This is a genomic window from Paraburkholderia sp. 22098 (assembly GCF_052045935.1).
Classification (GTDB): Bacteria; Pseudomonadota; Gammaproteobacteria; order Burkholderiales; family Burkholderiaceae; genus Paraburkholderia; species Paraburkholderia caledonica.
In genome coordinates this window covers 57,672-115,342 of record NZ_JBQEPV010000006.1, presented here as the reverse complement: position 1 = coordinate 115,342, position 57,671 = coordinate 57,672, and the positions used below count along the sequence as shown (strand labels likewise).

Annotated in this window: 49 protein-coding genes (2 of these 49 cut by a window edge); 31 read left to right on the top strand and 18 right to left on the bottom strand. The window is 61.8% G+C overall.

Features of this window, described 5'->3' with window-relative positions:
• The 3 genes from ACTJLB_RS14450 to ACTJLB_RS14440 all read right to left on the bottom strand — a co-directional run.
• Positions 1–959, bottom strand: partial view of a tyrosine-type recombinase/integrase gene (locus tag ACTJLB_RS14450; RefSeq protein WP_440783661.1) — the 5' portion only. The gene continues 124 nt to the left of window position 1, outside the view; 959 of the gene's 1,083 nt are visible here — the first part of the coding sequence; it begins with the start codon at positions 957–959; its stop codon lies beyond the left edge, outside the window.
• Between the two features lie 55 nt (positions 960–1,014).
• The gene (locus ACTJLB_RS14445; RefSeq protein ID WP_087751898.1) at positions 1,015–1,413 is read right to left on the bottom strand and encodes a DUF2471 family protein; all 399 of its coding nucleotides are present in this window, start codon (positions 1,411–1,413) and stop codon (positions 1,015–1,017) included.
• Between the two features lie 122 nt (positions 1,414–1,535).
• Positions 1,536–2,174, bottom strand: coding sequence for a helix-turn-helix domain-containing protein (locus ACTJLB_RS14440; protein WP_020068638.1), 639 nt, complete (start codon positions 2,172–2,174; stop codon positions 1,536–1,538).
• A gap of 164 nt (positions 2,175–2,338) precedes the next feature.
• On the opposite strand from ACTJLB_RS14440, the gene ACTJLB_RS14435 reads away from it, so the two are divergent.
• Together ACTJLB_RS14435 and tdh are read left to right on the top strand one after the other, a co-directional pair.
• Positions 2,339–3,538 (top strand): glycine C-acetyltransferase, encoded by a 1,200-nt coding sequence (locus ACTJLB_RS14435; RefSeq protein WP_020068637.1) that lies wholly within the window; start codon positions 2,339–2,341, stop codon positions 3,536–3,538.
• Between the two features lie 12 nt (positions 3,539–3,550).
• The gene (gene tdh, locus ACTJLB_RS14430) at positions 3,551–4,582 is read left to right on the top strand and encodes an L-threonine 3-dehydrogenase (protein ID WP_440783660.1); all 1,032 of its coding nucleotides are present in this window, start codon (positions 3,551–3,553) and stop codon (positions 4,580–4,582) included.
• 48 nt (positions 4,583–4,630) lie between these two features.
• Here the strand turns inward: tdh and ACTJLB_RS14425 are convergent, their stop codons facing one another.
• A complete protein-coding gene (locus ACTJLB_RS14425; RefSeq protein WP_440783659.1) occupies positions 4,631–5,281 on the bottom strand; it encodes a YceI family protein in 651 nt (216 codons plus the stop codon).
• A gap of 108 nt (positions 5,282–5,389) precedes the next feature.
• On the opposite strand from ACTJLB_RS14425, the gene ACTJLB_RS14420 reads away from it, so the two are divergent.
• The 3 genes from ACTJLB_RS14420 to ACTJLB_RS14410 all read left to right on the top strand — a co-directional run bounded on the left by ACTJLB_RS14420 (position 5,390) and on the right by ACTJLB_RS14410 (position 7,353).
• Positions 5,390–6,085, top strand: coding sequence for a TetR/AcrR family transcriptional regulator (locus ACTJLB_RS14420; RefSeq protein ID WP_440783658.1), 696 nt, complete (start codon positions 5,390–5,392; stop codon positions 6,083–6,085).
• Positions 6,086–6,125: 40 nt separating this feature from the next.
• Positions 6,126–6,605: a nuclear transport factor 2 family protein gene (locus tag ACTJLB_RS14415; RefSeq protein ID WP_020068633.1), complete on the top strand. Its 480-nt coding sequence runs from the start codon at positions 6,126–6,128 to the stop codon at positions 6,603–6,605.
• A gap of 217 nt (positions 6,606–6,822) precedes the next feature.
• Positions 6,823–7,353 (top strand): hypothetical protein, encoded by a 531-nt coding sequence (locus ACTJLB_RS14410; RefSeq protein WP_087751903.1) that lies wholly within the window; start codon positions 6,823–6,825, stop codon positions 7,351–7,353.
• A gap of 22 nt (positions 7,354–7,375) precedes the next feature.
• Here the strand turns inward: ACTJLB_RS14410 and ACTJLB_RS14405 are convergent, their stop codons facing one another.
• Positions 7,376–7,762 carry a nuclear transport factor 2 family protein gene (locus tag ACTJLB_RS14405; RefSeq protein WP_088175446.1) on the bottom strand — a complete coding sequence of 129 codons (387 nt, stop codon included), beginning with the start codon at positions 7,760–7,762 and terminating at the stop codon, positions 7,376–7,378.
• Between the two features lie 589 nt (positions 7,763–8,351).
• Here ACTJLB_RS14405 and ACTJLB_RS14400 point away from each other — a divergent pair.
• The 5 genes from ACTJLB_RS14400 to ACTJLB_RS14380 all read left to right on the top strand — a co-directional run bounded on the left by ACTJLB_RS14400 (position 8,352) and on the right by ACTJLB_RS14380 (position 14,287).
• The gene (locus ACTJLB_RS14400; RefSeq protein ID WP_440783657.1) at positions 8,352–9,569 is read left to right on the top strand and encodes a diguanylate cyclase domain-containing protein; all 1,218 of its coding nucleotides are present in this window, start codon (positions 8,352–8,354) and stop codon (positions 9,567–9,569) included.
• A 619-nt stretch (positions 9,570–10,188) separates the two neighbouring features.
• Complete coding sequence (locus tag ACTJLB_RS14395; RefSeq protein WP_440783656.1) at positions 10,189–12,579, top strand: HAMP domain-containing protein; 2,391 nt, start codon at positions 10,189–10,191, stop codon at positions 12,577–12,579.
• Positions 12,580–12,622: 43 nt separating this feature from the next.
• Positions 12,623–13,357, top strand: coding sequence for a methyl-accepting chemotaxis protein (locus tag ACTJLB_RS14390; protein WP_440783817.1), 735 nt, complete (start codon positions 12,623–12,625; stop codon positions 13,355–13,357).
• Complete coding sequence (locus ACTJLB_RS14385; RefSeq protein WP_310356341.1) at positions 13,354–13,893, top strand: hypothetical protein; 540 nt, start codon at positions 13,354–13,356, stop codon at positions 13,891–13,893. Before ACTJLB_RS14390 ends, ACTJLB_RS14385 begins: the two co-directional genes overlap by 4 nt.
• Positions 13,894–13,921: 28 nt before the next feature.
• Positions 13,922–14,287, top strand: coding sequence for a response regulator (locus tag ACTJLB_RS14380; protein ID WP_020068625.1), 366 nt, complete (start codon positions 13,922–13,924; stop codon positions 14,285–14,287).
• Positions 14,288–14,950: 663 nt separating this feature from the next.
• Here ACTJLB_RS14380 and ACTJLB_RS14375 read toward each other — a convergent pair.
• Complete coding sequence (locus tag ACTJLB_RS14375; RefSeq protein ID WP_440783655.1) at positions 14,951–15,709, bottom strand: SDR family oxidoreductase; 759 nt, start codon at positions 15,707–15,709, stop codon at positions 14,951–14,953.
• A gap of 85 nt (positions 15,710–15,794) precedes the next feature.
• On the bottom strand, positions 15,795–16,757 hold the full coding sequence (locus ACTJLB_RS14370) for a GlxA family transcriptional regulator (RefSeq protein WP_440783654.1): 963 nt from the start codon (positions 16,755–16,757) through the stop codon (positions 15,795–15,797).
• Positions 16,758–17,105: 348 nt separating this feature from the next.
• On the opposite strand from ACTJLB_RS14370, the gene ACTJLB_RS14365 reads away from it, so the two are divergent.
• The 4 genes from ACTJLB_RS14365 (at position 17,106) to ACTJLB_RS14350 (ending at position 21,709) form a co-directional block, all read left to right on the top strand.
• Positions 17,106–18,044 (top strand): LysR family transcriptional regulator, encoded by a 939-nt coding sequence (locus ACTJLB_RS14365; RefSeq protein ID WP_392394973.1) that lies wholly within the window; start codon positions 17,106–17,108, stop codon positions 18,042–18,044.
• A 118-nt stretch (positions 18,045–18,162) separates the two neighbouring features.
• Positions 18,163–19,356 (top strand): CaiB/BaiF CoA transferase family protein, encoded by a 1,194-nt coding sequence (locus ACTJLB_RS14360; protein ID WP_204523340.1) that lies wholly within the window; start codon positions 18,163–18,165, stop codon positions 19,354–19,356.
• Positions 19,353–20,318 (top strand): hydroxymethylglutaryl-CoA lyase, encoded by a 966-nt coding sequence (locus ACTJLB_RS14355; RefSeq protein ID WP_440783653.1) that lies wholly within the window; start codon positions 19,353–19,355, stop codon positions 20,316–20,318. Before ACTJLB_RS14360 ends, ACTJLB_RS14355 begins: the two co-directional genes overlap by 4 nt.
• Positions 20,319–20,377: 59 nt before the next feature.
• A complete protein-coding gene (locus tag ACTJLB_RS14350; RefSeq protein ID WP_440783652.1) occupies positions 20,378–21,709 on the top strand; it encodes an MFS transporter in 1,332 nt (443 codons plus the stop codon).
• 978 nt (positions 21,710–22,687) lie between these two features.
• Here ACTJLB_RS14350 and ACTJLB_RS14345 read toward each other — a convergent pair.
• Positions 22,688–23,413, bottom strand: a complete 726-nt coding sequence (locus ACTJLB_RS14345; RefSeq protein WP_440783651.1) for a GntR family transcriptional regulator — start codon at positions 23,411–23,413, stop codon at positions 22,688–22,690.
• 160 nt (positions 23,414–23,573) lie between these two features.
• Here ACTJLB_RS14345 and ACTJLB_RS14340 point away from each other — a divergent pair, with 160 nt between their 5' ends.
• The 4 genes from ACTJLB_RS14340 to ACTJLB_RS14325 all read left to right on the top strand — a co-directional run bounded on the left by ACTJLB_RS14340 (position 23,574) and on the right by ACTJLB_RS14325 (position 30,204).
• Entirely contained in the window at positions 23,574–24,794 is a 1,221-nt protein-coding gene (locus tag ACTJLB_RS14340) for a pyridoxal-phosphate-dependent aminotransferase family protein (RefSeq protein WP_440783650.1), read from the top strand.
• A gap of 244 nt (positions 24,795–25,038) precedes the next feature.
• Positions 25,039–26,325 (top strand): MFS transporter, encoded by a 1,287-nt coding sequence (locus tag ACTJLB_RS14335; RefSeq protein WP_440783649.1) that lies wholly within the window; start codon positions 25,039–25,041, stop codon positions 26,323–26,325.
• A 3-nt stretch (positions 26,326–26,328) separates the two neighbouring features.
• A complete protein-coding gene (locus ACTJLB_RS14330; protein ID WP_440783648.1) occupies positions 26,329–27,114 on the top strand; it encodes a 2-keto-4-pentenoate hydratase in 786 nt (261 codons plus the stop codon).
• 69 nt (positions 27,115–27,183) lie between these two features.
• Positions 27,184–30,204: an FAD-binding and (Fe-S)-binding domain-containing protein gene (locus ACTJLB_RS14325; RefSeq protein ID WP_440783647.1), complete on the top strand. Its 3,021-nt coding sequence runs from the start codon at positions 27,184–27,186 to the stop codon at positions 30,202–30,204.
• A 5-nt stretch (positions 30,205–30,209) separates the two neighbouring features.
• Here ACTJLB_RS14325 and ACTJLB_RS14320 read toward each other — a convergent pair whose 3' ends face one another.
• Positions 30,210–31,127: a helix-turn-helix domain-containing protein gene (locus tag ACTJLB_RS14320; protein WP_440783646.1), complete on the bottom strand. Its 918-nt coding sequence runs from the start codon at positions 31,125–31,127 to the stop codon at positions 30,210–30,212.
• Between the two features lie 165 nt (positions 31,128–31,292).
• Between ACTJLB_RS14320 and ACTJLB_RS14315 the strand changes: the two genes are divergently transcribed.
• From ACTJLB_RS14315 to ACTJLB_RS14300, 4 genes are all read left to right on the top strand, one after another.
• Positions 31,293–32,189, top strand: a complete 897-nt coding sequence (locus ACTJLB_RS14315; protein ID WP_020068610.1) for a DMT family transporter — start codon at positions 31,293–31,295, stop codon at positions 32,187–32,189.
• Between the two features lie 278 nt (positions 32,190–32,467).
• Positions 32,468–34,651 (top strand): hypothetical protein, encoded by a 2,184-nt coding sequence (locus tag ACTJLB_RS14310; protein WP_440783645.1) that lies wholly within the window; start codon positions 32,468–32,470, stop codon positions 34,649–34,651.
• A 107-nt stretch (positions 34,652–34,758) separates the two neighbouring features.
• Complete coding sequence (locus tag ACTJLB_RS14305) at positions 34,759–35,016, top strand: hypothetical protein (RefSeq protein ID WP_020068608.1); 258 nt, start codon at positions 34,759–34,761, stop codon at positions 35,014–35,016.
• Positions 35,017–35,194: 178 nt separating this feature from the next.
• Positions 35,195–35,794 (top strand): LysE family translocator, encoded by a 600-nt coding sequence (locus ACTJLB_RS14300; RefSeq protein WP_440783644.1) that lies wholly within the window; start codon positions 35,195–35,197, stop codon positions 35,792–35,794.
• A gap of 21 nt (positions 35,795–35,815) precedes the next feature.
• On the opposite strand, the gene ACTJLB_RS14295 is transcribed toward ACTJLB_RS14300, so the two are convergent.
• The 7 genes from ACTJLB_RS14295 to ACTJLB_RS14265 all read right to left on the bottom strand — a co-directional run bounded on the left by ACTJLB_RS14295 (position 35,816) and on the right by ACTJLB_RS14265 (position 44,254).
• Positions 35,816–37,039, bottom strand: a complete 1,224-nt coding sequence (locus ACTJLB_RS14295) for a winged helix-turn-helix domain-containing protein (protein ID WP_408426124.1) — start codon at positions 37,037–37,039, stop codon at positions 35,816–35,818.
• Between the two features lie 368 nt (positions 37,040–37,407).
• On the bottom strand, positions 37,408–37,683 hold the full coding sequence (locus ACTJLB_RS14290) for a hypothetical protein (protein ID WP_020068605.1): 276 nt from the start codon (positions 37,681–37,683) through the stop codon (positions 37,408–37,410).
• Positions 37,684–37,905: 222 nt separating this feature from the next.
• Entirely contained in the window at positions 37,906–39,621 is a 1,716-nt protein-coding gene (locus tag ACTJLB_RS14285) for an FAD-dependent oxidoreductase (protein ID WP_440783643.1), read from the bottom strand.
• 87 nt (positions 39,622–39,708) lie between these two features.
• Positions 39,709–40,701 carry a DedA family protein/thiosulfate sulfurtransferase GlpE gene (locus tag ACTJLB_RS14280; RefSeq protein ID WP_020068603.1) on the bottom strand — a complete coding sequence of 331 codons (993 nt, stop codon included), beginning with the start codon at positions 40,699–40,701 and terminating at the stop codon, positions 39,709–39,711.
• 334 nt (positions 40,702–41,035) lie between these two features.
• The gene (locus tag ACTJLB_RS14275; RefSeq protein ID WP_027804733.1) at positions 41,036–41,287 is read right to left on the bottom strand and encodes a hypothetical protein; all 252 of its coding nucleotides are present in this window, start codon (positions 41,285–41,287) and stop codon (positions 41,036–41,038) included.
• Between the two features lie 390 nt (positions 41,288–41,677).
• Positions 41,678–42,280, bottom strand: coding sequence for a DinB family protein (locus ACTJLB_RS14270; protein ID WP_440783642.1), 603 nt, complete (start codon positions 42,278–42,280; stop codon positions 41,678–41,680).
• A gap of 267 nt (positions 42,281–42,547) precedes the next feature.
• The gene (locus ACTJLB_RS14265) at positions 42,548–44,254 is read right to left on the bottom strand and encodes a methyl-accepting chemotaxis protein (RefSeq protein WP_440783641.1); all 1,707 of its coding nucleotides are present in this window, start codon (positions 44,252–44,254) and stop codon (positions 42,548–42,550) included.
• Positions 44,255–44,545: 291 nt separating this feature from the next.
• On the opposite strand from ACTJLB_RS14265, the gene ACTJLB_RS14260 reads away from it, so the two are divergent.
• Entirely contained in the window at positions 44,546–48,064 is a 3,519-nt protein-coding gene (locus ACTJLB_RS14260; RefSeq protein WP_440783640.1) for a response regulator, read from the top strand.
• 40 nt (positions 48,065–48,104) lie between these two features.
• Here the strand turns inward: ACTJLB_RS14260 and ACTJLB_RS14255 are convergent, their stop codons facing one another.
• Entirely contained in the window at positions 48,105–48,506 is a 402-nt protein-coding gene (locus tag ACTJLB_RS14255) for a RidA family protein (RefSeq protein ID WP_027779984.1), read from the bottom strand.
• Between the two features lie 102 nt (positions 48,507–48,608).
• Entirely contained in the window at positions 48,609–50,009 is a 1,401-nt protein-coding gene (locus tag ACTJLB_RS14250; RefSeq protein ID WP_020068596.1) for a GntP family permease, read from the bottom strand.
• Positions 50,010–50,333: 324 nt separating this feature from the next.
• Here ACTJLB_RS14250 and ACTJLB_RS14245 point away from each other — a divergent pair, with 324 nt between their 5' ends.
• The 8 genes from ACTJLB_RS14245 to ACTJLB_RS14210 form a co-directional block, all read left to right on the top strand.
• Positions 50,334–51,815 (top strand): sigma-54 interaction domain-containing protein, encoded by a 1,482-nt coding sequence (locus ACTJLB_RS14245; protein WP_440783639.1) that lies wholly within the window; start codon positions 50,334–50,336, stop codon positions 51,813–51,815.
• Between the two features lie 87 nt (positions 51,816–51,902).
• Positions 51,903–52,163 (top strand): hypothetical protein, encoded by a 261-nt coding sequence (locus ACTJLB_RS14240; protein WP_088176613.1) that lies wholly within the window; start codon positions 51,903–51,905, stop codon positions 52,161–52,163.
• 544 nt (positions 52,164–52,707) lie between these two features.
• On the top strand, positions 52,708–52,911 hold the full coding sequence (locus ACTJLB_RS14235; RefSeq protein ID WP_020068593.1) for a hypothetical protein: 204 nt from the start codon (positions 52,708–52,710) through the stop codon (positions 52,909–52,911).
• Between the two features lie 78 nt (positions 52,912–52,989).
• On the top strand, positions 52,990–54,189 hold the full coding sequence (locus tag ACTJLB_RS14230; protein ID WP_408413356.1) for a serine hydrolase domain-containing protein: 1,200 nt from the start codon (positions 52,990–52,992) through the stop codon (positions 54,187–54,189).
• A gap of 127 nt (positions 54,190–54,316) precedes the next feature.
• Entirely contained in the window at positions 54,317–54,607 is a 291-nt protein-coding gene (locus ACTJLB_RS14225) for an H-NS histone family protein (RefSeq protein WP_087753653.1), read from the top strand.
• Between the two features lie 591 nt (positions 54,608–55,198).
• Entirely contained in the window at positions 55,199–55,723 is a 525-nt protein-coding gene (gene fae, locus ACTJLB_RS14220) for a formaldehyde-activating enzyme (RefSeq protein WP_440783638.1), read from the top strand.
• Between the two features lie 52 nt (positions 55,724–55,775).
• Positions 55,776–56,813: an aldo/keto reductase gene (locus ACTJLB_RS14215; protein ID WP_440783637.1), complete on the top strand. Its 1,038-nt coding sequence runs from the start codon at positions 55,776–55,778 to the stop codon at positions 56,811–56,813.
• A protein-coding gene (locus ACTJLB_RS14210) for an NAD-dependent succinate-semialdehyde dehydrogenase (RefSeq protein WP_440783636.1) crosses the window boundary here: on the top strand, positions 56,810–57,671 show its 5' portion. It continues 578 nt past the right edge of the window; only the first 862 of its 1,440 coding nucleotides appear in the window; its start codon is at positions 56,810–56,812; its stop codon lies beyond the right edge, outside the window. Before ACTJLB_RS14215 ends, ACTJLB_RS14210 begins: the two co-directional genes overlap by 4 nt.

Below are 57,671 nucleotides of genomic sequence, written 5' to 3'. Positions count from 1 at the left end.
CAGGCTCGATAGAGACGATTCGCAGACACGGCCTGCACAAATCCGAGCCATTGTCCGACGAGTTCCGCCTCTACTCCGCTTTCGAACAGATCAGCAGCGAACGTGTTGCGCAAGGTTTGCGGACTGGCGCGCGATGTACGCGACGCCGCGATGCCTGCCGCTTCGATGAGTGCATCGACGGCACGAAGCATGGTTGCCTTGTGCATCGGCCTGCCTGAAGGCGACGCAGGAAAAATCAGATCGCCGGCGAGGTCCGCCAGGCGCCGCTCGGCGAGCCATGCTTCGAGTATCGCCGACGCGAAAGGCGCTAGCCGAGTGCGCCGCATGAGCGCTGGGTTTGTCGGCTCAATCGTCAACCACGGCGAGCCGGGTGCCGCGCAACTAACCGCCAAGGCGGCGGCCTCGCCGGTTTTCAGTCCACCGCCGAGAAACACTGCGATCAATGCGCGGTCGCGCCGTTCTTTCCAGCGCTGCGCTTTAGACAGTCCCTGTAGCGGCGAAAACAGATGCGCGATCAATGCAGCCCGTTCGGCATGATGAAGAAAACCGGTCGGCTCGTTCTCGCGTGCGTTGCGCCACGCGGCTTCGCCATCCTGAGCGATGAAGCGAGCCGGATTGGTCGACGATGCTTCGACTTCACGCACATGATCCAGCACGCGCTCGATCAAACGTAGGTAACGCACACGCTGAGGCTTGCGAATATCCAGGCCGGCGACAAAGTCCGCGATGCTCTGCGTATCGACAGTAACCAGCGTCTTTTGACGCGCGGCCAACCACTCGAGAAAAAGTCCCCACTGCGCCTGATAAACCTGCGCTGACGAACGCCTGAAATGCTGCTTCGCAAGCCACGCGTCGAACGCGATTTGTGGATCGCGACGCCAGTCTTCGCGTTGCTGATCGAAAAGATCGGTGGATGGATCCGGGCGCGGAACCGGATCGGATAAATGAGGAGGCGACATGCGCGATCATTCAGTTAGTTGCGCACATTGTAGACTCGCCTGACCAGGCTGACGGTCAGTCGCCCCAAGCTCTTGCCCGTTTATGTGCGGCAGGTTGAGATGCGCGCGTCGCGGCGCTGCGAGCCGCCTGCTCATAAGCGGAGACTGCAAATGCAAACACCGCGGGCAGCGCGGTGGACGTGCCGAAGTCCACGCCCTCGTCGGTTTCGGGATAAGGAAGATCCGACGGACGTTGAAACAGACCGAGCATGATCGCGTCATGGCGGCTGGCAAATCCAAGATCAGCCAGCGCCTCCGCCTCGATTGCATGCAGCAGGCGCCAAGTGAGCGGCACTTGCTGCGCGATGTAGCGCGCAGCAATATTGCGGACGATATATTCGAGATCGCGCGCCGCGGTCTGATAGCGCAGCGCGGCCAGAGCGCGGTCGGTTGTCTCGGTCGTCAGGTCGTTCATTATCGGCTCCAATCGATACCCTGTACTGTACAAATATACAGTGTTCGACGCAACCTTTCACACTTCCCGACTCAGCCGGCGACCCCTCACGGTTGAAAAGATTCTAACGGTGAGTCAGCCGGTCAGCCGTGGATCACCACCAGCAGCGCTTTTGCCTCGCCCTTGCCCACATTGCGGATCGCGTGCGGCTCGTCCGCCACATAGCGCGCAGTGTCCGCAGCTTTCAGGCGCCTGGCGGTGCCGGCTGCCTCAATCTCAATCGATCCTTGCAGCACCGTCAGATGTTCACGCGTGCCGGGCTCGTGCGCATTGGACACCAGCGCCCCGCCCGGTTGAAGCGTCAACTCGTACCACTCGAATTTGCCGGCCAACTCGATCGGCCCCCACACCCGCAGTTGATACTTCGCATCGTGCCCGCTCAACGTGGGGATTTCGTGCGGACCGGCAACGGCGATCGCTTCCGGCGTCTTTTGCGGCGCGAACAGCGAATCGAGGCTCACTCCCAGCGCGTTGGTCAACCGCCAGGCCACCGCGATCGTCGGATTGGCCTTGTCGCGTTCAATCTCCGAAAGCATCGACTTCGATACGCCGGCCGCACGCGACAGATCGTCGAGCGTCATGCGCCGTTCTGCGCGCAAGCGCTGAATTTGCTCCCCGACGCGCGGCGGCGCCGCGATCGCAGGAGCCGCGACTGCATGGGGAGCGGACGCCGCGCCTGCCGCCGCACGGCGATTACCCGAGCTTGCCATTTCCAGATCCATCGTTTAGAGTTGTTCGACATACCGGATTTTAGTTCGGAAAAACGAAAAAATCCGATAAAACTGACAGCCGACTATAGCAGGTCGCTTCGTGGCCGCCCATGTCGCGCGTGCCCAAAGCGGTGGAAGTCTCGCACTCGCCTATCACCCATTCAGGAGCCCGGTTCATGCGTGAACAATATCTCGCCCATCTGCGCGGCACTTTGGAGCAGATCCGCGCCGACGGTTTTTACAAGAGCGAGCGCGTGATCGCCAGCCCGCAATCGGCCGACATTCGTCTTGCCAACGGCACAGGCGTGCTGAATTTTTGCGCGAACAACTATCTGGGACTCGCCGACGACGCACGGCTCATCGAGGCGGCGAAGCAAGGCCTGGACAACGACGGCTTCGGCATGGCGTCGGTGCGTTTCATTTGCGGCACTCAGACCGTGCACAAGCAACTCGAAAGCGCGCTCGCCGAATTTCTGCAAACCGACGACTGCATTCTCTATTCGAGTTGTTTCGATGCCAACGGCGGTCTCTTCGAAACGCTGCTCGACGAAAACGACGCCATTATCAGCGACGAGTTGAATCACGCGAGCATCATCGACGGCGTGCGGCTTTCGAAGGCGAAGCGCTTCCGCTACAAGAACAACGATCTCGCCGATCTCGAAGCGAAACTACAAGAGGCAGACGCCGCAGGCGCGCGCTACAAGCTGATCGCCACCGACGGCGTGTTTTCAATGGACGGCATCATCGCCGACCTCGCCGGCATATGCGATCTCGCGGACCGTTACGGCGCGCTCGTGATGGTCGACGACTCGCACGCCGTTGGGTTTGTCGGTGAACACGGACGCGGCACACCAGAGCATTGTGGAGTGCTGTCGCGCGTCGACATCATTACTGGCACGCTCGGCAAGGCACTCGGCGGCGCATCGGGCGGCTATGTCGCCGCGCGCAAAGAAATTGTGGACTTGCTGCGGCAGCGTTCGCGCCCCTATCTGTTCTCCAACACGCTGACGCCGAGCATCGCGGCGGCATCGCTGAAAGTGCTCGAACTACTCGCAAGCGACGAAGGCGCACAGCTACGCGAGCGCGTGCGTAAGAACGGCGCACACTTTCGCGACAAGATGAGCGCGCTTGGATTCACGCTCGTGCCTGGGGAACACCCAATCATTCCAGTGATGCTCGGCGACGCACAACTTGCTTCGAAAATGGCCGATGCGTTACTGAACGAAGGCGTCTACGTGATCGGCTTTTCGTTCCCGGTCGTACCGAAAGGCCGCGCGCGCATCCGAACGCAAATGAGCGCCGCGCATACAACAGAACAGATCGACCGCGCGGTGGATGCATTCGCGCGCGTCGGCCGCGAACTTGGTGTCATCTGAAACGGGACGCATATGAAAGCATTGGCAAAACTCGAGCGCGCGCCCGGTCTCACGCTCACTGACGTCAAAGTGCCCGAAGTCGGCCATAACGACGTGATGGTCCGTATCAAGCGCACCGCTATTTGCGGCACCGACATTCATATCTGGAAGTGGGACGACTGGGCGCAAAAAACCATTCCTGTGCCAATGCATGTCGGCCATGAGTATGTCGGCGAGATCGTCGAAATGGGCGCGGAAGTGCGCGGCTTTTCGATTGGTGACCGCGTGTCGGGCGAAGGTCACATTACCTGCGGGTTCTGCCGCAACTGTCGCGCCGGGCGTCGGCATCTGTGTCGTAACACGGTGGGAGTCGGCGTAAATCGCGAGGGTGCGTTCGCCGAATATCTGGTGATTCCGGCGTTCAACGCGTTCAAGATTCCGCCCGAGATCTCCGACGACCTCGCGGCGATCTTCGATCCGTTCGGCAATGCCACGCACACCGCGCTATCGTTCAATCTGGTCGGCGAAGACGTGCTGATCACGGGTGCCGGGCCGATCGGCATCATGGCCGTGGCGATTGCGAAGCACGTGGGAGCGCGCAACGTCGTGATTACCGATATCAACGATTATCGGCTCGGACTCGCTCGTAAGATGGGCGCGACGCGTGCCGTGAACGTCTCTCGTGAATCGTTGCGCGACGTGATGGCCGATTTGCACATGGCCGAAGGTTTCGATGTTGGCCTGGAAATGTCCGGCGTTCCAGGCGCGTTCACCGGCATGCTCGAAGCAATGAACCACGGCGGCAAGATCGCGCTGCTCGGTATTCCGCCCGCCCAAACGGCGATCGACTGGAACCAGGTGATTTTCAAAGGCCTTGAAATCAAGGGCATTTACGGACGTGAGATGTTCGAGACCTGGTACAAGATGGTCGCGATGCTGCAAAGCGGTCTCGACCTGTCGCCGATCCTCACGCACCATTTCAAGGTCGACGACTATCAGCAAGCGTTCGCGACCATGCTGTCCGGCGAAAGCGGCAAGGTCATTCTCGACTGGACCTCGGCATAACACACACGTGGCGCAATGCGCGCCGCGTCAGACACGCCCGCAGCGTGCTCAAGCGCCTGCGGGCGTTTTGTCGAACTCGGCCTGAATTCGCACGTGAATGTCGTCGCCGACCGCTGGATACCATGTCGCGAGCCCAAACTTCGCGCGGCTGATATGCCCTTCTGCGGAAAAACCCAGCGTGTCTTTTTTCGTTAGCGGGTCGGGTGCAAAACCGTTGAAGGTGACGTCGAGCGTGACGGGTTGCGTTACGCCATGAATGGTCAGATCGCCGGTCAACGCGCCGCGAGCTTCGCCGGTGCGCTCGAATTTCGTACTGACGAAACGGATCTCCGGATAGCGCTCCACGTCTAGCAGGCTCGGGCTTTTCACCATTTTGTCGAGAAGCGGCACATTCGTGTCAATGCTCGCGGCGTCGATCGTAACGGACACACTACTCCGCTCCAGCCCGCCTTCATTCCAGTCCAACTGCCCCGTCTTGCGATCAAAGCGCATCGTAAAGCGCGAATACTTGAAGTGTTCGACGTCGAACGTGATGCTGCAATGGTCATGGTCGAGATCGTAGCGCCCAACCGGTACGCGCGCCTCATTCTGGCTGACGGAATGTGTGAGCACTTGCAATGGCGTGCAAGCCGTTGCAAAGAGAAAGCTTGCAGCGAGCAAAGCGCGCACGACAAAGGCGCGGGCGACAAATGTCTTCATCAAATAGCTTCCGGTTGACTCATCCCGATCAAGATAACAGTTAGCGGTAGCCGCACGCAAAATGGGGAAAAACTTGACGAGGGAGAATGATCGTTCTACTCTTCGCACATGGCTACTCATATTCGCATTGAAGAAGCGGCGACGCCCAGCCCACGTGAGCGACTGCTAGACGCCGCGGAAGCGTTGATCTACGCCGGAGGCATACACGCAACCGGCGTGGATGCGATCGTCAAGCAGTCAGGAACCGCGCGTAAAAGCTTCTACACACATTTCGAATCGAAAGACGCGCTCGTCGCGGCCGCGCTGGAACGACGCGACGAACGCTGGATGAACTGGTTCATCGCGGGCACGCAGCAGCGCGGCGGCACGAGCGCGCGCAAACGCCTGCTTGGCATGTTCGATGTATTGCGCGAATGGTTCGCGTCGGAGAACTTTCACGGCTGTGCGTTTTTGAACGCGGCCGGCGAAATCGCTTCGGCAGAAGACCCGATCCGTGTCGTCGCGCGGGAACACAAGGAACGTTTGCTTGCATTTGTGCGAACGCAATGCGAGCAGTTCGTCGCGCAAGAGAACGTGGATGCAAGGCGCGCCGCGCGTTTGTCGCGGCAATGGCTAGTGTTGCTCGATGGTGCGATCGCTGTCGCACTGGTTAGCGGCGAGCCTGATGCCGCGCTCGACGCGCAAGCCGTCGCTCAAACTTTGCTCGACGCTGAATCAGGCGGCGAGCCCAAGACGTCCTCAAGCAGGAAAGCCTCACCTCGATCTGCAAGTAAGTCCCTGCCTTCCAGGCGGACCGCAACCTGACCGTAACCTCACCGCAATCTGACCACTAGCGAGGAATCTCATGGCCGATCAAATCGAAAGCCGCCCGCCGCTGCCGCCGTTCACGCGCGAAACCGCGATCCAGAAAGTACGCGCCGCTGAAGACGGCTGGAACACCCGCGATCCCGAACGCGTGTCGCTCGCGTACACGCCGGACAGCGTGTGGCGCAACCGCGCCGAGTTCACGCATGGCCGCGCGGAAATCGTCGGGCTGTTGCGCCGCAAGTGGGCGAAGGAGCTGGACTATCGTTTGATCAAGGAGTTGTGGGCATTCACCGACAACCGCATTGCCGTGCGCTTTGCCTACGAATGGCATGACGACTCGAACAACTGGTTCCGCTCGTATGGCAACGAGAATTGGGAGTTCGACGAAAACGGATTGATGGCGCGCCGTCACGCCAGCATCAATGATCTTCCGATTCGTGAAGCGGACCGGCTGTATCACTGGCCGCTTGGCCGCCGTCCCGACGATCATCCCGGTCTCTCCGATCTCGGCCTCTAGACATTTCCACGCAACGTGAAGGCGGGCGCGTCGCCTTCACCGCTTTGCCATCAGTCCTCCGTTATGGTTGTGCTGCCGCTTTCCGGCACGTCTTGTGCCCGCAAGCCCGAGTGCGTCTTCAACATCGCATGAGTGGCTTGCGGTACAGTGCGCGACGGGCGGCACGCACAAAAACCAAACAGCATCACGCCGGCGCTCGACCGGTGGTGGAGAGGACATGCATCTTCGGCAGATCAGTAAGGACATCCGCAAGCACATCAGTCACACATTGTTCGCGCTCGTCGCGGGCCTCGCTGGGACATCGGCGGCGCACGCGGGCAGCTGGTGCGACGGCGGCGTTTGGGTCGACGCCATGCTCGGCTCGTATCACATCAATCCCGACCCGGACAAGCATTTCGAGCAGTTCAATCCGGGGCTTGGCGTCGAATGCTGGCTCAACAATCAATGGGCGCTGACGGCGGGCGGCTTTCGCAATTCGCTGCGCCGGCCGTCGTACTACGGCGGCGGCGTCTGGTCACCCGATTTCCTGCATTGGGGCATTGTGCGAATCGCGGCGATGGGCGGCATCATCTCCGGCTACAACTACGGCAACTGGGGACTCGGCCGCGACCATACGATTGGGCCAGTGCTCGCCCCGCTCGTCATGGTCGAGTACAAGCGCGTCGGTGCGAACTTCATCGTCATCCCGCCGATTCCATCCGACGACCTTCCGTTCACTATCGGCTTCCAGGTGAAGGTGAAGTTCTAGCCGCGACTCGTGCGATGTGAGGCTAGTGGCCGCCTCTCGTTGCCGTATCGAAGAACTCGACAAAACGCGTCAGCAAGCCGTTCTTGAGTGTCATGACGTGAATCCACTCGCTTTCAACGGCTTCGCCCGTCGATCGGATCGTGCCCTTCACGAAGCCTAGTGTGACGATATCGTCCCCCGCGTCGATATATTCGCGCGGTTCGAATACTGCGATGTCGTCGCTTTCCGCGAGCGACTTGAAGAACGCGGAGACCTCGTTCTTGTTGCGGCATTCTCTTGGAAACGGCAGCGACGCGGGTCCAACGACACGCCATTCAACGTCGTCCGCGATGACCTCGAGTATCGCGGGAATGTCGCCCCGCTGAAACGCCTCGTACGCACCTTTGACGACTGAGAGATTCGTGCTCATTGCTGTCTCCTTCAAAAGATCATATGAGTGGACGGGGCTGTTGTGCAGGGCGATCTGCGCCTGCGCTCAACCGCCGGCGTCGGCCAAGGTTGTGCACTAGCGGTCTCGGATCAGGCGTGCGGAGCTTATGAAAAGTCTGTTTGGAGCGCGCCGCAACTGGTTGCGGATTCGCTGGTGGCTCTATGAAAAATAGGCAAAGTTGTCAGCGAAGTGAAGCCTTATTCGCAAGGCCTTGGTAAGCCTTCTTTTGATTACATGCACCACACACGCACGCCTCGGCAAAGCTGTATGACGTGCACTTCCAAGCATTATTTGAGCGTCACGCAGGTAGTGCAGGAATAATTCTTCAGTGGAAATTTTCGCCGTTCCCAGTGATCACGTCGCCGCGTTTGCCGGCAGACCGCAACTGCCGTGATGAGCGCAAGGACGCGCGGGTAGCGAGCAGTTCGTCTGTTTGACAAAACGGCGAACGTCGAACGTCGAACGATAAGCGGCCCTGGCGGTCCACTTGCCCACCCTGACGGGAAGCCGCCACGGCTCTCCAGTATGATTGCAAGCTTCCCATCACCCTCACCGCCCTGGAGCTCTTGTGACCGCGCGTCTGTTTCGCTCCGCGAAAGCCGATCGTAACCGTTTCATCGTGCTGTACGTCAGCATGGCCATTGGCTTGCTGGTTGCCGCCGGCCTCTTCGTGTATGAAGCGAGGATCATCGTTGCCGACGGTTTGCGCGACGAAGAAGCGTTTGCCGTGCTCGGCGCAGCCAACCGCGTGCTGCACGATCTGGAGAACGCGGAGACCGGTCAGCGCGGCTATCTGCTGACAGGCGACGAAAGTTACCTCGTACCTTACCGCGAGGGCATTCGTGATCTCGACGACACCGTGCTGCGCTTGCAGCAGGTGGCGGGCAGCGACGAGAGATCTCTCGAACTCGTGCGCCGTGTCGAGCACGCGAAGACCGACAAGGTGACGGAACTTGCGCGCACCATCGAGCTGGCTCGCAGCGGCAATCGCATCGCTGCCGTCGCACTCGTGCAGACGAACGAAGGCAAGCTTTACATGGACGGTCTGCGCCAGGACCTTAGTCTGTTGCTGCACGACTGGCGTGAAAGACGAAGGGTGGCGACAGAAGACGCTCACCAGCGCCTGATGTTCGGAAGCGCTGCGCTAGTTGCTATCGCTGTGCTGGTGTGCTGCCTGATGGTTTATACGGTCTATATTCAGCGTCGTGCGTTCGCGAGGGTGCATGCGTATTCGAACGCACTCAATCAGCAGGCGGCGCAGGACACTTTGACGGGACTGCCGAACCGGCGCCGGCTGCTTTCCACCATCGACGCACTTTCGAACGATGCGGCCGCCGCCAAGCGCATCGCGCTGCTGTACCTCGACATAGACGGCTTCAAGAATGTGAATGACGCAATGGGCCACAGCGCCGGCGACGTACTGCTGCGTCGGCTCGCCGAATCGCTGCGCGCGGCGACGCGACAGAACGACATGCTCGCTCGTGTTGGCGGCGACGAGTTCGTTCTACTCGCGACGGATTGCGGTGACGACGCGAAGTTGAGGGAACTCGCCGACCGCCTGCTTTCAAGTGTTCGCGCTGTCGGTGACAAAGAGTATGGCGGTCGTTTTGCGATTGGCGTGAGTATCGGCATCGCCACCTTTCCCGACCGGGTTCAGACCATCGCAGGACTGCTAGACGTTGCGGACGCCGCCATGTATGTGGCCAAGCGCAGCGGCCGCTCCACTTACAGCTTCGGTTCATCGCCGGGACCGGGGCTTTCGAATGTCGTCAAGCTGGCGAGATAACGCGTCGCACGGCGGAAGATTGTTCAAGCATACCGCCGTCAAAGGTGAGCAATTCCAGGATGGTGAGGAATTCCAGGAGACGGCATCACCTTTGATCTTTCGCACACAAAGGTGAGACGTTCCAGGAGACGATGCCATGTCCCCAATGGTGAGTCGTCCCAGGATTTACGCCGCACCGTTGAGCGCCCCACGCGGCGTTGTCACCTGGCGTCACGCGTAAAGGTGAGGAGTTCCAGGAGGTTGCCGCAAAGGTGAGCGATTCCAGGAGGTGCCTGACTGTTGCACTCGCCTATATCCGGGAGGTGAGGTAGCCACGCCGCTGTTCGCACCTTTAACGATGTGGTGAGGATATTCGGGAGCTCCCCAGACTCGATCCCGCCTTCCGCCTTCGGTTTGATAAATGTCGACATGCGAACGCAACGGACGCCCCCCAACGGCATAGCCGCCGAAAACTTGAGAAATAAAAAGTGCGGCTCCGAATGCGAAGTTAAGTCTGTAGTCATCGCTTAGTAACACGGGTCGGCAATACTCGGCAGCGCTGCAAGCAAGATCTCATGTCGCATAAAAAACGCGCTGCTCCAAACGAGGGCAGACGCGAAGGCCAGAACCCGGGGTTCACATGACTATCCGTCATCGCATTACTCTATTGGTTGTTTTAATGTTCGTCGCGTTGTCGGCGATCGGCGGTTACGCCGTCTATCAAACGCGCGGCAGCGCAGCCGAAGTGCGCAAGGTCACCGAAGGTGTGGTGCCAAGCGCGCTTGCTTCCGCCGACCTCGTATCTCAGGTCAAGGACGTTCAGCTCGCGACCATGACGCTTGTCTACGCGCCCGACGGCGCCGTTGTCGCGCAGGCGCAGGACGAACTGAAGAAGAAAAGAATCGCGCTCCAACAGGCGCTCGCCTTGCAGGCGAAAGACGCCGCGAGCCACGCGCAAAAGGGTCTCGTTTCGCAGGCCAACGACAGTCTCGACAACTACTTCTCCGCGATTGCCGAGACGGCGAAAATGAAAGCCGACGGCAAGAATGAGCTCGCGCAGGCGTATCTGTTTGCGAACGTCGCACAGTATCGGGACGAACTCGAGGGTATTGTCGAAACGCTGCGCGTGGAGAAGAACCGCGAGAAAGACGAAGCGATCACGACGCTGAACGCGACACTGGCGACCACGACGACGGCCATTGCTTTCGTGACCGGCATCGCGATTATTCTGCTGACTTCGATCGGCGCTTTGCTCTACCGTCAGATCACGCGGCCGCTCAGCCGCATGCAGGCCATGATGAGCGAGATCGCGTCCAGCCAGGACTTCACGCGCCGCGTGCCGGTGGGGCGGCTCGACGAGATCGGCCATTCGATCGTCGCCTTCAACGGCATGATCGAGAAGATCCAGGAAAGCTCGGCGCAACTCAAACAGAAAACCGCCGACATCCAGGCGATGTTGCAGAACATGCAACAGGGCATTCTGACGGTGATCGACGGCGCCGTGATCCACACGGAGTACTCGGCGTATCTGGAAGACATCTTCGAGACGAAGGACATTGCCGGGCGCGGACTCATGGACCTCGTGTTCTCAGATACCGATCTGGGCGCCGACGCGTTGTCGCAAGTCGACGCCGCCGCGCATGCGTGCCTTGGCGAAGACTGCATCAACTTCGCGTTCAATCAGCATTTGCTGGTCGGCGAGATTTCGAAGCGCATGCCCGATGGCCGCGTGAAAATACTCGACCTGAGCTGGTCCGCAATTACCGACGAAGACGACACCATTGTCCGCTTGATGCTTTGCGTGCGCGACGTGACCGAATTGCGCAAACTTGCTGCGGAAGCCAGCGAACAGCGCCGGCGCCTCGACATGATCGGCGAAATTCTGGCGGTCAGCGAAGAGAAGTTCCATCACTTCATCGAGAGCTCGGCCGGATTTATTAGCGAGAACGAGCGCATCATCCGCAAGCATTCGGAGGCCGACCACGCCGCGATTGCAGAGCTGTTCCGCAATATGCACACCATCAAGGGCAATGCGCGCACGTACAACCTGCAGCATCTGACCGATGTCGTTCACGAAACGGAGCAGAGCTATCACGAGTTGCGCCAACCCGACGCGGATCGCCCGTGGGATCAGGAGCATCTGATGCGGGAGTTGACGCGTGTGCGCGAGGCTATCGAAAGTTACGCGACGATCAACGAGCAAAGCCTTGGCCGAAAGGGCAAGGCGCAGCGAAACGACGCGGGCAACGCGGGCCGCTATGTGATGGTCGACAAGGAAGAGATGCAGCGCATCGTGAATCTGCTCGACGAGACGAATGCAAGCGAACTGCACGAACTTCAGGCGATGCAAAAGACACTGCGCCGCAATTTTCTCGCGCTCGGCAGCGAAAGCGTCCGCGATGCGCTGTCGGGCGTGCTGGGCTCGCTGCCGTCGCTCGCGAGCGAATTGGGCAAGCCTGCGCCGTCCGTGCATATCGCCGACAACGGCTACCGGCTGCGTGGCAAGTCGGCCGGCACGCTGAACAACGTCTTCATGCACTTGCTGCGCAACTCGATGGATCACGGCGTTGAATCCGCCGAAGCCCGCGCCGCGAAAGGCAAGACGCCGGCTGGCGCGATCTCGATCGAGGTCGGCGTGGATGGCGGCGCATTGCAGATCACGCTCAGCGACGACGGTCGCGGCCTCGCGCTGGAACGCATTCGCGGCATTGCGATGGAGCGCGGCTGGATCGGTCCCGACGAAACGCCGGGCGACGAAGCCATCGCCGAGTTGATTTTCCGTCCGGGCTTTTCGACCGCGGACACCGTCACCGCAGTGTCGGGCCGCGGCGTCGGCATGGATGCCGTGCGCGACTTCCTGAAGCGCGAAAACGGCAGCATCGAACTGCGCTTCACCGACGATCACAAGGGCGCGGCGTTTCGCCAATTCCAAACGATCGTGTGTCTGCCGGACAGCGCCGCCGTCGACACGCTCGGCACCGAGTCGCGTAACGAAGACGGCGAAGTTCGCGTCGGCGCAGTGACGCGCTGAGCATTTTTGCGCCGCACGCCGCGGCGTCCTTCAAGGAATGGTTGTGATTCAACAGTATCTATTGGCGGCGCTGGCGGGCAGCGCCGCGACCGCGTTGCTCGGGGTGGCCGCGCATCGGCTGTACGTTACGCGGCTGACCGCAAGGCTGCGTGCTGACGGGCAAGCGCAGATCAATTCACTCAGAGCCGGGCACGTCGCGCTCGACGCAGCAGCACACGAGCGCGAGCGGGCCGAGCATGAGCTGCAAACGCAGACCGCCCAATTGCGCGCCGAATTGATGGAAGGATCGGCAAGCGTCGACGAATTGCGCGCGACGCTCAAAAGCATTACCGAAGACAGGGAACAGTTGGCGCAGCAGGCGCGGCAACTTGCCAGCGAAGCCGCGCGCCTGAAAGGCCTGGGCGCTGCGTTCGAGCGTTGGCACGAGCAAATGATCTCGCTGATGACGCAGAACCACGACATGCACGCGAAGAATCAGGAGCTCTCATCCATCGTGCGGCATGTGGTGATCGTGTCGCTGAACGCGTCGATCGAAGCGGCACGCGCGGGTCCCGCCGGCCGCGGCTTTGCGGTGGTGGCGAGCGAAGTGCGCTCGCTCGCCGCGCGTTCCGAGGAATTGTCGAAGAGCTATCGCGACAGCCTGCATCGGAACGACTTGACCACGACTTCCACGTTTCAGGACATTCAGGCCGGCGGCAAGATGATTGCGGCGTCGCTTGCCAGTGTGGAGTCGATGGCCAGTCAGTTTCATTCGAAGCTGGACGAGGTGTCCGCGTGATTACGGCCCACGCCAAGGACAGCTTCGAGCGCATATTTCGCAAGGCCGCGCAGGCGCGCTTGCCGCTGAGTCCAGACGACCAGTGCGAGATCGTCCCGATCGCGCAAGCCGACACAGGCACGGCACACGGCACACAGGTCGTCGTACTGACCATTTCGTCGATCGTGTTCAGGCTGCTGCTGATTCTTCATTTCGACGAAAACGACAGCACGCGCGCGTACTACCTGAAGGAAGCCGACGAGCGGCCGTTTCAGGACGCGTTCCTGGAAATCTGCAATCTGTGTTGCGGCGCGATCAATCAGGAACTGCTGCGCTACTTCCCGGACCTCGGCATGTCGACGCCGTACGTGCTGAGCGCGCATTGCCTGCCGCATCTGCATGAGTTGAAGCCGGCGCTGCTGTCTTCGTATTCGGTGATGCTCGGCGGCACCGCGCGGCTTGGGGCGACGCTATGCGTTTGCGCGTATGCGCCTCTCGATTTTGTTGCAGACACGAGCGCCATTGAAGAAACCAGCGGTGAGCTGGAGCTGTTTTGATCTCTGACGGATTGATGAAGGGAAAGATATGTCGAAAATTCTGGTAGTGGACGACTCAGGCACGGTGCGCGACGAAGTGGCCGGCTTTCTGAAGAAGAATGGTCTCGACGTGGACACCGCGGTGGACGGCAAAGACGGCCTCGCGAAACTGAAGGCTAGTCCAGGCATCAAGCTCGTGATTAGCGACGTCAACATGCCGAACATGGACGGTCTCACTATGGTCGAGAAGATTCGCGGCGAACTCGCGAACAAGACGGTCAACGTCATCATGCTGACAACGGAAAGCAGCCCGGCGATGAAAGAGCGCGGCAAGGCGGCGGGTGTCAAAGGCTGGATCGTGAAGCCGTTCAAAGGCGACGCGGTTCTCGAGACGTTCCGCAAGCTTGCGAGTTGATGCACGAGCGCGACGGCAAAGGTGAGGCTTTTCGGGAGCGAGTCGGCGGCGGCTCGAAACGCTCGGCTAGCTCCGCTTCTTGCTGCAAAAACCGCAAAAATTCGCTAGACGTCCAGCCGACGCGGTAGTGCAAGCAGGCTCTTCGCCACGTGTCGCCCACGCAAAGGTGAGGGAATTCGGGAGTAGTCAGGACGTTGCATCGACCGTGAGCGGCCAAACTCAAACCGCCTCACCGTTCATGTAGTCGCACGATTCGCTGCCGACGACTCCTTCTCTATCGAATCGCGTGCTGCGGCTTCTTACCTGGGTATCCAGATCGTTAGCGCATCCGAAAGGTGAGAGTTTTCGGGAATCGTCTGTTTCTGGCAACCGGTGCCCCGCCCAGTATGGCTTTGCAGCCTGTCCCTTACTGCGAAAGGTGAGTGTTTTCGGGAGTTCGGAAAACGGCGACACCTGCGAAGTGTTGATCGCTTCGTACCGAAGGTGAGGTTTTTCGGGAGCGCGAGCTTCGCCTCCGATTCACCAGCGAGCAGCGAAGCAACGAGCAAAAATCCTCGAATAAAGAGCGTGATTCGCGCGATGACCCCGTCGCCAAGCCACAGGAATCATCGCCCCATGCACGCAAAGGTGAGGTTTTTCGGGAGCGACGATGCTCGCTACACGTCAAGCCGACTTCGCGATTTCGCGAATGTCGGCCACCGGCGTTTCACCGAATGCATCGCTAAGTGCGTAGTCGAGCAACTGAGCCGCGCATTGCTCGGGCGTGGAAAGCTGACCGGTGCGCTTGAGGTCCTCGAACTTCTCACGCATGGGGAACTGTTCGACGCCGGTTCCGCGAATCTCCGCCTGCATGTTCGTATCGATCACACCAGGCGCAAGACTGCAGATGCGCAACGCGCGGTTCGCGTCGAGCGAGACGGCGCGCGCATGGTGATCGAGCGCCGCCTTCGTCGCGCAGTAGATGCTCCAGCCGGCGTAAGCGTTGCGCGCCGCGCCGCTCGAAATATGCACGATGCGCCGACCGCTCGCGTGCGGACTCGCGGCGGCGAGTGCGCTCGCGAGCATTAGCGGCGTTGCCACGTTGAGGCTGACGGCAGTCGCAATGTCCACCACGTCCTGCCCCTCGATCGGACCGATTGGCTGCACCATGCCCGCGTTGTTGATCAGCAGGACAGTCTCTGCGCCGCTGACGAATGCGCGCAAAGCATCGGTCGTCAGCCATTCAGCAACGCGTGCTGTATCGGCAAGTGCGAGTTCGGTTTCTTCTAGCAGCGTGGAAAAGCGCTGTTTGAGCGATGCATGACGCGAGCGCGATAGACCGAGCACTGCGATATCGCGTGCAAGCAGTTGTTCAGCGAGCGCCGCGCCAAGGCCGCGCGTGTGTCCAGTGACGATCGCGCGAATCGGAGAAGAGGGGTTCATGTCGTTCCTTGAGCGTTGGCTTGAGCAGAGCGTTATCTTCTCACGCATGTTTTGCGCGCGCAGCGGCGCCGCTCATCGACGGTAATCAGGTGGCCCGAAAGCGCTCACGATATTGCATCGGCGTTGCGCCGATTCTTTTCATGAAGACGATCCGCATGCGCTCGGCCGTGCCGAAACCGCAATCGTAGGCGATCGTCTTGAGCGCAGCGCCGCTGCTTTCCAGCAGCTTGCGCGCTGCATCCACACGCGCGCGCTCGACAAACTCATGCGGCGTCACGCCCGTTTCCTGCACGAACACGCGCGCGAAATTACGGGCGCTCATTCCGGCGACGTCGGCGAGTTCTTTGACCGTAAAGCCTTCGTGGATGCGCTCCATGACATGCGCCTGGACTTTTGCGACCGGCGATGTTTCGTCGGCGGGTGCCGTGAGGTACGGGCTGAATTGCGACTGACCGCCTTGCCGCTGCGCGAAAACGACAAGCCGCTTCGCCACTGCGAGCGCAATGTGCGAACCATGGTCTTCGGCGACGAGTGCGAGCGACAGATCGATGCCCGCAGTCACGCCCGCCGACGTCACGAGTTGGCCATCGCGCAAATAAATGCGGTCGTAATCGACGCGCGCTTTCGGAAACTGGGTGGCGAGTTGGGCCGCATGTTGCCAATGTGTGGTGACGTTGCGTGCATCGAGCAGGCCCGCATGTCCTAGCGCGAAAGCGCCGGTGCAAATGGAACCGTAACGCGCGCATCGAGGCGCGACGTTGGTCAACCAGTCGAGCAACGGTGCAGCAGGCGGCTCACCTTCGGGCAGTGCAGGGCCGCCCGCGACCAACGCGAGATCGAACGGCTCGCGAGCGTGCTCGAACGTGGCGTCGGCGATTAACGTCATGCCGTTCGACGCGCGCAGCGGCGCTTGCTTTGCGCTCAGCAGTGTGACCTCGTAGCGCTCCTGTGGCGTGACGAAGCGGTTCGCTTCCGAGAACACATCGACAGGTCCGGCGACGTCGAGGGCCTGCACGCCGGGGAAAATCGCTATCGCGACGGTGGGCATCGAATGATTCCTTTGACGATGGGCGAACTGCGAGAGCCTTGGCAGCACGCCGCCGTGCGGTTGGCCGCGTTCGACCGGTCGCAGCGCTTATCGCAACAAGCGCGTTGTTGAATACTGAGGCCGATGGAACGACCATGGCGCCCCGCGGAATGACCGGCGATCCAGCATACCAAACGCGCTTTAGCGCTGCACGGCAAGCGGCTCTGTTGATTCGCACAATCACAGACTCGACTCATGGCCATGAATGCCCGCGTTGCCGCTGGGCGATCTCACCACGACAATTCAGGGCTCGGGCTGCGCGGCTGCATGTGGGATGATTAGCACTGACCGAACTGCCGGCGCCGCGCCATGGTGATCAAGAACCTTCTTCGCAAGCTCGACCTTACGACCCTTCAACTGTTCCTTGCCGTCTACGAGGAAGGCACGCTCACGCGCGCCGCGGAGCGCGAGGCGATTGCCGTTTCGGCAGCGAGCAAGCGCCTGCTCGAATTGGAGCAGGCGGTCGGTGCCACGCTGTTCCAGCGCAACGCGCGCGGCATGACGCTCACGCCGGCCGGCGAAACGCTGCTGCATCACGCACGGCGCGTGATGCGCGACATCGAAAACATCGGCATTGAACTCGCGGGACACGCGAGCGGCGTGCGTGGTTACGTGCGAATGATGGCGAATCTGTCAGCGATCGTCGAATTCTTGCCCGAAGATTTACGCGCGTTCCAGCTGGAGCACGAGCGTGTGAAGCTCGATCTGGAAGAGCGGCCGAGCGGTGGCGTGGTCGAAGCGGTGGATGACAGCCTGGCCGATCTCGGCATATGTTCCGGCGACGCTGACACGCGCGACTTGCACGTCGAGCACTATCGTCATGATTCGCTCGTGCTCGTGATGCGCGACGATCATCCGTTGGCCACGCGCAAAAGCGTTGCGTTCGCTGAAACGCTCGACGGAGATCACGTCGGCTTGCACGCCGCGAGTTCCATCAACGCGCGCACGCATATGGCCGCGCGCCAGGCCGGCAAGCCATTGCGGCTGCGAATCCATGTGCCGGGTTTCGACGCGGTTTGCCGGATGGTACAGGCAGGCATGGGCGTCGGCGTATTGCCGCAAAAGGTTTATGAACTCATGGGCCGCCCGCTTGGACTGGTCGGTGCGCCACTCGAAGACGAGTGGTCGGAACGCAGCCTCGTGCTGGTCGTGCGCGACGTCGATGCATTGTCGCCGGTGAGCCGTCTGCTGTTCGAGCATTTGCGTTCGGTGGAAGCAAAGGACAACGCGCGAACCGCGGCGGCTTAATCCGCGCCTCGCGGGAGCGTTCGCCGTTCGCGAACGGTCGTTGGCGAATTGCGGTTGGACGCCGCCGCGGCATGCCTGCAAGCTGTCTCTCAACAGAAAACTGCTATGGAGACAGCACATGAGTGGACCCCTTCAGGGTATCCGCGTCGTCGAGATCGGAACTCTCATTGCCGCGCCGTTCGCCGCGCGCCTCATGGCCGAGTTCGGCGCCGACGTGGTCAAGATCGAAGCGCCTGAAACGGGCGATCCGCTTCGCAAATGGCGCAAGCTGCACGAGGGCACCTCGCTCTGGTGGTATCTGCAGTCGCGCAACAAAAAGTCGGTTTGCGTGAATCTCAAATCGGCGGATGGCGTCGAGATCGTGAAGCGGCTCGCGGCCGAGGCCGATGTCATCATCGAAAATCTGCGTCCGGGTGCGCTCGAAAAGCTCGGCATCGGCTGGGACGTGCTGCACGCGATTAACCCCAAGCTGACGATGGTCCGTATCTCCGGCTATGGACAGTCGGGTCCGTACCGCGACAGGCCGGGCTTCGGTGCGATCGGCGAGGCGATGGGCGGTATCCGCTACACGACGGGCGAAGTGGATGGCGCGCCGGCGCGCGTCGGCGTGAGTCTCGGAGATTCGCTCGCGTCGCTGCACGGCGTGATCGGCGCGTTGATGTCCTTGCTTCGCGTGAAGACGGGACAGGGCGAAGGCCAGGTGGTCGATGTGTCGCTCGTCGAAAGCGTTTTCAATCTGATGGAAAGCCTCGTGCCCGAGTACGACCTGCTCGGTCACGTTCGCGAGCGGAGCGGCGGCGCCTTGCCCGGCATTGCGCCGTCCAACACGTATCCCACGGAAGACGACGGGTACGTGGTGATTGCAGGCAACAGCGACCCGATTTTCCGGCGGCTGATGCAGGCCATCGGCCGCGCCGATCTCGCCGACGATCCGGCATTAGCTCACAACGACGGCCGCGCCAGGCATTGCGCGATGCTGGACGAGGCCATCGCCGCATGGACCTCGCACCATTCCACCAGCGACGTGCTGGCCGCGCTGGAACGCGCCGAAGTGCCTGCGGGACGCATCTATTCAGTCGCGGATATCGTGTCCGATCCGCACTACCAGGCGCGTGACATGTTGTTGCAGGCGCAACTGCCTGGCGGTGCATCGGTGAAGATGCCGGGCATCGTGCCGAAGCTGTCGGACACGCCGGGGGAAGTGCGCTGGCAAGGTCCCACGCTTGGCGAACATACCGGCAGCGTGCTGAGCGAACTCGGATTTGCAACCGAAGAAATCGAGCGGCTTCGCCGCGAAGGAGCCGTGCAATGACCCGAGCATCGAACGGTGTCATGGACACCAAAACTGCCGACAAACTGATTGTCCAGGAAGTCGCGCCGCGCGACGGCTTACAGATCGAACCCGCCTGGGTCGATACCGCCGACAAGATCGCGTTGATCAACGCGCTTTCGACGGCGGGCTTCACGCGTATCGAGGCCGGTTCGTTCGTATCGCCGAAAGCGATTCCGGCGTTGCGTGATGGCGAGGCGGTGTTTCAGCAGATCGAGCGCCATGCGGGCGTGATCTATGTCGCGCTGGTGCCCAACCTCAAGGGCGCCGAGCGCGCGCTGGCTGCGAAGGCGGATGAACTGAACCTCGTGATGTCGGCAAGTCAGACGCACAACCGCGCGAATATGCGCATGAGTTGCGAGTCGTCGTTGACGGCGTTTGGCGACATCGTGCGTCATGTGAAAGATTCGGGCGTATTGCTCAACGCCTCCGTGGCGACTGCGTTCGGCTGTCCATTCGAAGGCACGATCGACGAGGACCGCGTGGTCGGCATTGTCGATACGTATCGCGAGATGGGCATACAGGGCATCACGCTCGCGGATACGACCGGCATGGCGAATCCGCGCCAGGTGACGCGGCTCGTAACGCGGGTGCTTGAACGCGTGACGCCTTCCGCGCTCACGCTCCACTTTCACAATACGCGCGGACTTGGGCTTGCTAACGTGCTGGCTGCGTATGAAGCCGGCGCACGCCGTTTCGACGCCGCGTTGGGCGGCCTTGGCGGTTGTCCGTTCGCGCCGGGTGCATCCGGCAACATCTGTACGGAAGACCTCGTGAATCTGTGCGATGAGATGGGCATTCCGACCGGCATCGATCTGGAGAAGCTGCTCGCGTTGTCGCGGGCACTGCCGGATCTGCTCGGCCATGACGTGCCCGGGCAGGTGGCGAAGGCCGGACGCAACAGCGACCTGCATCCCGTGCCGGACTACGTGCTGCAAATCTAACTTTCCTTGATCCACTAGACGACCGGACGGCAGCGCCGAATCCGGCATTGGAGACGAACATGAGTGACCTGGGCGCAATCGCAACCGGCGGCCGCGAGCAAAGCGCGGACGGCGCGGCGGCCATTATCCGCAAAGTGGCATGGCGGCTGATGCCGCTCATCATGATCTGCTATCTGTTTGCGTTTTTCGACCGCATTAATATCAGCTTCGCCAAGTTTCAGTTGCAAAGCGATCTCGGGTTATCCGACACCGCGTATGGTCTTGGCGCGAGCCTGTTCGTGATCGGCTACGTATTGTTCGAAGTGCCAAGCAATCTGTTCCTGTACAAAGTTGGTGCGCGGCGCTGGATTGCACGGATCATGATTTCGTGGGGCCTCGCCACAGCGGCGATGGTTTTCGTCAATACCGAATGGCAGTTTTACGGACTGCGTTTTCTGATCGGGGCAATGGAGGCGGGCTTCGCTCCCGGCGTGCTGTATTACCTCACGCTGTGGTTTCCGCCCAGCTATCGTGGGCGTATTACGTCGATGCTGTTTCTCGCGTCGGCATTTTCGGGGCTGGTCGGTGCGCCGCTTGCCGGGCTGGTTATCGGGCATATGAATGGCGTGCTCGGTATGCCCGGATGGCACTGGCTGTTCCTGCTCGGCGGGCTGCCGTGCGTGCTGCTCGGCTATCTCGTGCTAAAGCTGTTGAAGGACCGCATTGAGGACGCGAGCTGGCTGTCTCCCGCCGAGAAGTCGTATCTGTCTGAGCAGATCGCGCAGCAAAGCCGTCATCCCGACACCGGGCATTCGCTGCTCGGGGCGATCAGGACGCCAGGCTTTCTCACGCTGGGTCTCGTGTACTTTCTGATTCAGGTTGCGTCGTATGGATTGAATTTCTGGACGCCGCATCTGATCCGCGTGGCCGGCACGCACAATCCGACGCTGATCGGTTTGCTCACGGCGGTGCCATATGTATGCGGCGCGATCTGCATGGTGGTGGTGGGGCGCCTGTCCGATGCAACCGGCGAGCGGCGCAAGTTCGTTTTCGGGCTGCTCGTGATGTCGGCAATCGGCTTTTTTGCCGCGGGTTTCTTCGATAAGCAGGCCGGCTTCCTGATCGTCGCATTGGCCGTAATGGGCGCAGGCGTGGTGGCGTCTATCCCGGCGTTCTGGGCACTGCCGCCTAAACTGGTGACTGGGGCGGGCGCGGCTGGCGGCATCGCGTTGATCAATACGCTGGGTCAGCTCGGGGGGATCGTGAGTCCGATCATGGTTGGACGCGTGCGGGATCTGACCGGCAGCACGACGCCCGCGTTGTATGTGATCGGTACGATGAGTGTGATTTGTGCGTTGATCGTGCTGCGCGGGTTGCCGGAGTCGCTGCGGCGCAAGGATGGAGTACGGTGAGGGGCTGTTTCCCAGCGATGCCGTCTCCGGCTGAGTGTTGCGGAGACGGCGCGGGATTGCAGTGTGCCATCAAGTACTTGGTGTGGGTTTGCTGAGGTTGTCCACAGGGTTTTGAACAAAAACTGGGGATAAGTTTTCGCTTTGGCTGGCACAGCACGATTGAGCGTAAGACGTTTCCGTCGTCGTTCCACGTGCAGACCCAACGCCGTTGACTGAAGTTGCCACGGTTGAACTGGTGGTAGGACGCACCTACAAGTTCTCTGAAGCTTGCTGTCCCACTTAGCGTCGAACCTGCTCACCCGTTGGATCGCTGGTCGGTTGCGTCCCATGGTGCGACCCACTGGCAGCAGCGGCGCGATGATGAGCGCTATGTGACGTCTCCCGCTTTTCCCGATAGTTACTGCTGCCCGCCGCGTGCGGGCTTTTTTTCGTGCCTTTCCCTATCTTGCGGACGATCTGGTTCTGTCCAGCGTCAGTCAATCCATTAGATGGCTATGCGTTAAACCTATCCCGATTTTGTTTTACAAAACTGCGACAGTTTCCATCTGTACGCCGGTCGGGATCGATTTGATAATGCAGAGGCCCGAGTCCTCAATGGAAAAGGGGGGCCTCGTCGAGACATTTAGTAGGATTCCAAAATGTCTGCACAGCCAGCGGCATATGAAACATAACTTTTGGAGGGGCTGACAATGTCGTGGCTTATCCAGCCGCATACGCCGGACACGACCGGCGATGCGTGGACGCAATGGGCGGACGAGCCGCTTCCCACTGTTCCCCGACCCGCTGACGCGAGGCAAGCATGACCCGGTGGACGACCCAAACGCGCACCCTCACGTTCAGCGGTGCCGCGCTTCCCGAAAATCGTCGGCGTCGATTACCGCAGCCGGAAATGCATCGAAACCCGTGAGCCGATGCTGACGGTCCGCAGTCTGCGCTTGCGCGCCGACGCATAACCCGCGTCGGCACGTACGACACCGCTCAAGCCTTCAACCCCGACCCCGCCGCCTCTTCCCTCGACTGCACCTGCAAGACCGCATCGCGCTTATCAAGCAGATGTTGCCGAAGAATCTGACTAAGCCTCTTACCGTCCCGCGCCTCGAGTGCCTTCAACATTTCGTCGTGGTCATGAATGGCGCTGTCCCACTTCGGGATCTGAAAATTGGACCGGAAACGCAGTGCCTGCAAACGCCGATTCACCGAGATATAAGTCTGCCGAAGCGCTGAGTTCCGCGCGGCCTCATTGATCTTGTCGTGGATCGCCTGATTCCGGCTGTAGTACCCAGCCAGATCGTTTTGCGCGCGACAAGCGAGCATTGCGTAATGCAACGCCTTGATCTCGGCGAGCTCCGCCGCCGTCATCCGCTCGGCTGCCAGTTCGCCCGAAAAAGCCTCGAGACCGCTCATCAACTCGAACGTCTCGCGCAACTCGGCCTCCGACATCTTCCACACCGACGCGCCCCGGTTCGGCGAAATCTCGATCAACCCCTCAGCGGCTAACACCTTGAGCGCCTCACGCAAAGGCGTGCGCGAAATGCCGAGCGTTTCGCACAGCTCGCGCTCGTTCAGCTTCTTGCCCGGCTCAAGTACGCCCTCGACGATGAACCGGCGAATGTGCTCCACAACCGTGTCGTGCAAGCGCTGACGCTCCACTTTCGGCAACACGGCCGCCGTGGGCAGACTTGCCTCAAGTTCCGAATTTTGCATACAAACTTCCTTATCCACATTGGATTTGATTTTATCGGATCGCCGCGCACAGCGAAATAGCGCGGGTAAACACCTGTGCGCAAAGGCGATTTCGGTCTTTCGCCTGTACGAACTCGTCTGATATAGTTTTTTGCATGCAAAATTCAATCGGAGGAGTGCAATGTTGAAGTTAGATTTTCATCCCGCCGGCCGTCACTTTCTGCAGATTCCGGGGCCGAGCCCCGTGCCCGATCGCATCCTCCGGGCGATGAGCTATCCGACCATCGACCACCGCGGCCCCGAGTTCGGCGAACTGGGTCTGAAAGTGCTCGACGGGATTAAGAAGATCTTCAAGACACAGCATCCCGTGGTGATCTATCCGGCGTCCGGCACCGGCGCATGGGAAGCGGCGCTTTCGAACACGTTGAGCCCCGGCGATCACGTGCTGATGTTCGAGACGGGGCACTTCGCAACGCTCTGGAAAAAGATGGCCGAAAGCTTGGGGCTCATGCCTGAGTTTCTTGGCTTGCCCGGCATCGAGGGTTGGCGCCGCGGCGTTCAACCGCAAATGATCGAAGCGCGTCTGCGCGAAGATACGCAGCACTCGATCAAGGCGGTGTGCGTCGTGCACAACGAAACGTCCACGGGCGTGACTTCGGATATCGCCGCCGTGCGGCGCGCAATCGACGCCGCAGGTCATCCCGCGCTATTGCTCGTCGACACGATCTCGGGCCTTGCCTGCGCCGATTATCGCCACGACGAGTGGGGCGTCGACGTCACCGTTTCAGGCTCGCAGAAGGGGCTGATGCTGCCGCCGGGCATCAGCTTCAACGCGATTTCGCCGAAAGCCGTGGCCGCGAGCAAGCATGCAAAGTTGCCCCGCAGCTTCTGGGACTGGAGCGAAATCGTCGAGATGAACAAGACGGGCTACTGGCCCTACACGCCGAACACGAACCTGCTGTACGGGCTTCATGAAGCGCTCGAAATGATTCTCGGCGAAGGGCTCGACAACGTGTTCGCGCGTCACGAGCGTCTTGCCGAGGCGACTCGCCGCGCGGTGCGCGCCTGGGGCCTGGAAATCCAGTGCGCCGATCCGGGTGTATATAGCCCCGTGCTGACGGGCGTGATGATGCCCGACGGTGTCGATGCCGACGCGGTTCGCAAGCTGATCTACGAACGCTTCGACATGTCGCTTGGCACGGGTCTCGGCAAGATGAAAGGGCGCATGTTCCGCATCGGTCACCTGGGCGATTGCAACGACCTGATGCTGCTCGCGACGCTCGCAGGTTGCGAAATGGGCTTGCGGCTCGCGGGCGTTCCGCTCAAGGGAAGCGGCTTGCCTGCCGCTATGGAGTGGTTGAGCGAGCCGACGCAAGCGTCCGGTTTGAAGGCGGCAGCCTGAACGAAGCGGCAGAACAAGCTGTGCTGGCCACGTCGCAACACCGGACCCGCTCAACAAGCCGCAGCAACGCATCGAAAAAAGCAGGCCGCAACGAAAGCAGGCATCAACGAAGTCAGTTCCATCACGAAGCCGCGCGCAGAACGCGGCCCTGAACAATGCGATGTTCCGGCGGCGCCTACCGCCGGGCGACGACCGGGCGTGTCATATGAGGCGCGCCGTCGACACATGCAAATGGAGAGAGACGATGAAGCGGTTTCGTTTGACCAGTGCGACCAGTATCGTTCTAGTGATGCTCTGCATCATGTACTTCATCACCTACCTGGACCGCGTCAACGTCAGTACAGCGGCCGCGGGGTTCGGCAAGGAATTCCATCTTTCGCATACGGAAGTCGGGTTGGTGTTCTCCGCTTTCGCGTATCCGTATCTGCTGTTTCAGATTATCGGCGGCTGGGTGAGCGATCGTTTTGGCGCAAGACGCACGCTGCTGGCGTGCGGCGCGATCTGGGGCATCGCCACGTTGCTGACCGGTTTCGCCGGCGGGCTGATCTCACTGCTGGCCGCGCGCGTGCTGCTCGGTTTCGGTGAAGGCGCGACGTTTCCCGCCGCGACATCCGCAATGGCGCGCTGGGTCGCGAAAGAGAAACGCGGTTTTGCGCAGGGCATCACGCACGCCGCGTCGCGCATCGGCAATGCGGTTGCGCCTGGTCTCATCGTGCTCGTCATGGCGAATTGGGGATGGCGCGAATCGTTCTATATCTGCGGCGCCTTCAGCCTGTTGTGGGTTGTCGTGTGGGCAATGACGTTCACCGAGCATCCGAAAGACCACCCGCGTATCACGACTGAAGAGCTCGAAGTATTGCCCGCGCCCAAAGCAAAGTCGGCGGGCGTGCCTTGGGGCAAGCTGTTTCGCCGCATGGCGCCCGTTACGATCGTGTACTTCTGCTATGGCTGGACACTGTGGCTGTTCCTGAGCTGGATTCCGCAATACTTCCTGCACAGCTATCACCTGGAACTGAAGAAGTCGGCGATCTTCGCATCGGTCGTGTTCCTCGCCGGCGTAGTGGGCGATACGCTTGGCGGCGTCGTGACCGACTTCATCTATACGCGGACCGGGAGCCTGAAGCGCGCACGCAGCTGGATGGTGTCGGTGTGCATGATGTTCTGCCTGCTGTCGCTGATTCCGATTATGTTCACGCACAACGTGTATCTGTCGATGGCGTGTCTCGCGTCGGGCTTCTTCTTCGCCGAAATGACGATTGGACCGATGTGGGCCATTCCGATGGACATCGCGCCGGAAGCCTCGGGCACGGCGAGCGGCATGATGAACACGGGCTCGGCGCTCGCGGCGATCATCTCGCCCGTGATGGGCGGCTTCCTGATCGACTACTTCGGCAGCTGGGAGTTGCCGTTCGTCGGCAGTATGCTGTTGATGGCGATTGGTGTCGTGCTCGCGTTCCGCATGCAGCCGGAGAGCAAGTTTGCAGACGATCCCGCGGACAAGGGGCAGGTCTCGCCCCGCATGGGCGTGTAAGCGATGCTTAAGTCCTCTCGCGCCGACGCCATGAAGCTGACCACGTTACCTCTGAGCCGCTTGCTCGCCGATGCGCGCCGCGATCATGCGACGCTCGACAACCTTCCGCCCAATCTCGCGCCGACCGACGCCAATGCGGCGTATGCGGTCCAGCATGAGATCCTGGCGATCGCCGGCGCGCGCATCGGCGGCTGGAAGATCGGCGCCAAGTCGGACAGCGGGCCGATCCAGGGCGCGCCGTTGCCGGACGTCGACCGGTATCCCGACGGCGCCACTGTGCCACGCGCGGCCGTCGCGCCATTGGGCCTGGAACTGGAGATCGCGTTTCGCTTCGGTCGCAGTTTCGAGCCCAGCACAACGCCTTATAGCGAGGCCGACGTGCATGCCGCAATCGGATCATTCGGCGCGACGATCGAAATCGTCGCGAGCCGGTTCGCCGCGTGGCCGGACGTCGACAAGCTCGCGCAACTCGCGGACTTGCAGAACCACGGCGCGCTCGTCGTCGGCGAATTCATGCCGTACGACGAGAACTTCCCGTTTGTCTCGCCCGCGCTGCGCTTCGATTTCAACGGACGCGATGTCGTGGAATTGACGCCCGCCAATCCCGCCGGCGATCCGCGCCGACTGCTCACGTGGCTCGTCAATCACGCGACGTCGCGTGGCGTCACCGTGACGCCGGAAATGGTCGTGACAACCGGTTCGTACACCGGCATGTTCTTCCCGCGAAGCGCGGGCACGGCACACGGACGCATCGAAGGACTGCCATCGGTAAGCGTCACGTTGTATTGACCGTTCGGGCGCTCGCGCGGTTTGCCGCGCTGCGCCGCGATTTCTGCGTATTGCAACAACACCGACGTTATGACGAATCCCACTTCCGCTTTGCTGGTCAAGCCGATTCATCTCGTGCCGTCCACGGCGCGTCTGATGACGCCGCTCGCGCAACATCTGCGTAAATCGTTGCGTGGTGACGTGCTGTTCGATGCAGCAAGCCGGGGACGTTATGCGACCGATGCGTCGATCTATCAGATCATGCCCGTCGGCGTTGTCGTGCCGCGCGATCAGGACGATCTGCGCATCGCACTCGACATTGCGCGCAGCGAGAAAGTGCCGCTGCTCGCGCGCGGCGCGGGCACGAGTCAATGCGGACAAACGGTCGGTGAAGCGCTCGTGATCGACACGAGTAAATGGCTGAACAATATCGTCGATTTCGATCTGGAGGCGCGCACGGTGACGGTCGAGCCGGGCGTCGTGCTCGATCATCTGAATGCGTGGCTCAAGCCGCACGGTCTCTGGTTTCCGGTGGATGTGTCGACAGCGGCGCAATGCACGATCGGCGGCATGGCGGGCAACAATTCGTGCGGTTCGCGCTCCATTGAATACGGCAACATGGTGCACAACGTCGAAGCCATCGACGCGATTCTCGCCGACGGCACCGAAGCGCGTTTCGCTTCGTTGCGCGATGCGCCGCAAGGCGCGCGTTTGCAGCAGATATTCGAAGGCGTCAAGCAGATCGCGCAACGCGAGCGCGACGAAATCGTGGCGCGCGTGCCGAAAGTGTTGCGCCGCGTGGCCGGCTACAACATCGACCTGTTCGACTGTCAGAATCCGCGCGCTTATACCGACGACGGCGTGGCCAACCTCGCGCATCTGCTGGTCGGCTCGGAAGGCACGCTCGCATTCAGCCGTCAATTGACGCTGAAGCTCGCGCCGTTGCCCGCGCATAAAGCGCTGGGCGTGGTCAACTTTCCGACGTTCTGGCAGTCGATGGATCTGACTCAGCACATCGTCAAGCTGAAGCCGGTCGCGGTGGAACTGGTCGACCGCACCATGATCGATCTGGCCATGAGCAACCCTGCGTTTCGCCCGGTTGTCGAAAAGGCGCTGGTCGGCGAGCCGCAAGCGGTGCTGCTCGTGGAATTCGCGGGCGAGTCTCGCGACGCGCAACTCGAGTCGCTCAGGCAACTCTCCGAATTGATGGCCGATCTCGGCTTGCCTGGCTCGGTTGTGGAAATGCCGGACGCGAATGCGCAAAAGGCGCTGTGGGAAGTGCGCAAGGCCGGCCTCAACATCATGATGAGCATGAAAGGCGACGGCAAGCCTGTGTCTTTCATCGAAGACTGCGCGGTGCCGCTCGAACATCTCGCCGAGTACACGAGCCAGTTGACGGAGGTGTTTCATCGGCACGGCACCGAGGGCACATGGTATGCCCATGCGAGCGTCGGCACGCTGCACGTGCGGCCGATTCTCGACATGCGCCGCGATGGCGCGGTGAAAATGCGCGCGATTGCCGAGGAAGCCGCTGCATTAGTGCGCGAATACAAGGGAGCTTATTCCGGAGAGCACGGCGACGGTTTGTGCCGCGGCGAATGGGTGGCGTGGCAATACGGTCCCAAACTCAATCAGGCGTTCAGTGAGATCAAGGCGCTGTTCGATCCGGACAACCGCTTCAATCCCGACAAGATGGTGCGTCCGCCGAAAATGGACGACGCGCGCAATTTCCGTTTCGCGCCCGGCTATCAGGAACGGCCCATTGAACCAGCGCTCGACTGGTCCGCATGGAACGTCGAGCGCGATCCGCTGACTGGCCGCGAGACCGTGCCGGGCAGCGGCAACGACCTCGCAGGCGGTCTCGCGAAGGCCGTCGAGATGTGCAATAACAACGGTCACTGCCGAAAATTCGATGCAGGCACGATGTGCCCGAGCTACCGCGTGACGAAAGACGAACAGCATGTCACGCGCGGGCGTGCGAACACCTTGCGTCTTGCAATCTCCGGTCAGCTAGGCGAGGCCGGCCTTGCGAGCGACGAAGTAAAGGACACGCTCGATCTCTGCGTGTCATGCAAGGGCTGCAAGCGCGACTGCCCGACGGGCGTCGATATGGCGAAGTTCAAGATCGAAGCGCGCGCCGCGCGCGTCAAGCGACATGGCTTGACGCTGCGCGACAAGCTCGTCGCCTTCATGCCGCGCTACGCTGCCGTCGCGAGCCGCATGCCGGGCTTGATCGCAGTTGCCGACAATGTGCCGCTCGTGTCGGCCTTGTTCAAGCGCGCGGTCGGTTTCGCGAGCGAACGGAGCTTGCCGCGTTTCAGGAAGTCGTTTCTGTCGAGCGCGAGGCCCACTGTGAACGCGCATGGCGCGACGCTGAAGGAAGTGCTGTTATTCGTCGACACCTTCAATAACAGCATGGAGCCCGAGAACGCCAGGGCGGCGCAGAAGGTACTGGAGGCGGCGGGCTACACCGTGCACTTCAACATGCGCGAAGGCGAGCGCCCGGTTTGCTGCGGCCGCACGTTTCTCGCGGCGGGCCTGGTTGACGAAGCGAAGCACGAAGCGAGGCGAATGCTCGATCTGTTCAAGCCTTTCGTGGAGCGCGGCGTGCCCGTTGTCGGTCTGGAGCCGTCGTGCCTGCTGTCGCTGCGTGACGAGTTTTTGCACTACGGCTTCGGCGACGAAGCACAGCGGCTCGCCAAACAGGCGTTCCTCTTCGAAGAATTCCTGGTGCGCGAGGAAAAAGCGGGTCGCTTGAAGCTTGCGTTGAAGCCGTTGGATACGCCGCAGGCGCTGGTGCATGGCCATTGTCATCAGAAGGCGTTCGACGCCTTTACGCCCGTGCAAACCGTTCTGAAATGGATTCCTGAGCTGAAGGTATCGACGGTGGAATCGTCGTGCTGCGGAATGGCCGGCAGCTTCGGCTACGAAGCGGAGCACTATGCGACGTCGCAGGCCATGGCCGAGTTGTCGCTATTGCCGGCGGTGCGCAAGATCGACAGCAATACCGTGATGGTCGCGGACGGTACGAGTTGCCGTCATCAGATTCACGATGGCGCGGGTGTGGAGGCCATTCATGTGGCCCGTGTACTTGCAATGGCGCTGCAATGATGCGCTTAAGCCGGGAGAGCCTGCCGGTACGCGGTAGGCGACACGCCCACGCCTTCGCGGAAACGGTGGCTAAAGTGACTCGCGTTTGCATAGCCGCATAGCTCGGCAATCCGCAGAAGCGGCAATGACGTGGTGCGCAACAGCATGCGCGCGCGTTCGAGCCGTTGCTGCGCGATCCACGCAGCGGGCGGCAATCCAAACGACGTGCGGAACATCCGCGCAAGGTGAAACTCCGACAGCGCCGCCACGCCTGCAAGTTCACCGATGGTGAGCGGCTCTGCGAGATGGCTCTCGATGTAATCGCGCAGTCGCCGTCTGGTCGCGACCGACAAACCGCCCTTCAGCGCCAGGCCGGTGCGGCGCACGCCTTGCGAGCGCAACAGCAGGCTCAGCACTTCATGCGCGGTTTCGTTGGTGCGCAGCAGACCGTCCGGGTCGTCCCAATGTTCGTTCGCGAGCGACTGACACAGACTGGCAATGCGCGCGTCTTCGAAATACGTCCGATCGGCAAGCGTCAACTCGCGCGGCTCGCGGTCCAGTTCCTGCACAGCGCGTTGCGTGAAGTGCTCAGGCAGGAAATAGAGGTGCATGAAATGCATATGGCCGCGCACCCACCAGCGCGATTCATGATCGCCGGGTAATGCGCATAGCCGCGACGGCGCGCCGTAACGCCCTGGCATTTTCTGCCGCTCGGTGCGATAACCGCCATCCAGGTAGCACGAGAGGGTGTGGTGGCCCGGCCGATCGTAGACGGTCTCGGCGACTTCTGTGTCGCGCGTCCACACGGCAATCGCCAGACCGTCGCCGAGCCACGCAAACCGGTCCAGGTTCGCGTTCGAGCTGCCGAGCGTGTGACACACCGACTGAATGCCAAACGGCGTTTCAGTGGCGTCATTCACAGCGACGGGCGGGCTCGGCTTCACGGTACTGGTGTCGTTCTTGCGGGATATGAGCGTAAGTATACGGCTGACCGCGCCGCGGCACCTATGCGCTCGCGGTTTGCCGCCGAAAATGCGCAATCCTGGACAAGTCCTGGCGCCTGCGTTGCCGCATAGTCGCACTCCCGTATCCGCTGTGCAGGCTTGACCATGAATCTGTCGCTTTATGCTGTTACCGTTCTGATCTGGGGCACCACCTGGATCGCGATCAAATGGCAGTTGGGCGAAGTGCCGCCGCCAGTTTCCATCGCCTGGCGTTTCTGGATTGCCGCATTGGTGCTGTTCGCGCTGTTGCGCATCATGCGCCGGCCGATGTGGCCGCCGCGCGCCGCGTGGAGATTTTTGTTCGCGCAAGGGCTCGCGCTGTTTTGCGTCAACTTTCTGTGCTTCTACTACGCCGAACAGGTGGTGCCGAGCGGCCTCGTGGCAGTGGTGTTCTCCACGGCGCCGCTTCTTAATTCGATCAACGGACGGCTTTTCATGGGGCGTCCGCTGCAGCCATCGGCGATTGCGGGCGCGATGCTCGGTCTCGTCGGTATTGTGTGTCTCTTCGTTCAGCAGATGAGCGGACATCTCGGCGACCACGCCGCATGGCTCGGGCTTGGCATCGCGTTTCTCGGCACATTGTGCTTTTCGGCTGGCAATCTGTTGTCGAGCCGCATGCAGTCGATGGGATTGCATCCGTTCGCGACCAATAGCTGGGCGATGTTGATCGGCGCGAGCGTGTTGACCGTAGGAAGCGCGCTCGCCGGCTTCCCGTTCGCTATTGAATCGTCCACACGCTATCTCGGCGCACTGGCGTATCTCGCGGTGTTTGGCTCGGTGATCGGCTTTACCGCATACCTGATGCTGGTCGGGCGCATCGGGCCCGAGCGCGCCGCCTATTCGACCGTGTTGTTTCCGATCGTGGCGCTGGCTGTGTCGACGGTATTCGAAGGCTATCAATGGTCGGCATTGGCAGTGGTTGGATTGCTGCTGGTAGTGGCCGGCAATCTGGTTGCGTTCGATATGACCCGGCGCATTTTCGGGCGACGCAGCCACGCCTGATAAACGCGGAGTTTATGCGCACAAAGTGCGCCTTTGCTGGGATGGATTCACAAATAGCATTTGAAGAAAACGATATTGGCGACCTATTGACGCATCGTGATGAGATTGGCCGCTTCTGTCACATAACTCCGCGAGACCGCAGAAGAATCGGCACGGCACGCACTCCTATGCATGCGGTATATTTGTTTTTCTCAAATATTTACGGTCAATTTTTTATCAATTAATTTCACATGTTTTCTATGCGAGGATGAAAGCGTCACTTGCAAGGGAACATTGTTGTGAAACTCCTTTCGCGCCTCGGCGCGGCAATCATTTTTTGCCACTGTCTTCTTCCGCTTACTGGCTATGCGCAGTCGCAGCTCACCTACACCACCTCGTGGATCGGCAATAGCTTCGGTTTCGGCGACGGCAAGTGGATGCAGCAGGATATCCAGGCAATTGCGGCGAGCGCCGACGGTACCGTTTTCACGAACGCGCCGTGGGACGAGAGCGGCAGTGAAATAGCCGCGTATCGCGGGGGCGACAAGATCGCCGTCGCCGGTTTCACGCACGGTTGGGGCGCTGCGGGCGGCGATGCCGTCGCGGTCAACCACACGTATCTGTATGCGGCAATGTCGATCGGTAACGAGAACAACAAGCTGGTCGGCGCGGACTATCCGCCGGCCGGACAGACGTGGTTTGGCATCACGCGCCGCACGTTGGCGAATCTCTCGGCCGGCGTGCCGTTTAGTGCGGGCGTGGGCAATAGCGCGAACGCAACGAAAAACAGCTTCCTGCCTGTCGATACAGTAACGACCGGTACCGACGCGGCCATCCGCGGACTTGCCGCCACCGACAGCGAACTGTACCTCTCGGACACCTACGCGAACCGCATCGTTGTTCTGAACGCCAATACGATGCAGCCATTGCGCTCGTGGAGCGTCAGCTCACCAGGACGTATCGCGATCGACACCGATTCGACGCTCTGGGTGATAAGCGGCGTATCGTCCGGAAACCTAACTATTTTGCACTTCAGCGCAGATGGGACCGCGCTCGCCGGCGTCTTGCCGTTGCCCGCCGGCGCAGTTCCGACCGACATCGCCGTTACGTCGGCTGGACAAATTCTCGTCGCGGACAACGGGCCGTCGCAGCAGATTCTCGTCTTCAACAAGGACGCCAATGGTCAACCGCGAGCGGCCTCACCGCTCGGCACGCGCAACGGTATTTTTCATGCGGTCAAGGGCGTGCCGGGCAACTGGCGCTTTAACGGCATGACGGGAATCGCGCTCGACCCGGCGGGCAATCTATATGTCGCGCAAAACGGTGAAGGGCCGCGGCCGGTTGGCTCTGCATCGGTCGGTCAAGGTGCGGTGCTGGAAAGCTATGTGTTCAGCTCGCATGCGTTGAACTGGCGGCTGTATGGGCTGACGTTCGTGGACAGCGCCGCATTCGATCCAGCCACGCCGTCTTCGGTGTACACCGGTTCGAAGCGCTTCACGCTCGACTACAACCAGCCTGTGGGCCGCGAATGGTCGTATGCGGGGTTCACGCTGAATCGCTTCGATTATCCCGACGATCCCACGTTCCATCAGCCGCGCGGCGTGCGCGGCGAGCCGATGGTGCGAAGAATCGACGGCCGGCCGTTTCTGTATACGCTCGATCCGGGCGCGCATTATCTGAACGTCTACCGTTTCGACGCTACACATGGCGAGACGGCAATTCCGTCGGGGCTGCTCGCGCAAAATCCGCTGCCGGGCACGTGGCCTTCGGGGCAGCCGGGCTATGGCGAATGGCTGTGGCGCGATGTCAACGGTAATGGCGTTGTGGATGCCAGCGAAATCAGCAGCAATCCGTCGACCGGCAGCACCGTGGGCAACGGCTTCTGGTGGGTGGACGCGCCGGGCAACGTCTGGCTTGCCACACCGCTGAGCGGCGTCCGCGAAATGCCTTTGCAGGGGCTGGACCAAGCGGGCAATCCGATCTACACCTACGCGAGTTCCAGAATGTTTGCGATGCCGCAGCCTTTCACGCGACTGGCGCGGCTCATCTACATCGCGGAATCCGACACCATGTACCTGTCCGGTTTTACGAGCGCCGTTCCGTGGGACGCGACCCATTGGAAAGAAGCCGGCCCCGTGCTCGCGCGTTACGACAACTGGAGTTCGGGCGCGCCCACGCAGCAGTACGCGGTCGCGCTGCCGTGGAACACGCAGAGCAATCCGCAGACGACCACCGTAGGCGTCGCCGTAGCCGGCGACTATGTCTTCGTGGCCGAGTTGTACACGGCGAAGGTCGATGTGTACGACGCGCGCACAGGTCAGCCGGTCGGCTATATGACACCCGGCGCGAGCGTGGGCAACACGAGCGGTTGGGTGGACGTCTATCTCGGCATCAGCGCGGCGAAGCGTGACAACGGCGAGTACGTGGTACTGGTAGAAGACGACGCGCGCGCAAAAATTCTGATGTATCGGTGGACACCTTAGTCCAGGTCGTGTTCGCGCCGATCACGAATAGACGGCAACCCGCGATCGGTATATAACAACGTGAAAGGATCGCTCGTTTACCGCTTCATACGGGGAGACGCTTCATCATGACGCAAGACGTAACGCCTACGCCGCCCACCGGCGACCGGCCCAATCTGGAAAACCTCGACGCAGCGCTCAGTCACGTGGATCAGCAGGTATCGTCCGGCAGCATTGCGTCAGGTGCTGCAAAGGGGATTCTGTACAGCCTGATCGAAACGCTCGGCACGTTCGTCGGCGATCCTGACTTGCCCGAACACGCGCGTTCGGGATATGAAGGGCTGCTAGAAGCTGCGCGGGAGCTGCGCGCGAAGCTGGAACACTGAACGTTGGTTGGGCCTTGACGCTTGCCATCAGCAATTGGCGTTTAGCGTTTTGCGCCTGACTTTACGGCTAACCCTTAACGACAGCGATCCCTCCTCGCGCCTCGTCGCCAAGTCAAGTGCTGGCCGAGTCGCCGTCTGTGATAAAAAGGCGCACTGTTCTCAACATTGCGCCTTTTCCATGTTCTCTGCGTCCGCTACCGCGTTGTTGGCCGTCGGCATTATCGTCGTGCTGATTACGCCGGGTCCGACTAATACATTGCTTGCGTCGGCAGGTTTGCGCCAAGGGCTGCAGCGGTCGCTACCGCTTATCGCCGCTGAACTCGCCGGCTACCTGGTTTCTATTTCCGTCTGGGGACGGTTCCTGGCGCAAGCCGCGCATGCGCTGCCATGGCTGCCCGCGTTGCTGCGCGTGGCGGCGGGTTTGTACATCGCGTGGCTGGCCATCGATATGTGGCGCGCGGCCGTCGCCCTACCCGACTCGACGCCGCGCGCGAGCGGCATGCGCACGCTGTTCATTGCGACGCTGCTCAATCCCAAAGCCTTGCTGTTCGCGAGCACTATTTTTCCCGCCGCTGCTTTCGCGCATTGGCCCGCTTATCTCTCGGCCATGCTGATCTTCGTGTGCCTGCTCGTGCCGATTGCGCTCGCATGGATCGCTTTCGGCGCGGCGCTGGGCAGCGGCAAGCTGCGTTGGCTCGATCCGGCGAAAATCCAGCGCGGCGCGTCGATCCTGCTCGGCGTGTTTTCGCTGTCGCTTGCATGGTCGGCGCTGCATTGACTGCGCAGGACGGCGGCGCGCTTACTGTTCGACGCACTCATCAACGCTCAATGCGTCCTGCCATTCCGGCGACGCCCATGTGATTTGCAATTGCGGCGTGCCGTGCCAATCCGCGCACCGTTGCAACGCGCGCCGCAGGTCGCCAGCGAGCCGGGCGCTCGGACGCACGCCCGCTTCCATATGCACGGACTTCAATTCGAAAATGCCCTGCGCGCGGTGCGCCTTCGCATCGACGCGGCCTACCAGCCGCCCGCGGCTCAGTAGCGGCAGCACGAAATAACCGTATTTGCGCTTCGCCGCCGGCGTATAACACTCGATTGCATAGTCGAAGTCGAACAGCGCGGCGGCGCGTTTGCGGTCCCACACCACAGGATCGAACGGCGAAAGTACCGTCGTCACCGTCGAGGCGAGTTTGCCGCTCGCGGCGTCGTCGAGCATGGGCGCGAGGTCGCGGTGCACGAACGTGTCCTGCTTCCAGCCGACCACTTGCACGGGAATCAATTCGCCGCGCTCCGCGAGCGCATGAAGCTCGTCGCGATACGGGCGGCGCGGCAGACGGTAATAATCCGCCACCCAGTCGGCCCGCGCGACGCCGAGCGCCCGGCAAGTGCGGCGCAGCAGTTCATCGGTGACGACATGCGACGGTGGCAGATCGCGTGCGTCGTTCCAGTCCGGCAAGACGCGTTCGGTGACGTCGTAGACGCGCTGAAAATTGCGCCGCTCTGCCACCATGAGTTGACCGATGGCGAAGAGCACTTCCAGATGGCGCTTCTCCGGTTTCCAGTCCCACCAGCCGTTGCCCTTGCCCGACTCGCGAGCGAAATCCGCCGAGCGCACCGGTCCCGTGGCGCGAATGTGCGCCAGTAGTTTCTCAATGTCTTCGCGATGCTTGTTGTGCCAGTCGGCCGCGTACTTCCAGCCCATGCCGCTCGGGTCCAGCATGCGATGACGCAGCAGGCCGTAGTCTTCGATCGGCACGAAGCACGCTTCATGCGACCAGTACTCGAACAGCTTGCCTTCGGCGAGATGTTCGTCGAGCCATTGCTGCGCATACGCGCCGAGCCGGCTGAAGAGCACGAGATATGGGCTGCGCGCGACAACGTGAATCGTGTCGATCTGCAATTGCGCCATGCGGCGGATCGCGTCGAGCACGTCGGCTTTCACGGCCTTGCGGCGCGGCGGTGTCAGCAGACCTTGTGCGGCCAGATGCAGCGTGCGGGCGGCGGAAAGCGGAAGAGTCTTCACGCGGAGATTGTTCAGTGAGTGACTGCGATGAGAAGGCGCGAGCCTGTCCTGAATCAGCGGCGCTACTGTAGCGTGAATGCAAAGCGGAGGTTGATGCGAGCGCGCTGCGCATCAAAGGTGGTGCAGTGACGAAGCGGCAGATGAGTCGTGGACTGGCCGAGACTGAGCCCGAAGTGGCCGCCAACCAAGCGGCGGGTGGTCGAGGCGGACGCTGGCGATGGCAAGCGAGTCGCAGGAGAAACGTCAAATGGGCCACCTGAAACCGCCTATGCCGGTGCATGAACGGCCGCGCCTGGATGCGCCACGTCGTCAACACCACAAACACCGGAGCGCAGCGCAGCCAGGCCTCCGCGGCACGCGCTCAAAGCCTACCAGCCGCGCCCGTGATGCTTGTCCCAGCCGCGATGACGGCCATGATCGTGATGCCAGCGGTGGCCCCGGTAATAGTCGTCGCGGTAGCCGTAACCGTAGACGGGCTGAGGCGCATAGACGACCGGCGGCGGGGCGTACATGACTGGCGGCGCGGCGTAGATTGGGCCCGGCGTGTTGACGAACACGCCCACGTCGACGCGAGCAGAAGCGGCAGTCGATGCGCAGGCGGCGGCAAGTCCGAAGGCGGCGAAGAAGATCGCGCGTTTGTTCATGCTTCTCTCCTGTGTCCCAGCAAGACGATTGCTGTTTCCAACGATCGGCCATTCACTGTCGAATGGCTGACATGGATCTTACGAGACAGAAAGAAAAGCAGGTGCAACGAGTTGAAGGCGTGTGTAACAGAGCATTACCCGGCAGCCTGGCCGGCAGCTTTTGCTACGGACCGCCCGTGAACGTGCGGCGGTCCTCGCAGAGGGGCAAGCTCAAACTCAAGCTCAAGCCACGGATGCGACCCCTTCGTCCGCTGAAACCGCCAGTATCTGGTGAATCTGCGCGACCACCGCCGCGCCTTCGCCCACCGCCGCCGCCACGCGCTTGGTCGAGCCCGCGCGCGCGTCGCCGATCGCGTACACGCCCTTCACGGTCGTTGCGAGATCGCATGCCGACACGCCGTCCGCGCTGGTGCCCGTCAGCACAAAGCCCTTTTCGTCGAGTTCGACGCCGCAGGTGCGCAGCCAGTCGGTGTTCGGGTCCGCCCCGGTGAACAGGAACAGATGCCGCGTGTCGATGTGGTCGGTGCCATCGGGCAAGGGCTTTTTCAGAGCGACCGACGCAAGCCCGCTTTCGTCCGCGACAAGGCGGCCGATCTCCGAATTCGGATGCACGACGACGTTCGGCAGCGAGCGGATGCGGTCGATCAGATAGCGCGACATAGTGGCTTCGAAGCCGCTGCGCCGGATCAGCACGTGGACCTTCGCTGCATGCGTCGCCAGATAGACGATCGCCTGGCCGGCCGAATTGCCGCCGCCCACCAGCACGACTTCCTGGCGCTTGCACAGCTTCGCCTCGACAGGCGACGCCCAGTAGTAGACGCCGCGTCCGTCGAAACGGTCGAGCCCTTCGAGCGCGGGGCGTCGGTACACCGCACCGCTCGCGATCACGATCGTGCGCGCGCTGATATGACCGCCGCACTTCAGCTCGAGCCGGTACGGCGCTTCCCCGCAATGCAGGGCTTTTACGTGGACGGGAATCGCCACGTGCGCGCCGAATTTCTGCGCCTGCACGAACGCGCGTCCGGCCAACGCTTGACCCGAGATGCCGGTCGGAAAGCCGAGATAGTTTTCGATTCGCGAGCTTGCGCCGGCCTGGCCGCCCGGCGCGCGGCTATCGAGCACGATGACCGAGAGTCCTTCGGACGCCGCATACACTGCAGTGGCGAGTCCGGCCGGTCCTGCGCCCACAATCGCGACGTCATAGACCAGCGAGGCGTCCAGATCTGGCAGCAGGCCGAGCGAGGTCGCCAGTTCCGGCATGCTCGGATGACGCAGCACCGAACCGTCCGGACAGATGACGAGCGGCATGTCTTCCTGCTGCGCGCCGAATTGCTCGACGAGACGCAACGCGTCCTCGTCGCATTCGTCGATCGTGGAATGCGGATGACCGTTGCGCGACAGAAAGCCTTGCAACATCACGAGGCGCGCGTCGGTGCTGCTGCCGATCAGGATCGGGCCGCCCGCGCCTTTTTCGATCAGCGACACGCGCCGCAGAATCAGCGCGCGCATGATGCGCTCGCCCAATTCGGCTTCGGCCACGAGCAGTGCGCGCAGCTTCTCCGGCGGAATGAGCAACGCTCGCACCGCGCTGAGCGCCATACCGTTGACGAGCGCGTGGCGTCCCGACAATTGGCCCACTTCGGCAAGGAAATGCCCCGGCCCGTGTTCGCCGATCACCACTTCACGGCCGATGCCGTCGCGTTGATAGACCTTCACGCGCCCTTCGAGCAGCACGAACATGCCTGGACCGGTGTGGCCGGTCTCGAACAGCAGTTCGCCCGCTTCCCAGTGGCTCGGTTCACCGAACCGGCGCACGCGATCAATCTCCGCTTCGGTGAGCGCGGGGAACATCTGATGCATGCGCGTGGACAGATTCGAAAACGGCGCGTCGGCGACTACCGCTTCCGATTGTGTTTCGGGTTCTGAAACGGAAAGCATTGAACCGCTCCTTCAGTGTTCATTGATTGACTGAACGAAGGCGCAACGGCGCGCACGCAAAAGCGCGCAAGCGGAAGCGCCGCGGCGTCAAACCGCTTTCGGCGCGATGTGCTCGACTGCGGCCTCGGGCGGCGGCATGCCGGGCAAGGCCTCGACGGGCCTGCCGGAGTCGCGCCAGGCTTCCATGCCGCCGCGCAACGGCAGCACGTCGTCGAAGCCTGCTTCGTTCAACTGCTTGGCCATCCATGCGGCCGAAATTTCATTGGGACACGAACAATAAATCACGAGCTTCTGGTCGCGCGGATACGTGGCGACGATCTGATCGAGCTGCCGCTCGTCGGCGAATTGCGAGCCCGGAATCACAAACGGGTCGAGCTTGCGCTTCTCGTGCGAACGGATGTCGAACAGCACCGGCGTCTTGCCCGCCTCGACCAGCGTGGCGAGTTCGTCGACTTCAATGCGAGCCGACGCGAGCTTGTTGATCAACTGACGACGCCGAATCCAGCGATACGCCGCATACAACAGCAACAGCGCAATAGCGACGACGCCCGCGGTGCGGCCAAGGCGCCCGGCGGCAGCGAACACCATGTCGATCTGATGCGCGAACAACGCGCCGACGATAAGCCCGGTGCCTGACCATAACGCGGCACCGATGCTGTCGTAGGTGAGGAACGTGCGATAACGGGTGCCCATTGCGCCCGCCATTGGAATAGACACGATCGACAGGCCCGGGACGAACTTGGCGACGGCCAGCACGCGCACGCCCCAGCGCCCGAAAAACCGCTCGGTTTTCTTCACGCACGTGTCACGCGACAGCGAAAGGCGGCAAATGGTTTTCAGCGTGTTGCCGCCGTACAGACGACCGGCCAGATACCACGCGCTGTCGCCGATCAGCGTTGCAAAGATGGACAGCACGAGTACCGGCAGCAGTTGCGTGCCGACGGAGCCGGGATGCATGGCGGCCATTGCGCCAAACAACACGAGCGACGGCATAGCCGGTACCGGCAGGCCGATAGAGGCCGCCAGCACGTTGGCAAAAATGAGCGCCGGTCCGTATTGCTCGACGAGATCATGTAGCATCGACTTACATCCGCGGCCTTTTCAGGCACGGTGCGCAGTAGGGAAGCAAAGGAGAATGGAGCGATTATGGACCATTTTCAAGGCGTGCAAAGCCCTTGAAAAACCCCGGTTATTCGGGGTTGGAAGCGTTACCGCCGCGCCTTCGGTCCGCGCGCCGCGCGCGCTGTAAATGTCAACCAGCACGAGCAGAACAAAATGAAAGACGATTGAATCTCGCGCAGCCTGAACAGAGGTGGCGCGCGAAGATGCCGGTAATGGTGCGCGGCGCCTGCAGTGCCGCGCTTTCTACTGCGCACGCGGCGATCACGCTGATGCGCTGCGCCGCCCGATTACGTTATTGACGATGATTGTGCTGCTCGCCCGGCAACTCGGCGCCGTGCGCGCGGATTGCCGCGATCAGCTCGGCCGGCGTGATTTCATAGCGTACTTCCCGATGTATGCCGGGCTTGCGCTCATCGACCTCGATCAGAAGGATGCCTTTGCCGTCTTCTGTCGACTCGAGGCGCAGCGAACGCAGTTCGCGCCCGGTTGCGTCGTCGTATTCGGTGAGCAGGGCCATTGACCCGGAGGACCCGGTAGTGCGCATCGAAGTTGTCCTTAATCCGTTGTTGATCGAACCATTGTACGGGCAGCATGACGCGCCGTCTGTCGCGCAATGTTCACGCTTTGGCGATTGACCGTTGCGTGCGCCTGCTTGCCCGAACGCCGCCGTGCACCTAAGCCCGCGGGCCGCGAGCCCGGTGCGTGCAGTGGCGTTCACCTGTGACAATGAGTTTAACGCGACTCGTTGCGACGACGGGCGCATTTTTCGTGCCCCGTGGCGGTGCAGTTCTTCTCCTGCAATGTCATGCTGCTGACGCGCAGTGTGGTTATGCATCGCGGGAGGTCAGCGAACAGGCGATCGGCAAAAACGCCCGAAGCAATGCTCGGTAGGTCGCGCTCGCCGGACCATAGGCAACGTCCGGCCGTCGCTCCACTACAACGGTCGGTTGTGAGATTCGCGCACGCGTTCCAGGTCCAGCATCTCGGAGGCGCGCAACGGCGCATCGCCGTCGAGAAAGAACTCGTCTAGTTGGGGAGGTGCCGCGTCGGAGCCGCTCAACATCGCATGAACTTGCCCGCGATGATGGATCTGGTGCACGAAGAGATGAGGCAGCACCTTGCCGATGCTCTCCCGTTGAACGCCGACCGACGGACCGCGGTCGATCTCCGCCTCACGGTTCAAGTCGCTGCCCGTCAGCGACTCGCAAAAGGCCAGCAGGTCGCTATCGCTTCGAGCCTGGGCGTCCCACAGCTGAGTCGCGCGTGGATAGGGCAGTTCGTCGTCGAAAATCGTGAGACCCTGGCCGCCGCCCACAAGCGCGTCGTAGTAGTAACGGTCCACGAGCAGAATGTGATTTAACGTGAGTTGCAACGAAGGGAAGAAGCTCACCCTGCGCGCGGCGAATGCTTCGTCGGTCAAGCTCAGGCACGCGCGGTAAAGGCGCAGGTTCGACCATGCGTTGTTGCGCGCCATGGCAGTCAGATGCAAAGACAACGGATCGCGTGAAGCGGCGCCTCGCGAGTTGGACTCGATCATCTGTGTCTCCGTCAGTAGCAAGCGGCATGAATCTGCGAGCAGGAAGGCGCGCATCGACGTGCGCGCTCCAACAGCATAGATCGCGCGAAAAAAAACGGCCCGTCTGTTGGGACGGGCCGCTCAACGCCGTTGTTACTCGGGTCAGTCTGTCCATACATCCATTGGGCAGCGACGCTTGCACGGTAAGGCGTCAATATCCCGCTGTCGAGGTAGGAGTAATGCCGATCTATCGGATCAATGCGACCTCAATGCAACGTCGATGCGTCATTAATGAACAACCGGGACCGCCTCGTCATGCTCCGCGGGATGAGCATCGCGCTGTCCATGCGCAAGCGTGGCTGCTGATGCTAGCTCGTGCGCCGCATTGGCTGGCGCGCGCTGACGCGTGCGAGCAACAACGCGCGATGCAGGCGCCGTGTCCGCAACCGTGAACAGACGGACTGCCTCGCTTAGCACGTCAGCCTGCGCGGCGAGACGCTGCGCCGTGGACGCCGCCTGTTCGACGAGCGCGGCGTTCTGCTGGGTCGCGCCATCGAGATGCGAAACAGCCTGGTTCACCTGGCGAATGCCCTCGGCCTGTTCGCTGCTCGCGTTCGCTACTTCCACGATGATCGACGACACCCGCTCGACCGCTTCGTCGATTGCACGCATTTGAGATGTGGTGCGCGCTACGAGGTCGGTGCCCGCCGCGACTTCCGCCGCGCTTGCCTCGACCACGGATTTGATCTCCTTCGACGACGCCGCGCAACGTTGCGCAAGCATCCGCACCTCGCCCGCGACCACGGCGAACGAGCGGCCTGCTTCGCCCGCGCGCGCCGCTTCGACGGCGGCGTTCAGCGCCAGAATGTTGGTCTGGAAAGCGATGCCGTCAATCACACCGGTAATGTCGGCAATGCGCCGAGATGCGGCCGTAATGCCCGCCATGGTCTGCTCGACCTGGCCGGCGATCTTGCCGCCTTCGGCAGCCGCGGCCTGCGCGTCTTTCGCGAGGTCGAGCGCGCGCACGCTGGCGTCGGCGTTCGCTTGCACGGTGGTGGTCAGCTCTTCCATCGTGGCGGCGGTTTCTTCCAGCGACGCGGCCTGCAGTTCCGTACGGCGAGCGAGGTCCACGTTGCCGCTCGAGATCTCCCGCGCGTTATCGAGCATGCCGTTGATCTGCTCGCGCACGTCATAGACGATCGCGGCCAGGTTGGCCTTCAACTGATTCAATGCTTGCAGCACATCGCCCAGGTCGTCGTGACGCGCGATCTCCAGATCGACAGTCAGATCTCCTGCGGCGAGCCGGGTCGCGAATCCGCTCATGTCGCGCACCGGCGCAGCCACATGCCGCGCGAGCAGACGCCATGAAACCAGACTGACGGCACTGGCCACGCCGAACGCGATCCAGAACGGCGTTGGCGGCGCGCCTTGCCACGCCGCGAGGCCGGCCGCCGCGAGCGCGAGCGGCGTGAGCGCATAGCCGAAAGCGGCGCGCGTCGCCACAGGCAGGCGCGTCAGTGCTTGCAGCCGACCAGGCAAACCCGTGCGCACGATCATGCCGCGACGCAGCTTTATCCCGCGCGCCTCGCCTGCCCGCATACGGGAGTACAAGGCTTCGGCCGCGCGCACGGCGTCACGCGCCGGCTTCACGCGCACGCTGAGATAGCCCACCACGGCACCTTTCTTGACCACCGGCGTGACGTTCGCATGAACCCAATAGTGGTCGCCGTTCTTGCGGCGGTTCTTGACGAGCGCAGTCCATGGACGTCCATCGCGAATCGTTGCCCACATGTCCGCGAACGCTTCGCGCGGCATGTCCGGATGACGGATCAGATTGTGCGGCTGGCCGACGAGCTCTTCATGGGTATAGCCGGACACGGCGATAAAAGCCGGATTGCAATATTCGATGCGGCCGGTCAGGTCGGTCGCGGAAACAAGCATTTGCGACGACGGGAATTCGTACTCTTGCCCGGTGACAGGCTGGTTATTGTGCATGACTTTCCTTGCTGATGCTCACCCCGCACAGTGCGCGGTCTTACAGTGTTGCAAGGAATAACGGCATGAAGTGCGGGTGCCTTGAGGGTTTCCCACTAATCCGCTCAGGTTTAAGCCCGTGGCGCCGTTAACGCAGGGTTCGGGAACGCCTTGGCGGCAGACCGCGTTAAAAGTGCCGGATGCATCGCGCGACACCGTCAAAGCGACTACACTGCGCCGATACAGGCCAGCAGACGCAGTCCGCTAAAGACCGCAGGGGTCTGCCTGCGCGAACCGCACGCACGTGATCTGATGCAGAAAATCCTTGATCGAAGTCAAGAGTCACTCGAATACGCGTTCGCGTCGCTCGCGAAGACTGCGAAGCGCCAGCAACGGGTGTATCTCGCGACAATCGGCTCATTGATGCTGATGGTGGCTGTTTTTGCGCTGGTTATCGCGGTCGTGGCTGCGTTCAAGCAGCTGGAATATCGCCGCACGTTCACGTCGCAGAATGCAACCGACCTGTCGTTGCTGCTGCATCGAGAAGAGTCCTTCCTGCGGCGCGCCGAATTTACCCTCGACTACTACTACGGCGCAACGGACGTGCGGCGCGCGCCCGAGGCGGTCGAGCAATCCATCGCACAGACGGGCGCGGCGCGCGGCACGGTGGACAGAGTCGACGCGGAGTTTGACGTCGTCATCGGGCAGTCCACTCGCGCCGCCTGGGGCGCCCGACTCGGCGACAAACTGGGGCGGCTTTACGAATCGGCGCAATCCACGCTTGTCACACAACAGGCGTTCGAACTCGAACAGCGGGCAACGCTGATCGGCGTCGATGAAGACTATGCCGTGATTCTTCCTTCGCTGGCGGGCTCTGCCGCCGGGCCGAACAGCGGGGCGGCGCGCTTCGCCACGTCTGCTCAGCAAGCGGCGCTCGCAGGTGTGCTGAGGGAGACGATCGAGCGCGAACTCAAGTCGCAAACCGGCAAGCGCGTGCCGGGCAAGGGTGAGCGCCTGTGGGTCGGACCGTACCGAGATCCTCTGCAAAACACGCCGGTGATCTCGGCGGTAAGCGCGTATTACGAGGGCGACAAACCTGTCACGCTCATCAGCGCGAGCGTTCCGCTCAATGTGCTCGCCGCGCGCATTGCGCCGCCCGGCAGCGAGGGCGCCACATTGCTGATGGCGCCCGATCGCCGCATTCTAGTGTCTTCCGCTGCGCTCGACGCGCAAACCGGCGCGATGCTGCAACGCGCAGTGGCCGCGACTCCGCCGCACGTTTTTCACTATGAGCGCGAAGGCGCGATCTTCTATGAGCCGCTCATGCCGGGCTTCGGCTCGCTCGTCGGCTATGTGCCCTGGGGCGGGTTGGCCGCGGCGCTGGGCTGGCAGCTGGCAGTGATCGGTAGCCTCGCGTTTCTGGTCATGCTGGCCATTGCGCTGACCGCGCGTTTGTTCGGCCTGCGGCTTTTGCGCAGCGCGTTTGCCGAGACTTCGCGCGCGCTGGAAAGCGACACCCTCAACCATATTCTGGTAAGCGCGACGCCGATCGGACTGTGCATCGTGCGGCGAAGCGACTATTCGATATTGACGGCAAACGCGCTCGCCGCCGAACTGCTGCAAATCGAGCCCGGCACAAGCCGGCTGCCGCCGCATATCGCTGCCGGGTTTCTCCCTCAGGCACCCGAGCAGACCTCGGCCGCCGAGTTTGCACGGATCGCCGCTTTTGTCGCGCCGGCGCAGCCGCAATCTCAGCCTGCGACGCTAGTGCCCGCGAATGCGCAGGCAACCGGGGCGCCAGAAGCCGGCGCCGCGCCCGCGCAATTCCTGCAAATCACCTACGCGCCCGCCCGCTATGCCGGCGAGCACGTGTTGTTCTGCGCGATTCTCGATGTGACCGCGCAGCACGCGCTCGAACAACAGTTGCGGGACGCGCAGCAGGCGTCTGAAGCGATGATGCGCGCGCGCACCAACTTCTTTGCCGCGATGAGCCACGAGATTCGCACGCCTCTGAATGCGCTGCTCGGCAATCTCGAACTCTTCGCGCGCACGCCGGGGCTTGAAGCGCACGCGCAGCGGCTCGCCGCCCTGAATGTGGCGGGTGATGCGCTGCGCCGCGTCGTCAACGATATTCTCGACTTCTCCAAGATCGATGCCGGCGAAATGCTTCTGGTGCGCGAACCGTTTCCTCTACTCGAGGCATTCGAGAGCATTGCGCTTTCCTATGCGGCGATGGCCGGCGATCGCCCTGTCCGTTTCTTTTCACTGCTTTCGCCGGCGCTCGACCGAACGGTTGTCGGCGACAGAATGCGGATCGCACAGGTCATCAACAATCTGTTGAGCAACGCATTTAAGTTCACGTCGAGCGGCAAGATCATGCTGCAAGCCGACCTTATCGACGATGCGCAAGGCCGTCCGATCCTCAATTGCCGCGTGTCGGATTCCGGGCCGGGCATGACCCAGGAACTGGTCACGCGGCTTTTCAAGCCGTTCGTGCAAGGCGAGGCCGGTGCGTCGCGCGGCGCGGAAAGTACCGGTCTCGGACTCGTGATCTGTGCGCGCCTCTGCCAGTTGATGGGCGGCACGATTTCGGCCGAGAGCGTGGTGAGCGTCGGCAGCGTATTCAACGTGTCGATTCCGCTCGCTGCCTCGCCGGATGCGAAGCCGTCGAAGCCGGCGCCCGTCGCTGAGAAGCGCGGAATGCTGCTCGCGCTGTGTCAGGATTCCCAGGTCGCCGAACTGCTCCGCCGATGGCTCGAGCACTTTGGTTGGAGCGCGCACGTGGTACCCGCGCTCGCCGCCGCGCGGGCGTGGCTGCAAGTGAACCGCCCAAAGGCGATGATTGTTTCGGGCGCGTACGACCTCGACGTCATCGCCTCGCTGCGGGCGTTGCAGCCGGTGCCTGCCGTCTGGGTAACGCGAGCGGGACCGCAACGACCGCAAATGCGCGGGGAAGGCGTACTCGAAGTGACGGAGTTCAGCGGAACGGCAGTCCGGACTGCGATCGAGCTGGCAGTCGAGGGCAAGCCGGTTGCCGCGCAGTGCGAGGTGCCGGCGGCACCGCGAATAGATTCGGCGGCGGCGCCTGTGCTGACGACGCATCCCGCGTTGCAAGGCCTCACCATTCTCGTTGCGGAAGACAATCCGCTGATTCAAACCTTGATCGCGGAACAGCTTGCCACGCTCGGATGCGCGCCGACCATCGCCGGTGACGGCAGAATGGCGCTCGGCTTTTTCGAACGGACGCATTTCGACGTCGTACTGACCGACATCCACATGCCGGCCATGGACGGCTTCGAGTTCCTCGCCGCACTGCGCAAGCTGGACGCCGACGTGCCCGTGCTTGCCTTCAGCGCGGTGGCCGAAAATCAGGAAGCGCAAAGCTGGCATGAGCGTGGTTTCAGCGGTTACGTTTCGAAGCCTGCTTCATTGGGCGAACTTCAGGCTGCACTGCTCGCTGTAGCGACTGCCGTGCAGGAAAAGGCCGCGCCGGGTGCCGGTCCTGCATCCGTCGCCGCAACGGGCGCCACGCTCGCCGCGGACGAGAAAGCGCGTTACACCGCCATGCTCAAGGAGCACTTGAAAAACGATCTGCCGCGGCTACTCGCCATTGTCGATGAAGAAGACCGGCAGGCGTTGGCCGGCTGGGCGCATAGCGCGAGCGGCGCGTTCGTGATCGTGCAGGAGCCGAGGTTCGTTGAAGAGTGCAGGCAGCTACAACGGCTGTGCAACGACAGCGAAAGCTGGACGACCGAAATGGACGAGCGCGCCGTGTCGTTGCACGAGGCTCTGTGCGATCACTACGGCGTGGACGAGCCGTCGACGCATTGACCGCATTGACCTCATTGATGGCCACCTACACCGTCGCCGCTCAGCCCGGCCGTCGTGCGATGAAGTCGATTTCCACCAGTGCGTCACGCGCCAGCGCGGTCACGCCGATGCAGGTGCGCGCCGGCAGCGCGTCGGCGGGAAAGTACACGCGGTAGATTTCGTTCATCGCGGCGTAATCGCGCTTGAACTCCGTCAGGAAAATGCGTGCGGCGACCACGTGTTGCAGGCCGAGATCGAGACCCTTGAGAACCAGCACGAGGTTGTCCATCACGCGACGGGTCTGCGCGACTACGCCTTCGGGAAGCGGTGCGGCGTCGTCGGTGGGGGAGGTCGGCATCTGGCCCGTGAGGAAAACCCAGCCGTCGGCTTCAGTGGCGTGGGAAAACGGGCCGACCGGCGTAGGAGCGCCGGGAATCATCCAGAAAGCGGGGGTTGAGCTCATTGGGAATGCCGGTCATGGCTTCGAATGTCGGGCTGACAAGATAACCGATCAAAACTCACGATGCCGGCGAGGCGGCCGGCATCGTCCCCCGCAAGCCCGCGCTTAAACGAGCCCGGTCGTGTAATAAACCGCGATCACGAAGAAAACAGCCAGCGTCTTGATGACCGTCACCGCGAAGATGTCGCGATAGGACTGACGGTGCGTCAATCCGGTCACCGCCAGCAGCGTGATGACCGCGCCGTTATGCGGCAGCGTGTCCATGCCGCCGCTGGCCATAGCGACCACGCGGTGCAGCACTTCCATCGGAATATGCGCGGCCTCTGCGCCCTTGATGAACACATCCGACATGGCCGCGAGCGCGATGCTCATGCCACCGGACGCAGAACCCGTAATGCCGGCCAGCGAACTGACCGACACGGCTGCGTTGACGAGCGGGTTCGGAATGCTTTTCAGCGCGTCGCTCACCACGAGGAAACCCGGCAACGCGGCGATGACACCGCCGAAGCCATATTCGGAAGCGGTATTCAGCGACGCCAGCAGCGCGCCCGCCACTGCCGCCTTGGTGCCGACTGCAAAGCGCTCGCGCACCCGGCCGAACGCTGTCAGCACGACCATGACGATGCCGAGCAAGAGCGCGCCTTCAACAGCCCAGATCGCCACGACTGTCTTGATCGTCGTGGTAAGCGGCGCGTGGACGCCCGGCAGGATGTCCGGCGCGACGGTGTATGAAACGCCGTACGCCGTGGGAATCCAGCGAGTCAGCACGAAGTTCGCGACGCCGACCAGCACCAGCGGCGCGACCGCGAGCAACGGATGCGGCAGCTGCTTCGACTCGACGCGTTCCGGTTCGTTGACGAGTTCTGTGCCATAGCCTTCGCCGGTTGCCATCGCGGCGCGGCGGCGCCATTCCAGATAGCTGAGGCCGACCACGATAATGAACAGCGAGCCGATCACGCCGAGCGCGGGCGCAGCCCACGAGGTCGTCTTGAAGAACGTCGTCGGAATGATGTTCTGGATTTGTGGCGTGCCGGGCAGTGAGTCCATCGTGAACGAGAACGCGCCCAGTGCAATGGCGCCAGGCATCAGGCGCTTTGGAATATTGCTCTGGCGATACAACTCAGCGGCGAACGGATAGACCGCAAACACCACCACGAACAGCGATACGCCGCCGTAAGTGAGCAGCGCGCACACAGCGACGATCACGGCGTTCGCGCGCGAGCGGCCAATGTAGCGAATCGCGGCTGCCACGATCGACTCCGAGAAACCGGATAGTTCGATGACCTTGCCGAACACGGCGCCCAGCAGGAATACGGGGAAGTAGAGCTTGACGAAGCCGACCATCTTCTCCATGAAGATGCCGGTGAAAACCGGTGCAACGGCGGCCGGATCGACCAGAAGGACGGCGCCGAGAGCGGCGATAGGTGCGAAGAGAATGACGCTGTAGCCGCGATACGCGGCGAACATCAGAAACGCCAGCGCGGCAAGGACGATGACAAAGGACATTGAGTCTCCAGAAGCTTGGTTTGTTCTACGTGTACGCCGTCTCAGCTAGACACGGCACGGCGCCCGCGAATGCAGGTTCCATGCCATGCGCCCGATAACGGCTCGCGCGCCGATGCGCGGGGCCGTAGCGGACAAAACCATGAGACGTGTTGGCGCAGATTGTACCTAAACGTCTCCAAACGGGGACGTGAATTGCTCCGTGCGCACGCGCGTCATGGCGGGACCGTTGTTGTATAGGCTTGTCGGCGATCTCTTCGATGAGATAAGCTTGTCCACGAATGGAGACAAGCGACTAATAGAACGATAGCCGGAGACAGCGACAACATGATGAACGACTGGGCGGGCCTCCCTGCCACCTATAGCGACGTCCTGCGCCGCGCGATGGATTCGCTATTCCGCACTTTCGAGAATTTCAGCGAAGGCACGTTCATTGTCGACGCCGAGGCGCGCGTCGTCTGGATCAACAAGCGTTATGCGGCGCGGTTCGGGTTTGCGGATCCCGAGCAGGCCATTGGCCGGGATTGCGAAGCGGTGATTCCAAACAGCCTGATGCGCGAAGTCGTGAAGACGGGCAAGCCGATTCTGCTCGACATTCTGGAAACGGATCGCGAGCCGCTCGTCGTCACGCGTCTGCCGCTGAAAGACGATGCAGGCGAAACCGTGGGCGCCGTCGGTTTCGCGCTGTTTGACGAACTGAAGGCGCTTACACCGCTCTTTTCGCACTATTCGCGCGTGCAGGAAGAACTGATCGCGACGCGCCAGTCGCTTGCACAGGCGCGCCGTGCCAAGTACACCTTCGGCAGCTTTGTCGGCACGAGCGCGGCCAGCCTGGAGGTCAAGCGCCAGGCGCGCCGTGCGGCGCAACTCGAATCGCCGGTTCTTCTGCTGGGGGAGACCGGCACCGGCAAGGAACTGCTCGCGCATGCAATCCACGGCGGCTCGGCGCGCGCAAACCAGCCACTCGTGACGGTGAACGTGGCGGCGATTCCGGACACGTTGCTCGAAGTCGAGTTCTTCGGCGCGGCGCCTGGCGCTTACACGGGCGCGGATCGCAAGGGCCGCGTCGGCAAGTTCGAACTGGCGAACAGCGGCACGCTTTTCCTCGATGAAATCGGCGATATGCCGCTGCCGTTGCAGGGCAAGCTGCTGCGAGTTTTGCAGGACAAGGAGTTCGAGCCGCTCGGTTCGAACCGGATCGTGCGCGCCGACGTGCGGATCATCGCGGCGACCTCTGCCGATTTGCCCGCGCTCGTCGCGGCGGGACGTTTCCGCGCGGACTTGTTCTATCGGCTGAACGTATTGACGATCCACGCACCGCCTTTGCGCGAACGCGCTTCTGACATTGAAGCGCTCGCCTACGCAATGCTCGAAGACCTGTCGACGCAGGCGCGCGGCGGCAGTCACTACGAATTGCAGGACGATGCATTGCGCTTGCTGTGCGCCTACGCATGGCCGGGCAATGTGCGCGAACTGCGCAATACGCTTGAGCGGGCCGTGATGTTGTCCGACAGCGAGCGGATCGATGCGCGTGCGCTTGCGCCGTTCGTCGGTTCGGGGCAGGGCGGCGCACTCAGCGCGAGCGCAATACAAGGCGCGCCGCACGCCCAGCCGCCGGCCGTGGGCGAAGCGGGGAATCCGGAGATCGAGCCGTCGTCGTGGAACAAGGCAATGGCGGCGTTCGAGAAGCGCTTTCTCAGCGATGCACTGCGCGCCAACGGCGGGCGCGTGATCGACACCGCCGCGCAGATCGGCATGGGGCGGGCAACGCTTTACAAAAAGATTGCGGCGCACGGCATCGAGATTTGACAAAGCCGGCCTTCACCGGGGCACGCAGCGCGATTGGCGCGTGGCACAATCGTGTGATCCAAAAACAAGACGTGATCGGGGTTTCACATGAACCGCAGCTTCTCTTTCTTCGCGCGCCGTGTCTCTGTGTTCGCGGTCGTTGCAGCGAGCGCCGTACTGGGCGGTTGCAGCAGCAGCGCGCCGCTGTTTTTGCCCGACGGCCGTGTCACCACACTCGTTGAATGTCCAGCTGGCTCCGACTCCTGCTCGCAGCAGGCGGCCGCAGGCTGCGGCGGCGCGTTCGACACGGTTCGCCAGTCCACGAACAATGGCACGCTCAGCTTGATCTACGCCTGCCGCGCAAAGTAATAGCGCTGCGGCTGCGCCATTGCGGGTGCGGACCGAAGGCATTGGTTCGACTGCCTTCGGTCCAATAGTCTTGCCGGGACTGTGCCGCCCAATTTGTACACCGGCCCCGCATAACTCCCTATTCAAAATGCTTACGGCCTTCAGCGGCGAACTATTGCGCCGAGGGCGCGCTTTCAGAAGTGCACGAACGTCATAAATATATGCGTCTAATGCGTGGGAGACAAAACCGTGTCTATGCCACTCGCATATTAATCAGCGACCTTGGTTTTTATTCCTAATGGATCGACATCCATAAAAAGTCACGGTATTTTTTCGCACTGAAGCGAAGTCGGTGCGGCAGGTAACGGAACATGAAACCCCGCGGCAGTATTCTGTTTTCACAGGTTCGCCAGCGCATGCGACCAGCAGCTTTTGCCGAATAAATAGACCACGCGGCAAAAGCGAGGAAGAAGTTGCCGACTAACGGAAGTAGACGTTAGAAACGGCACAGTTGTGCTTTTTCATTGCGTTTCGAATTAAGTCAACGAGTATTCCGGGGAAAAGAATGAATCATCACCAACTCGAAAAAGACATCCAACATCTCGAACACGTCATTTCGCACATTTCCGCCGAAGACCGCATACCGCTGTCGTATTGGCGTAACCGCATCGATTCGGTTTCCGGCTCGGTTCGCATGCCGACACAGGCCAGTCGCATCAAACGTCTTAATGCCGCACTCGCGGCGTTGGAAGAGCGCCAGAAGGCCTGACCAGCACTGCGCGCTGCAAACTCGCTGCCATCTCGTTATCGTCTACAGACGACGCTTAAGCCAGGACACACTATCGACATGCAAGCAGCTGGATTTTCGTCAGCTCGGCTGACAGCCCTGACGCGCACCTTGCAGGGTTACGTGGACCGGGGCGATGTCGCCGGCGCGGTGGCGCTCGTCTGGCGCCGCGGCGAAACCGGCTACTTCGAGGCGCTCGGTCTGCGCGACGAAGCCGCGCAGTTGCCGATGGAGCGCGACACGCTGTTTCGCATCGCGTCGATGACCAAGCCGGTGACGAGCGCCGCCATTCTCATGCTGATCGAAGAAGATCGGCTCGCGCTCGACGCGCCCATCGCGCAGTGGTTGCCCGAACTGTCGTCGCCGCGCGTGTTGCGCGATCCCGGCGGTCCGCTCGATGCGACCGATCCTGTGCGCACGCCGCTTACCGTGCTCGATCTGTTGACGCATCGCGCGGGCTTCGCATACCACTTCACCGCGACCGGCCCGCTGGCACAGGCGTACGCGACGGCGTTCAACGGCGTCGATGGGCATGGCGACGTGAACGCGTGGCTCGAGCGCATCGCCCAATTGCCGCTGATGTTTCAGCCGGGCTCGCGCTGGCATTACGGCATCGCCACCGACGTGCTCGGCGCGCTGATCGCGAGAGTGAGCGGCATGCCGCTGGGGGAGTTTTTCCGCACGCGCATTTTCGAGCCGCTGGGCATGCGCGACACCGCGTTCTGGGTGCCCGAGCCGCAGCTCGCCCGTCTGGCTACCGCATATGGCGTCGATCCGGAAACGCGGCGGCGCGTGGTCGAGGATCATGCGTCTGCGAGCCGCTGGGCCAATCCGGCGCGCTTTCAGAGCGGCGGCGGCGGGCTCGTCTCCACCGCTCAGGACTATCTGCAGTTCGCGCAGTTGCTTTTGCGGCGTGGACGTGTCGACGATGTGCGCTTGCTGTCGCATCGCTCGGTCGATCTGATGCGCTCGAATTTTCTGACTCGGGATCAACGCCGCCTCCCGGCGTTCGGTCATGTGATGTGGGCGGGCCAGGGCTTCGGCCTCGGTTTGTCGATCGTCGACGATCCGGCGCAGCAACTTCCGCAAGGCTATCGCTCAGCTGGCTCCTTCGGTTGGCCGGGCGCTTTCGGCACGAGCTGGTTCGCCGATCCGGTCGAGGACATGATCGGCATCATGCTGATCCAGCGCCGTTCGATCGAGCCGTTTCCCATGGCAGTCGACTTCGAGCGCCGCGTGTACGATGCAATTGACGATTGAGTGCGCATGCTATGGCGATGACCGGCCGCACTTTTAGCGCCGGACAATGAAGGGCTCTCTATCCGGCGTTTTATTTGTCTGATAGCGTCCGCACTTCGGTTCGCCACAATCAACGGGAGCATTCGCGATGGCCTCATACAAACAGTTGACCGCTCAGCTCGAAAAGCTTCACAAGGAAGTTGCGGCGGCTCGTGACAAGGAAGTCGCGCAAGCGATCGCCGACATCAAACAGAAGATCGCCGAGTACGACCTGACCGCCGAAGAGCTCGGTTTCGCGAATACACGCACCGTTGCGCGAAAAGCCGCTTCGGTCGCCAAGTATCGCAACCCGAAAACCGGCGAGACCTGGAGCGGCCGCGGGCGCTCGCCTGCGTGGCTCGCGGGCAAGAATCGCGAGCGTTTTCTGATCGAAGTGTAGGGTGCGGTTAGCAGGCTTCGTGTCGTCCGCATTGCTGAAGTGATGCTGCGCCCGGTTTTTTCTGCACCGCTACCAGGCCCCGAAAACGCTCACCTTTAGATCGAAACCTGGAGTCCGCACACTCGACCGGCGCCTCCGGTCCACATACTTCGGTGAGCCTGGCTTCTTCACCGGGCGCACCCAATCCGAGGTGAGTGCGAAGTAGGGACCGCGCCTCACCGACATGTCCGAAACCCGCGCCAGCCTTTGCTGGCGGGTGTTCCCAGGCTGTACGAAGAATCGTTCGCAAAGATAAAAGCGCGGCTCTGCGTTCGCTTCGTCGATGCCGACGCGCAAGCAACGCCGCGTCGTTGGTGCAAGAACCTCTTCGCGCGTGCTCACCTTTCGGCGTCGTGCGCGGCGCGACGTCGTCAGTCCCGAAAACTCTCACCTTTGCGTGCGTTCCGCTTGCGCGAACACGCCGCTTTCTCTATGCGGTCCGGACAAACCCGGAGTTGAGTTCGCCTCATACCCCGGATCAAAACTCATCGATACATGGTCGCGGATGCCGAACGCCACAATCGGTCATCCACTCAACTTGACGGAAAGACCATGAGCGTATTGACGGACAAACAGCTTTTCATCGGCGAAGGATTCGAAGGACCGGGCGTCAACCTCGCGCATATCAACGTGCTGGTCGGCCCGCGTAACGGCCCAGCGGGCCAGGCGTTCGCCACCGCGTTGGCGACGCCTTCCACGGGTCACGCGCCGTTCGTCGTGATCGCGCGTCCGGGCGTGCCGACCAAGCCTTTGACGCTCTACGTGAACAAGGCGCAGATCGGCAGCGACTTCCATGGCAACGCAACCTGGGGCGCGTCGCAAGCCGGTATTGCGAAGGCGGTGGCCGAGTCGTTGGAGAACGGCACGCTGCCTCCGGAAGCGGAGAACGATTGGGTTGTCGTGTCCGCGAACTGGGTCAATCCAGCGACCGACGATCTCGACGCCGTCTTCGAAAACAACTACCGCGCGTGCAGAAACGCGATCCTTGCCGCGATGAAAGGCTTGCCGCATCGCGACGAAGTGTTCGCCGCCGCGCGCGACGTCTCGAACCCGTTCTACACCCCCAAACAACGCTGATCGCGGCCTCGATCGAAGGCAGCCGCATCTGATCTGCAAGGAGACACCTTTCATGGAATACATTCGCCTCGGCCAATCCGGCCTGAAGGTTTCGCGTCTGTGCCTCGGCACGATGAATATGGGCACGCCCCAATGGAAGCCCTGGATTTTCGACGAGGCGCGCAGCGAGCCGATCGTTCGCCATGCGCTGGAAGCCGGCGTCAATTTCATCGACCTCGCGGATTTCTATTCGACGGGCGTCGGCGAAGAAGTCGTCGGCCGCATTCTGAAGCGCCTTGCGCGCCGCGAGGAGATCGTCGTGACGACCAAAGTCGGCTACGACATGGGCACATACCAGAACGCGGGTGGTCATTCGCGCAAACACATCATGGACGGCATCGACGGGTCGCTCACGCGCCTTCGTATGGATTACGTCGACATCTACATGCTGCATTTCTTCGACGTGAACACGCCGGTCGAGGAAACCATGGGCGCGCTGAACGACATCGTGCGTGCGGGCAAGGCACGCTATATCGGCGTCTCCACCATGTACACGTGGCAGTTCGCGAAGATCATGCAGGTTTGCGAACGCAACGGCTGGCATAAGCCGATCAACATGCAGTTGCAGCTGAACCTCGCGTATCGCGAGGAAGAGCGCGAGATGATCCCGTATTGCAAGGATCAGGGCGTCGGTGTCTCCGTATTCAGCCCGCTTGCGCGCGGCCTGCTGACAAGCGACGCCAACTCGACGCGCAATCAGACCGACTTCTTCACCGCGCAAATGTATGGCGATGATGTGTCGCGGCAGATTGCGGCGTCGGTGGCGCGCGTGGCCGCCCGTCGCGGCGTGTCCGCGGCGCAGATAGCGCAGGCGTGGGTGCTTAGGCACGAAGGCGTGGCGAGCATGCTGGTCGGCGCGGACACGCCGGCGCAGTTCGACAGCGCGATCGCCGCGCTCGGCACGGCGCTGTCCGACGAAGAGATCTTCGAACTCGAACGCAATTACACGCCGTGCGATCTGATCAACGACTACACCGCTGGCAAGCGCATCGCGCGCGAGCCAAGACTTGCGCAAGACGCGTTCGCCGAGAAGCTGGAGGAAGCGGCATGAACGAATTTCTCCGGACAGGGCATTACATCGGCGGCGAGTGGTACGAAGGCGCAAGCACTTATCCCGTGCTCGATCCCGCGACAGGCGAAGTAATCGCGCAAGTGGCTAAGGCCGGCGCGGCGGAGGCGACGCAAGCCATTGCCGCCGCGGAACGGGCGTTTCCCGCGTGGCGCTCGTTGACGGCGAAAGAGCGCAGCGCGCGCGTCAAGCGTTGGGGCGAGTTGATGCTCGAACATCGCGATGCGCTTGCTGCGCTATTGACCCGCGAACAAGGTAAGCCGCTCGCCGAAGCGCGTGGCGAAGTCGGCTATGCGGCGAGCTTCTTCGAATGGTTCGCCGAAGAAGCGAAGCGCGCATATGGCGACGTGATTCCGAGCCCGAATCCGAACGCGAAAATCATCGTGACGTGCGAACCGGTCGGCGTGGTCGCGGCCATCACGCCGTGGAATTTTCCACTCGCGATGATCACGCGCAAGGCGGGCCCCGCGCTGGCGGCCGGTTGCACGATGGTGCTCAAGCCCTCCGAGGAAACGCCGCTGTCCGCATTGGCGCTGGCCGTGCTCGCAGAGAAGGCGGGCATTCCGCCGGGGGTGTTCAACGTGATCTCCGGCGATGCCGTCGCAATTGGCGGCGCGCTCACCGAATCCGACGTAGTGCGCAAGCTCTCGTTCACGGGCTCCACGCGCGTGGGCAAGCTGCTCGCGAAGCAATCGGCGGATACGTTGAAGAAGCTCTCGCTGGAGTTGGGCGGCAACGCGCCGTTCATCGTGTTCGACGACGCGGATCTCGACGCCGCCGTGCAAGGCGCGATGGCGTCCAAGTTCCGCAACACGGGACAAACCTGCGTGTGCGTGAATC

What these genes read in the sequence shown, in the direction of transcription:
- ACTJLB_RS14445 (WP_087751898.1), bottom strand. Translation starts at nt 1,413, where the DNA reads ATGAACGACCTGACGACCGAGACAACCGACCGCGCTCTGGCCGCGCTG.
- ACTJLB_RS14440 (WP_020068638.1), bottom strand. Translation starts at nt 2,174, where the DNA reads ATGGATCTGGAAATGGCAAGCTCGGGTAATCGCCGTGCGGCGGCAGGC.
- ACTJLB_RS14435 (WP_020068637.1), top strand. Translation starts at nt 2,339, where the DNA reads ATGCGTGAACAATATCTCGCCCATCTGCGCGGCACTTTGGAGCAGATC.
- tdh (WP_440783660.1), top strand. Translation starts at nt 3,551, where the DNA reads ATGAAAGCATTGGCAAAACTCGAGCGCGCGCCCGGTCTCACGCTCACT.
- ACTJLB_RS14425 (WP_440783659.1), bottom strand. Translation starts at nt 5,281, where the DNA reads ATGAAGACATTTGTCGCCCGCGCCTTTGTCGTGCGCGCTTTGCTCGCT.
- ACTJLB_RS14420 (WP_440783658.1), top strand. Translation starts at nt 5,390, where the DNA reads ATGGCTACTCATATTCGCATTGAAGAAGCGGCGACGCCCAGCCCACGT.
- ACTJLB_RS14415 (WP_020068633.1), top strand. Translation starts at nt 6,126, where the DNA reads ATGGCCGATCAAATCGAAAGCCGCCCGCCGCTGCCGCCGTTCACGCGC.
- ACTJLB_RS14410 (WP_087751903.1), top strand. Translation starts at nt 6,823, where the DNA reads ATGCATCTTCGGCAGATCAGTAAGGACATCCGCAAGCACATCAGTCAC.
- ACTJLB_RS14405 (WP_088175446.1), bottom strand. Translation starts at nt 7,762, where the DNA reads ATGAGCACGAATCTCTCAGTCGTCAAAGGTGCGTACGAGGCGTTTCAG.
- ACTJLB_RS14395 (WP_440783656.1), top strand. Translation starts at nt 10,189, where the DNA reads ATGACTATCCGTCATCGCATTACTCTATTGGTTGTTTTAATGTTCGTC.
- ACTJLB_RS14380 (WP_020068625.1), top strand. Translation starts at nt 13,922, where the DNA reads ATGTCGAAAATTCTGGTAGTGGACGACTCAGGCACGGTGCGCGACGAA.
- ACTJLB_RS14375 (WP_440783655.1), bottom strand. Translation starts at nt 15,709, where the DNA reads ATGAACCCCTCTTCTCCGATTCGCGCGATCGTCACTGGACACACGCGC.
- ACTJLB_RS14370 (WP_440783654.1), bottom strand. Translation starts at nt 16,757, where the DNA reads ATGCCCACCGTCGCGATAGCGATTTTCCCCGGCGTGCAGGCCCTCGAC.
- ACTJLB_RS14365 (WP_392394973.1), top strand. Translation starts at nt 17,106, where the DNA reads ATGGTGATCAAGAACCTTCTTCGCAAGCTCGACCTTACGACCCTTCAA.
- ACTJLB_RS14360 (WP_204523340.1), top strand. Translation starts at nt 18,163, where the DNA reads ATGAGTGGACCCCTTCAGGGTATCCGCGTCGTCGAGATCGGAACTCTC.
- ACTJLB_RS14355 (WP_440783653.1), top strand. Translation starts at nt 19,353, where the DNA reads ATGACCCGAGCATCGAACGGTGTCATGGACACCAAAACTGCCGACAAA.
- ACTJLB_RS14350 (WP_440783652.1), top strand. Translation starts at nt 20,378, where the DNA reads ATGAGTGACCTGGGCGCAATCGCAACCGGCGGCCGCGAGCAAAGCGCG.
- ACTJLB_RS14345 (WP_440783651.1), bottom strand. Translation starts at nt 23,413, where the DNA reads ATGCAAAATTCGGAACTTGAGGCAAGTCTGCCCACGGCGGCCGTGTTG.
- ACTJLB_RS14340 (WP_440783650.1), top strand. Translation starts at nt 23,574, where the DNA reads ATGTTGAAGTTAGATTTTCATCCCGCCGGCCGTCACTTTCTGCAGATT.
- ACTJLB_RS14335 (WP_440783649.1), top strand. Translation starts at nt 25,039, where the DNA reads ATGAAGCGGTTTCGTTTGACCAGTGCGACCAGTATCGTTCTAGTGATG.
- ACTJLB_RS14330 (WP_440783648.1), top strand. Translation starts at nt 26,329, where the DNA reads ATGCTTAAGTCCTCTCGCGCCGACGCCATGAAGCTGACCACGTTACCT.
- ACTJLB_RS14325 (WP_440783647.1), top strand. Translation starts at nt 27,184, where the DNA reads ATGACGAATCCCACTTCCGCTTTGCTGGTCAAGCCGATTCATCTCGTG.
- ACTJLB_RS14315 (WP_020068610.1), top strand. Translation starts at nt 31,293, where the DNA reads ATGAATCTGTCGCTTTATGCTGTTACCGTTCTGATCTGGGGCACCACC.
- ACTJLB_RS14305 (WP_020068608.1), top strand. Translation starts at nt 34,759, where the DNA reads ATGACGCAAGACGTAACGCCTACGCCGCCCACCGGCGACCGGCCCAAT.
- ACTJLB_RS14300 (WP_440783644.1), top strand. Translation starts at nt 35,195, where the DNA reads ATGTTCTCTGCGTCCGCTACCGCGTTGTTGGCCGTCGGCATTATCGTC.
- ACTJLB_RS14290 (WP_020068605.1), bottom strand. Translation starts at nt 37,683, where the DNA reads ATGAACAAACGCGCGATCTTCTTCGCCGCCTTCGGACTTGCCGCCGCC.
- ACTJLB_RS14285 (WP_440783643.1), bottom strand. Translation starts at nt 39,621, where the DNA reads ATGCTTTCCGTTTCAGAACCCGAAACACAATCGGAAGCGGTAGTCGCC.
- ACTJLB_RS14280 (WP_020068603.1), bottom strand. Translation starts at nt 40,701, where the DNA reads ATGCTACATGATCTCGTCGAGCAATACGGACCGGCGCTCATTTTTGCC.
- ACTJLB_RS14275 (WP_027804733.1), bottom strand. Translation starts at nt 41,287, where the DNA reads ATGCGCACTACCGGGTCCTCCGGGTCAATGGCCCTGCTCACCGAATAC.
- ACTJLB_RS14270 (WP_440783642.1), bottom strand. Translation starts at nt 42,280, where the DNA reads ATGATCGAGTCCAACTCGCGAGGCGCCGCTTCACGCGATCCGTTGTCT.
- ACTJLB_RS14265 (WP_440783641.1), bottom strand. Translation starts at nt 44,254, where the DNA reads ATGCACAATAACCAGCCTGTCACCGGGCAAGAGTACGAATTCCCGTCG.
- ACTJLB_RS14260 (WP_440783640.1), top strand. Translation starts at nt 44,546, where the DNA reads ATGCAGAAAATCCTTGATCGAAGTCAAGAGTCACTCGAATACGCGTTC.
- ACTJLB_RS14255 (WP_027779984.1), bottom strand. Translation starts at nt 48,506, where the DNA reads ATGAGCTCAACCCCCGCTTTCTGGATGATTCCCGGCGCTCCTACGCCG.
- ACTJLB_RS14250 (WP_020068596.1), bottom strand. Translation starts at nt 50,009, where the DNA reads ATGTCCTTTGTCATCGTCCTTGCCGCGCTGGCGTTTCTGATGTTCGCC.
- ACTJLB_RS14245 (WP_440783639.1), top strand. Translation starts at nt 50,334, where the DNA reads ATGATGAACGACTGGGCGGGCCTCCCTGCCACCTATAGCGACGTCCTG.
- ACTJLB_RS14240 (WP_088176613.1), top strand. Translation starts at nt 51,903, where the DNA reads ATGAACCGCAGCTTCTCTTTCTTCGCGCGCCGTGTCTCTGTGTTCGCG.
- ACTJLB_RS14235 (WP_020068593.1), top strand. Translation starts at nt 52,708, where the DNA reads ATGAATCATCACCAACTCGAAAAAGACATCCAACATCTCGAACACGTC.
- ACTJLB_RS14230 (WP_408413356.1), top strand. Translation starts at nt 52,990, where the DNA reads ATGCAAGCAGCTGGATTTTCGTCAGCTCGGCTGACAGCCCTGACGCGC.
- ACTJLB_RS14225 (WP_087753653.1), top strand. Translation starts at nt 54,317, where the DNA reads ATGGCCTCATACAAACAGTTGACCGCTCAGCTCGAAAAGCTTCACAAG.
- fae (WP_440783638.1), top strand. Translation starts at nt 55,199, where the DNA reads ATGAGCGTATTGACGGACAAACAGCTTTTCATCGGCGAAGGATTCGAA.
- ACTJLB_RS14215 (WP_440783637.1), top strand. Translation starts at nt 55,776, where the DNA reads ATGGAATACATTCGCCTCGGCCAATCCGGCCTGAAGGTTTCGCGTCTG.